60 protein-coding genes (1 of these 60 only partly in view) are annotated in these 53397 nt (G+C 67.1%); 26 read left to right on the forward strand and 34 right to left on the reverse strand.

The genetic code is table 11. The annotated features are described in order from the left end of the window. Both KUV26_RS05805 and KUV26_RS05810 read right to left on the reverse strand, forming a co-directional pair. On the reverse strand, positions 1-371 hold the 5' end (the start) of the coding sequence (locus KUV26_RS05805) for an FG-GAP repeat domain-containing protein (RefSeq protein WP_261399753.1). Its footprint begins 403 nt before the window's first position; 371 of the gene's 774 nt are visible here — the first part of the coding sequence; its start codon is at positions 369-371; its stop codon lies off the left edge, out of view. A gap of 32 nt (positions 372-403) precedes the next feature. Next, complete coding sequence (locus KUV26_RS05810) at positions 404-727, reverse strand: 2Fe-2S iron-sulfur cluster-binding protein (RefSeq protein WP_222504485.1); 324 nt, start codon at positions 725-727, stop codon at positions 404-406. A 166-nt stretch (positions 728-893) separates the two neighbouring features. Here KUV26_RS05810 and KUV26_RS05815 point away from each other — a divergent pair, with 166 nt between their 5' ends. The 3 genes from KUV26_RS05815 to KUV26_RS05825 all read left to right on the forward strand — a co-directional run bounded on the left by KUV26_RS05815 (position 894) and on the right by KUV26_RS05825 (position 2721). After that, positions 894-1352 carry an OB-fold nucleic acid binding domain-containing protein gene (locus KUV26_RS05815; protein WP_222507669.1) on the forward strand — a complete coding sequence of 153 codons (459 nt, stop codon included), beginning with the start codon at positions 894-896 and terminating at the stop codon, positions 1350-1352. A 74-nt stretch (positions 1353-1426) separates the two neighbouring features. Further along, a complete protein-coding gene (locus KUV26_RS05820) occupies positions 1427-1966 on the forward strand; it encodes a peptidoglycan-binding domain-containing protein (RefSeq protein ID WP_222504487.1) in 540 nt (179 codons plus the stop codon). 86 nt (positions 1967-2052) lie between these two features. Beyond that, positions 2053-2721, forward strand: a complete 669-nt coding sequence (locus KUV26_RS05825; protein ID WP_222507670.1) for a Crp/Fnr family transcriptional regulator — start codon at positions 2053-2055, stop codon at positions 2719-2721. Positions 2722-3061: 340 nt separating this feature from the next. Here the strand turns inward: KUV26_RS05825 and KUV26_RS05830 are convergent, their stop codons facing one another. The 7 genes from KUV26_RS05830 to rpiA all read right to left on the reverse strand — a co-directional run bounded on the left by KUV26_RS05830 (position 3062) and on the right by rpiA (position 9947). Next, on the reverse strand, positions 3062-4549 hold the full coding sequence (locus KUV26_RS05830; protein WP_222507671.1) for a Do family serine endopeptidase: 1488 nt from the start codon (positions 4547-4549) through the stop codon (positions 3062-3064). Between the two features lie 255 nt (positions 4550-4804). After that, positions 4805-4999, reverse strand: coding sequence for a DUF2065 family protein (locus tag KUV26_RS05835; RefSeq protein WP_222504490.1), 195 nt, complete (start codon positions 4997-4999; stop codon positions 4805-4807). Then, positions 4999-5880 (reverse strand): protease modulator HflC, encoded by an 882-nt coding sequence (gene hflC / locus KUV26_RS05840; protein WP_222504491.1) that lies wholly within the window; start codon positions 5878-5880, stop codon positions 4999-5001. Before hflC ends, KUV26_RS05835 begins: the two co-directional genes overlap by 1 nt. Further along, entirely contained in the window at positions 5880-7025 is a 1146-nt protein-coding gene (gene hflK, locus KUV26_RS05845) for an FtsH protease activity modulator HflK (protein WP_222504492.1), read from the reverse strand. The genes hflC and hflK overlap by 1 nt, the downstream gene beginning before the upstream one ends. Before the next feature lie 65 nt (positions 7026-7090). After that, positions 7091-8446, reverse strand: a complete 1356-nt coding sequence (gor, locus tag KUV26_RS05850) for a glutathione-disulfide reductase (RefSeq protein WP_222507672.1) — start codon at positions 8444-8446, stop codon at positions 7091-7093. 183 nt (positions 8447-8629) lie between these two features. Further along, complete coding sequence (locus KUV26_RS05855; protein ID WP_222507673.1) at positions 8630-9157, reverse strand: hypothetical protein; 528 nt, start codon at positions 9155-9157, stop codon at positions 8630-8632. A 1-nt stretch (position 9158) separates the two neighbouring features. Next, entirely contained in the window at positions 9159-9947 is a 789-nt protein-coding gene (gene rpiA, locus KUV26_RS05860; protein ID WP_222507674.1) for a ribose-5-phosphate isomerase RpiA, read from the reverse strand. Positions 9948-10087: 140 nt separating this feature from the next. Here rpiA and KUV26_RS05865 point away from each other — a divergent pair, with 140 nt between their 5' ends. From KUV26_RS05865 to KUV26_RS05885, 5 genes are all read left to right on the forward strand, one after another. Then, positions 10088-10864, forward strand: a complete 777-nt coding sequence (locus KUV26_RS05865) for a methyltransferase domain-containing protein (protein WP_222507675.1) — start codon at positions 10088-10090, stop codon at positions 10862-10864. Positions 10865-11129: 265 nt separating this feature from the next. Next, the gene (locus tag KUV26_RS05870; protein WP_222507676.1) at positions 11130-11984 is read left to right on the forward strand and encodes an alpha/beta fold hydrolase; all 855 of its coding nucleotides are present in this window, start codon (positions 11130-11132) and stop codon (positions 11982-11984) included. Between the two features lie 272 nt (positions 11985-12256). Beyond that, a complete protein-coding gene (locus tag KUV26_RS05875) occupies positions 12257-12964 on the forward strand; it encodes a glutathione S-transferase family protein (protein ID WP_222507677.1) in 708 nt (235 codons plus the stop codon). After that, positions 12964-14337 carry an L-serine ammonia-lyase gene (locus KUV26_RS05880; RefSeq protein ID WP_222507678.1) on the forward strand — a complete coding sequence of 458 codons (1374 nt, stop codon included), beginning with the start codon at positions 12964-12966 and terminating at the stop codon, positions 14335-14337. Before KUV26_RS05875 ends, KUV26_RS05880 begins: the two co-directional genes overlap by 1 nt. Before the next feature lie 179 nt (positions 14338-14516). Further along, positions 14517-15431 (forward strand): DMT family transporter, encoded by a 915-nt coding sequence (locus KUV26_RS05885; RefSeq protein ID WP_222507679.1) that lies wholly within the window; start codon positions 14517-14519, stop codon positions 15429-15431. Positions 15432-15446: 15 nt separating this feature from the next. Here the strand turns inward: KUV26_RS05885 and KUV26_RS05890 are convergent, their stop codons facing one another. After that, the gene (locus KUV26_RS05890; RefSeq protein ID WP_222507680.1) at positions 15447-16112 is read right to left on the reverse strand and encodes a thiamine diphosphokinase; all 666 of its coding nucleotides are present in this window, start codon (positions 16110-16112) and stop codon (positions 15447-15449) included. Positions 16113-16252: 140 nt separating this feature from the next. Here KUV26_RS05890 and KUV26_RS05895 point away from each other — a divergent pair, with 140 nt between their 5' ends. Beyond that, on the forward strand, positions 16253-18370 hold the full coding sequence (locus tag KUV26_RS05895) for a chemotaxis protein CheA (protein WP_261399785.1): 2118 nt from the start codon (positions 16253-16255) through the stop codon (positions 18368-18370). Positions 18371-18536: 166 nt separating this feature from the next. Here the strand turns inward: KUV26_RS05895 and KUV26_RS05900 are convergent, their stop codons facing one another. From KUV26_RS05900 to nthA, 5 genes are all read right to left on the reverse strand, one after another. After that, complete coding sequence (locus KUV26_RS05900) at positions 18537-18773, reverse strand: DUF2842 domain-containing protein (RefSeq protein ID WP_222507682.1); 237 nt, start codon at positions 18771-18773, stop codon at positions 18537-18539. Continuing rightward, entirely contained in the window at positions 18773-20086 is a 1314-nt protein-coding gene (locus KUV26_RS05905) for an adenylosuccinate synthase (RefSeq protein WP_222507683.1), read from the reverse strand. Before KUV26_RS05905 ends, KUV26_RS05900 begins: the two co-directional genes overlap by 1 nt. Before the next feature lie 588 nt (positions 20087-20674). Further along, positions 20675-21007, reverse strand: coding sequence for a nitrile hydratase accessory protein (locus KUV26_RS05910; RefSeq protein ID WP_222507684.1), 333 nt, complete (start codon positions 21005-21007; stop codon positions 20675-20677). After that, positions 21004-21681, reverse strand: a complete 678-nt coding sequence (gene nthB / locus KUV26_RS05915) for a nitrile hydratase subunit beta (protein WP_222507685.1) — start codon at positions 21679-21681, stop codon at positions 21004-21006. The genes KUV26_RS05910 and nthB overlap by 4 nt, the downstream gene beginning before the upstream one ends. Continuing rightward, positions 21678-22292, reverse strand: coding sequence for a nitrile hydratase subunit alpha (nthA, locus tag KUV26_RS05920; protein WP_222507686.1), 615 nt, complete (start codon positions 22290-22292; stop codon positions 21678-21680). Before nthA ends, nthB begins: the two co-directional genes overlap by 4 nt. A 175-nt stretch (positions 22293-22467) precedes the next feature. Here nthA and secG point away from each other — a divergent pair, with 175 nt between their 5' ends. After that, positions 22468-22839, forward strand: a complete 372-nt coding sequence (secG, locus tag KUV26_RS05925; RefSeq protein WP_222504507.1) for a preprotein translocase subunit SecG — start codon at positions 22468-22470, stop codon at positions 22837-22839. A 172-nt stretch (positions 22840-23011) separates the two neighbouring features. Further along, entirely contained in the window at positions 23012-24655 is a 1644-nt protein-coding gene (locus tag KUV26_RS05930; RefSeq protein WP_222504508.1) for a CTP synthase, read from the forward strand. Between the two features lie 120 nt (positions 24656-24775). On the opposite strand, the gene KUV26_RS05935 is transcribed toward KUV26_RS05930, so the two are convergent. Beyond that, a complete protein-coding gene (locus KUV26_RS05935; RefSeq protein ID WP_222504509.1) occupies positions 24776-25156 on the reverse strand; it encodes a DUF983 domain-containing protein in 381 nt (126 codons plus the stop codon). Positions 25157-25301: 145 nt separating this feature from the next. Here KUV26_RS05935 and KUV26_RS05940 point away from each other — a divergent pair, with 145 nt between their 5' ends. Both KUV26_RS05940 and KUV26_RS05945 read left to right on the forward strand, forming a co-directional pair. Then, a complete protein-coding gene (locus KUV26_RS05940) occupies positions 25302-26672 on the forward strand; it encodes a PLP-dependent aminotransferase family protein (protein WP_222507998.1) in 1371 nt (456 codons plus the stop codon). A 152-nt stretch (positions 26673-26824) separates the two neighbouring features. Further along, positions 26825-27727 (forward strand): fructose bisphosphate aldolase, encoded by a 903-nt coding sequence (locus tag KUV26_RS05945; protein ID WP_222504510.1) that lies wholly within the window; start codon positions 26825-26827, stop codon positions 27725-27727. A 64-nt stretch (positions 27728-27791) separates the two neighbouring features. Here the strand turns inward: KUV26_RS05945 and KUV26_RS05950 are convergent, their stop codons facing one another. The 4 genes from KUV26_RS05950 to KUV26_RS05965 all read right to left on the reverse strand — a co-directional run bounded on the left by KUV26_RS05950 (position 27792) and on the right by KUV26_RS05965 (position 30613). Further along, the gene (locus KUV26_RS05950) at positions 27792-28007 is read right to left on the reverse strand and encodes a hypothetical protein (protein ID WP_222504511.1); all 216 of its coding nucleotides are present in this window, start codon (positions 28005-28007) and stop codon (positions 27792-27794) included. A gap of 56 nt (positions 28008-28063) precedes the next feature. Next, positions 28064-28261 (reverse strand): hypothetical protein, encoded by a 198-nt coding sequence (locus KUV26_RS05955; RefSeq protein ID WP_222504512.1) that lies wholly within the window; start codon positions 28259-28261, stop codon positions 28064-28066. A gap of 424 nt (positions 28262-28685) precedes the next feature. Continuing rightward, positions 28686-29471, reverse strand: coding sequence for a crotonase/enoyl-CoA hydratase family protein (locus KUV26_RS05960; RefSeq protein WP_222507687.1), 786 nt, complete (start codon positions 29469-29471; stop codon positions 28686-28688). Between the two features lie 77 nt (positions 29472-29548). Further along, positions 29549-30613 carry an SMP-30/gluconolactonase/LRE family protein gene (locus tag KUV26_RS05965; protein WP_222507688.1) on the reverse strand — a complete coding sequence of 355 codons (1065 nt, stop codon included), beginning with the start codon at positions 30611-30613 and terminating at the stop codon, positions 29549-29551. Positions 30614-30707: 94 nt separating this feature from the next. Here KUV26_RS05965 and KUV26_RS05970 point away from each other — a divergent pair, with 94 nt between their 5' ends. Continuing rightward, complete coding sequence (locus KUV26_RS05970) at positions 30708-31817, forward strand: pyridoxal phosphate-dependent aminotransferase (RefSeq protein ID WP_222507689.1); 1110 nt, start codon at positions 30708-30710, stop codon at positions 31815-31817. A 90-nt stretch (positions 31818-31907) separates the two neighbouring features. Continuing rightward, positions 31908-32102 carry a histidinol phosphate aminotransferase gene (locus KUV26_RS05975; protein WP_222504516.1) on the forward strand — a complete coding sequence of 65 codons (195 nt, stop codon included), beginning with the start codon at positions 31908-31910 and terminating at the stop codon, positions 32100-32102. A 27-nt stretch (positions 32103-32129) separates the two neighbouring features. Here the strand turns inward: KUV26_RS05975 and KUV26_RS05980 are convergent, their stop codons facing one another. Beyond that, on the reverse strand, positions 32130-33338 hold the full coding sequence (locus KUV26_RS05980; protein WP_222507690.1) for a pyridoxal-phosphate-dependent aminotransferase family protein: 1209 nt from the start codon (positions 33336-33338) through the stop codon (positions 32130-32132). Positions 33339-33546: 208 nt separating this feature from the next. On the opposite strand from KUV26_RS05980, the gene KUV26_RS05985 reads away from it, so the two are divergent. After that, positions 33547-35409 (forward strand): ABC transporter ATP-binding protein, encoded by a 1863-nt coding sequence (locus KUV26_RS05985; RefSeq protein ID WP_222507691.1) that lies wholly within the window; start codon positions 33547-33549, stop codon positions 35407-35409. Positions 35410-35488: 79 nt separating this feature from the next. On the opposite strand, the gene KUV26_RS05990 is transcribed toward KUV26_RS05985, so the two are convergent. Then, complete coding sequence (locus KUV26_RS05990) at positions 35489-36169, reverse strand: TIGR04283 family arsenosugar biosynthesis glycosyltransferase (RefSeq protein ID WP_222507692.1); 681 nt, start codon at positions 36167-36169, stop codon at positions 35489-35491. 98 nt (positions 36170-36267) lie between these two features. Between KUV26_RS05990 and KUV26_RS05995 the strand changes: the two genes are divergently transcribed. The 3 genes from KUV26_RS05995 to KUV26_RS06005 all read left to right on the forward strand — a co-directional run bounded on the left by KUV26_RS05995 (position 36268) and on the right by KUV26_RS06005 (position 38408). Next, on the forward strand, positions 36268-37002 hold the full coding sequence (locus KUV26_RS05995) for a YgfZ/GcvT domain-containing protein (RefSeq protein ID WP_222504520.1): 735 nt from the start codon (positions 36268-36270) through the stop codon (positions 37000-37002). Then, a complete protein-coding gene (locus KUV26_RS06000) occupies positions 36999-37802 on the forward strand; it encodes a fructosamine kinase family protein (protein ID WP_222507693.1) in 804 nt (267 codons plus the stop codon). The genes KUV26_RS05995 and KUV26_RS06000 overlap by 4 nt, the downstream gene beginning before the upstream one ends. Positions 37803-37871: 69 nt before the next feature. Beyond that, complete coding sequence (locus KUV26_RS06005) at positions 37872-38408, forward strand: hypothetical protein (protein WP_261398801.1); 537 nt, start codon at positions 37872-37874, stop codon at positions 38406-38408. Between the two features lie 135 nt (positions 38409-38543). On the opposite strand, the gene efp is transcribed toward KUV26_RS06005, so the two are convergent. Further along, on the reverse strand, positions 38544-39107 hold the full coding sequence (gene efp, locus KUV26_RS06010; protein ID WP_174146538.1) for an elongation factor P: 564 nt from the start codon (positions 39105-39107) through the stop codon (positions 38544-38546). A 219-nt stretch (positions 39108-39326) separates the two neighbouring features. Between efp and KUV26_RS06015 the strand changes: the two genes are divergently transcribed. Further along, positions 39327-39644, forward strand: coding sequence for a DUF6280 family protein (locus KUV26_RS06015; protein WP_008556013.1), 318 nt, complete (start codon positions 39327-39329; stop codon positions 39642-39644). Positions 39645-39837: 193 nt separating this feature from the next. Continuing rightward, positions 39838-41292 (forward strand): cobyric acid synthase, encoded by a 1455-nt coding sequence (locus KUV26_RS06020; RefSeq protein ID WP_222507694.1) that lies wholly within the window; start codon positions 39838-39840, stop codon positions 41290-41292. Between the two features lie 67 nt (positions 41293-41359). On the opposite strand, the gene KUV26_RS06025 is transcribed toward KUV26_RS06020, so the two are convergent. The 5 genes from KUV26_RS06025 to KUV26_RS06045 all read right to left on the reverse strand — a co-directional run bounded on the left by KUV26_RS06025 (position 41360) and on the right by KUV26_RS06045 (position 45794). Then, the gene (locus KUV26_RS06025) at positions 41360-42505 is read right to left on the reverse strand and encodes a hypothetical protein (protein ID WP_222507695.1); all 1146 of its coding nucleotides are present in this window, start codon (positions 42503-42505) and stop codon (positions 41360-41362) included. 76 nt (positions 42506-42581) lie between these two features. Next, entirely contained in the window at positions 42582-44006 is a 1425-nt protein-coding gene (locus KUV26_RS06030; RefSeq protein ID WP_222507696.1) for a TolC family outer membrane protein, read from the reverse strand. 129 nt (positions 44007-44135) lie between these two features. Continuing rightward, positions 44136-44789: a protein-L-isoaspartate O-methyltransferase family protein gene (locus tag KUV26_RS06035; protein WP_222507697.1), complete on the reverse strand. Its 654-nt coding sequence runs from the start codon at positions 44787-44789 to the stop codon at positions 44136-44138. A 211-nt stretch (positions 44790-45000) separates the two neighbouring features. Next, positions 45001-45315 (reverse strand): hypothetical protein, encoded by a 315-nt coding sequence (locus KUV26_RS06040; protein ID WP_222504527.1) that lies wholly within the window; start codon positions 45313-45315, stop codon positions 45001-45003. Positions 45316-45467: 152 nt separating this feature from the next. Beyond that, on the reverse strand, positions 45468-45794 hold the full coding sequence (locus tag KUV26_RS06045) for a TraR/DksA family transcriptional regulator (RefSeq protein WP_222504528.1): 327 nt from the start codon (positions 45792-45794) through the stop codon (positions 45468-45470). 190 nt (positions 45795-45984) lie between these two features. Between KUV26_RS06045 and KUV26_RS06050 the strand changes: the two genes are divergently transcribed. Next, positions 45985-46122 (forward strand): entericidin A/B family lipoprotein, encoded by a 138-nt coding sequence (locus tag KUV26_RS06050; RefSeq protein WP_222504529.1) that lies wholly within the window; start codon positions 45985-45987, stop codon positions 46120-46122. Between the two features lie 73 nt (positions 46123-46195). On the opposite strand, the gene KUV26_RS06055 is transcribed toward KUV26_RS06050, so the two are convergent. The 3 genes from KUV26_RS06055 to lepA form a co-directional block, all read right to left on the reverse strand. Further along, the gene (locus tag KUV26_RS06055) at positions 46196-46438 is read right to left on the reverse strand and encodes a hypothetical protein (RefSeq protein WP_222504530.1); all 243 of its coding nucleotides are present in this window, start codon (positions 46436-46438) and stop codon (positions 46196-46198) included. A gap of 111 nt (positions 46439-46549) precedes the next feature. Continuing rightward, complete coding sequence (locus tag KUV26_RS06060) at positions 46550-46867, reverse strand: hypothetical protein (protein ID WP_222507698.1); 318 nt, start codon at positions 46865-46867, stop codon at positions 46550-46552. 282 nt (positions 46868-47149) lie between these two features. Further along, the gene (lepA, locus tag KUV26_RS06065; protein WP_222507699.1) at positions 47150-48964 is read right to left on the reverse strand and encodes a translation elongation factor 4; all 1815 of its coding nucleotides are present in this window, start codon (positions 48962-48964) and stop codon (positions 47150-47152) included. A 308-nt stretch (positions 48965-49272) separates the two neighbouring features. On the opposite strand from lepA, the gene KUV26_RS06070 reads away from it, so the two are divergent. The 3 genes from KUV26_RS06070 (at position 49273) to KUV26_RS06080 (ending at position 51112) form a co-directional block, all read left to right on the forward strand. Further along, on the forward strand, positions 49273-49455 hold the full coding sequence (locus KUV26_RS06070) for a hypothetical protein (RefSeq protein WP_222504533.1): 183 nt from the start codon (positions 49273-49275) through the stop codon (positions 49453-49455). A gap of 160 nt (positions 49456-49615) precedes the next feature. Next, positions 49616-49927 (forward strand): hypothetical protein, encoded by a 312-nt coding sequence (locus KUV26_RS06075; protein WP_222504534.1) that lies wholly within the window; start codon positions 49616-49618, stop codon positions 49925-49927. Between the two features lie 219 nt (positions 49928-50146). Continuing rightward, positions 50147-51112: a LysR family transcriptional regulator gene (locus KUV26_RS06080; protein ID WP_222507700.1), complete on the forward strand. Its 966-nt coding sequence runs from the start codon at positions 50147-50149 to the stop codon at positions 51110-51112. Position 51113: 1 nt separating this feature from the next. On the opposite strand, the gene KUV26_RS06085 is transcribed toward KUV26_RS06080, so the two are convergent. Next, positions 51114-51551 carry a low molecular weight protein-tyrosine-phosphatase gene (locus KUV26_RS06085; protein ID WP_222507701.1) on the reverse strand — a complete coding sequence of 146 codons (438 nt, stop codon included), beginning with the start codon at positions 51549-51551 and terminating at the stop codon, positions 51114-51116. 50 nt (positions 51552-51601) lie between these two features. Between KUV26_RS06085 and KUV26_RS06090 the strand changes: the two genes are divergently transcribed. Further along, positions 51602-52306, forward strand: a complete 705-nt coding sequence (locus KUV26_RS06090) for an NAD-dependent deacylase (RefSeq protein ID WP_222507702.1) — start codon at positions 51602-51604, stop codon at positions 52304-52306. 88 nt (positions 52307-52394) lie between these two features. Here the strand turns inward: KUV26_RS06090 and KUV26_RS06095 are convergent, their stop codons facing one another. Both KUV26_RS06095 and KUV26_RS06100 read right to left on the reverse strand, forming a co-directional pair. Beyond that, positions 52395-52883, reverse strand: coding sequence for a copper chaperone PCu(A)C (locus KUV26_RS06095; RefSeq protein WP_222507703.1), 489 nt, complete (start codon positions 52881-52883; stop codon positions 52395-52397). A 58-nt stretch (positions 52884-52941) separates the two neighbouring features. Continuing rightward, complete coding sequence (locus tag KUV26_RS06100) at positions 52942-53292, reverse strand: hypothetical protein (RefSeq protein ID WP_222507704.1); 351 nt, start codon at positions 53290-53292, stop codon at positions 52942-52944. Positions 53293-53397 lie beyond the last annotated feature (105 nt).

The following is a 53397-nucleotide window of genomic DNA, read 5'->3' on the forward strand; positions in this document are numbered from 1 at the left end:
GCCAGCTGTGCGCCCTGCGCCACATCGGTCTCGACCACCAGCACCTCGGGGCTGCCGTCGCCGTCCACATCCGCCAGCCGGGGGGCGGTGTCCTCGAACACATGATCCAGCGGCAGGCGGATCAGGAGTTCGGATGTCCGGCGGACAGCCTTGGCGGACACCCCGGCAGATCCCGTGTTTTCCAACTCAAGCACCAGCGCGCCGTATTCCACATCATCGCCCAGCACCGCATGGCCGTAACGTGTGGTGGGCTCGCTGTAACGCGCTGAGACGACCCTGTCCTCAGCCGCCAGCGCAGAAGGGCCGGCCACGGCCAGCCCCAAACACAACGCCCGCCACGCGCGGCGGGCGGAACCGGGCCGGGCGCGCATTCGCTGACGCCGCGCTGCCGGCCCGGCAGCCATCAGATCTGCTTTTCGGGCATATGCACGACCAGGCCGTCCAGATCGTCGGTCACCTTGATCTGGCAGGTCAGGCGCGAGCGGGCCGGGTCCGGCTCATAGGCGAAGTCCAGCATGTCCTCTTCCATGTCGTCCTTGGCCGGCAGCTTCTCGACCCAGTCCGGCGCGATGTAGACGTGGCAGGTCGAGCAGGCGCAGGCGCCGCCGCAATCGGCCTCGATGCCGGGAATGTTGTTGTCGCGCGCGCCTTCCATCACGGTCAGCCCGTTGGCGACATCCACGACATGGCTGGTGCCGTTGTGCTCGATGTAAGTGATCTTTGCCATTCTTCAGCTCTCTTCCCTTTTCCGGTACTTGCGCGACTGTGTAGCCAAGCGCCTGCGCCGGTGCCACCCCCAATTGCGACGCAGCCCTGCCGCTGCTGGACTTTCCGGCCGCATGTTCTATATTTGTTCACGCACGAATATTCTCAACCCCGGGGGGGATTTCCTCATGCCAGCCCGCGCCCCGGCCACTGCCGCCGGCCCCGCAGCCCGCGCGACCGGTCCGCGCCCCGGTCAGCCCCCCGGCCAGCCCCCTTGGCCGCGCCCACCCCATTGCCTGCCGGCCTTCCGGCTGCAGGAGTCGCCGGAAGGCGCCCGCGTCACCGTCGCCGGGCTGGTGATCCTGCGCCAGCGCCCCGGCACCGCCAAGGGGGTGATCTTCGTCACGCTGGAGGACGAGACCGGCGTCGTCAACGTGATCGTCTGGCGCAAGATCTACGAGGCCTTCCGCCGGGCGGTGATCTCCGGGCGGCTGCTGCGCGTCACCGGACGGCTGCAGCGGGCGCATTCCGTCACCCATGTGATCGCCGAAACGGTCGAGGACATCTCGCCGATGCTCGACCTCTTGCTGGCGGATCAGGGCCGCCGGGATGATCCAGCCTTTGCGGACGGCCCCGAACTCAGCTAGGCTGCCGCCAAAGCAACGGCGCCCGCCGGCCCCCGCAAGGGCACAGGCAGGGCGCCGGCAAGAGGCGACCGGGCATGATGCCACCGATATCCCCCCCTTGGCGGCGCCTGGCGCCTGCCCTGCTGCTGGCAGCCCTGGCGGCGCTGCCCGCCTGCGTCCAGCCGCCGCCCGGCGGCCCCGGCAGCCCGCTCTCGCGCGAGGGGCGCTATGCCCCGCCCGGGGCGCCGCCAGATACCTGCTGGAGCAGGCACACCTCCCCCGCCGTCATTGAGACCGTCACCAGCCAGGTGCTGGACGCACCGGCGCAGCTGGACGCAAGCGGCCGGGTCGTCCGCCCCGCGGCCTTCCGCACCGAAACCCGGCAGCACATCGTCACGCCGCGGCAGGAGCACTGGATCGAGATCCCCTGCCCGGCGATGATGACGCCGGATTTCATCCGCACCATCCAGCGCGCCCTGGCCGCCCGCGGGCTCTACCGCGGCCCGGTGCACGGCCAGATGGACGCCGCCACCCGCAAGGCGGTGCAGCGCTACCAGGCGCCGCTGGGGCTGGACAGCGGCACCCTCACGCTCGCCTCCGCCCGCAAGCTAGGGCTGGTGGCCGTGGCGGGCTGAACCGTCCGGTTCACCAGCACGGTTCCCAGCTGCCGAAGCCTCTGCTAAGGTCCGCCAACAGGACACCCGCCGGAAAGAGACAGAACATGCTGACCACCCGCCTGCCGGACACCGGCTTTCTTTCGGGCGCCTCCGGCCCGCTGCGCCGGATGCTGGAAAGCCAGGCCACCGAGGTGCGGCTGCGCCAGGGCGAGACCCTGTTCGAGCAGGGCGATGCGGGCGATGCGCTTTATGCCATTGCCGAGGGCGCGCTGGAGTTTTCGGTGCTCTCCGCCTCGGGCCGCAAGCTGTCGCTCGACATGATGCGCCCGGGCGCGGTGTTCGGCGAGATCACCCTCTTTGATCCCGGCGAGCGCACCGCCACCGCCATCGCCGCCGAGCCGAGCCGGGTGCTTCGCTTGCGCAGCGGCGACGTGCTGGCGCAGATCCGCCAGTACCCGGACCTGGCCGCCGACCTGCTGCGGCTGGCCGGCCAGCGGATGCGCTGGATGAACACCCAGCTCAATGAGCAGGTGTTCCTGCCGATGCCGGTGCGCCTGGCCCGCAAGCTGCTGTACCTGGCGCCCGACGGCAGCGACGGCCGCATCGCGCTGTCGCAGGCGGAACTGGCGGAATTCGTCGGCGCCACACGCGAGGCGGTATCCAAGACCCTCTCCGCCTGGAAGCGCAGCGGCCTCGTGGGCATCAGCCGCGGCGGCGTGCAGATCCTCGACCGCAGCGAGCTGGCGGTGCTGGCGGAGCCGGATTCGATCTGATGCCGTCTCCCGGGGCAATTTTCCGTAACAAAATCCGCGCTCTGTAATCCCGGTCACAGAACCCGGCGCCGCCCCGCGCGATAACGCCTGCATAGACGGCCATTATCCGTTCCATCCCAATGGCCGCCTGTCCAACAAGAGCCATGTGCCCGCCAGCGCATGGCTCTTCCCCTTTTGCGGCTTCCGCCTTGCCGGCCGCCGCTCCCGGCAAACCGGCCGCCCGCAGGCCATCAGCTTCAGGCGCAATAGGTTTCAGAAAAGTCTTGGGCCGGTGCGGCAAGGCAAAAGGCCGGGCATCAGCCCGGCCTTCGCTCTTGTTCCCGGGCGTGCCCGCCCCGGATCACTCCGCCAGGTTCAGCGCCACAAAGCGCGGCTCGCCGCCGCGGCGCACCAGCAGCAGCAGCGACTTGCGCCCGGCTTCCTCGGCCTCGCTGACGCGCGCTTCCAGATCGCTGATCGCGGCCACTTTCTGCTGTCCCGCCTCGGTGATCACATCACCGGCGCGCAGGCCCTTCTCCCAGGCCTCGGAGGTCTCATCCACCGACAGGATCGCCAGCCCCTGGACATCTTCCGCCACATTCAGCTCGGCGCGCATCTGGTCGGTCAGCACGCCGACAGACAGGCCCAGCAGTTCTTTCTCGGTGCTGCCCGGCGCATCGCCGCTGCCGCTCTCGCTGGAAGGGCCGCGCTCGGCATCCTCGCGGCGGCCGAGGGTCACCCGCAGGGTTTCGGTCTTGCCTTCGCGGTAGACCACCACGCGCACGGTCTTGCCGACCTCGGCATTGCCCACCTGGCGCACCAGGCCGCGGGTGTCTTTCACATCGACCCCGTCAAAGCTGACGATCACGTCGCCGGCCAGCACGCCGGCATCCTTGGCCGGGCCGTTGGGAACATCAGTGACCAGGGCGCCGCGGGCCCTTTCCAGCCCCATCGCCTCGGCCAGATCCGAATCCACGTCCTGGATCTTCACGCCCAGCCAGCCGCGGCGGGTCTCGCCGTACTGCTTCAGCTGCTCGACCACCTTGACCACCACGTTCGACGCCATCGAGAAGCCGATGCCGATGGAGCCGCCGTTGGGCGACAGGATCGCGGTGTTCACCCCGACCACATCGCCGTCCATGTTGAACAGCGGCCCGCCGGAGTTGCCCCGGTTGATCGCCGCATCGGTCTGGATGTAGTCGTCATAAGACCCGCTGAGCTCGCGGTTGCGGGCCGAGACGATGCCCGCGGACAGCGAAAAGCCCTGCCCCAGCGGGTTGCCCATCGCCACCACCCAGTCGCCGACACGGGCGGTGTCGCTGTCGCCGAACTTGACGAATTTCAGCGGCGCCGGCGCCTTCACCTTCAGCAGCGCGATATCGGTGTTGGGATCGGTGCCGATCACCTCGGCCGGCAGCAGCTCCTTGGGCTGGCCGTCGCCGGGAAAGAACTCGATCTCGATCTCGTCGGCGCCATCGATCACATGGTTGTTGGTGACGATGAAGCCGTCTTCGGAGATCACAAATCCGGACCCCAGCGCCGACGAGCGGCGCGGCCGGGTGCCGTTGCCGTTGCGGTCCTGGAACTCGCGGAAGAAATCCTCGAACGGCGACCCTTCCGGCACGATGCCCTGCGGGCCGGTCCGGCCTTCGACAACCGTGCTGGTGGTGATGTTGACGACCGCGGGACTCACCCGTTCAGCCAGCGGTGCCAGGCTCTCGGGTTTGGCCAATGCGGCAGCCGCCTGCATCAGCACGACGGCCGCGGTCAGCACCGCAAGCCAGGCCAGACGCATCATCGCGCCGCTGCCGCCTGCCCGGCCGGAAATTGCAATTGCCTGTGGCTGCACGGATCTACTCCTTGTCTTTTTCAATTCTTCTCCCCGCCCGGGCTGGCGCGAACGCCGCGGATACCGGGCAAAGTCTTACGGACCCAATGTAGGAACTCTCGCCCGTCCCGCAACAAATGTTGCATGGAATAAAGCCGCTGTGATCCGGTTTTCGCACCGAAGCGGCGGGCGGATGCCCTGCTGACGCCATTCTAGCAGGGAAAGGGGGCTGTTTCCCGGAAATTTCCGGGAACACCGGCGCCGCCGGTCCAGCCCCTAGATCCCCAGCCAGAACGCCAGCCAGACCAGGACCAGGCCCAGCGCCAGCGAGGCCAGCCCGGCGTTGCGGCGCTGCTCTTCCGTCAGGGCGCGCAGCAGCTCCAGCAGACGCTCCACAAGCGAAGGGGCCAGTGCGTACACCAGCCCCTCTGCAATCAGCACCAGCCCGAGGGCCAGGAGGATGATCCCCATTACTGCGCGGCCGTCTTGCCGCCCGAGGATTTCAGATAGTTGAAAAACTCGTTGTCCGGCGACAGCACCAGCGAGGAATTGCCCGCCAGGAGCGAATTCGCATAGGCGTTGAGCGAGCGGTAGAACTCGAAGAACTCCGCATCGCGGCCATAGGCGGACGCAAAGATCGCGTTGCGCTCGGCGTCGGCTTCACCGCGGATCACCTCGGCTTCGCGCTCGGCTTCCGACACCAGCTCGACCTCGGTCCGGTCGGCCTGGGCGCGGACGCGCTGCGCCGCTTCTTCACCGCGGGCGATCTCGTCCGCCGCTTCCCGCTCGCGTTCGGCGCGCATCCGGGCAAAGGTCGCCTCCAGGTTGGCCTGCGGCAGGTCGGTGCGCTTGAGCCGCACGTCGATCACCTCAAGGCCCAGCTGGCGCGCCTGGGTGATGGCGCCATTGCGGATCCGCAGCATCAGCGCGAAACGGTCCGAGGACAGGATGTCGTTGGAGCTGACGGAACCCAGCACCTCACGGGTCTGCGCCCGCATGATCTTGTCCAGACGCAGCTCGGCGCCGCCGATGCCGCCGCCGCCGACCGCCTGGCGGAAGGTCTCGATGTCGGCGATCCGGTAGCGCGAGAAGGCGTCGACGATCAGGCGGCGGTCATCCAGCGGGGTGACCTCCAGCGGCCCGACTTCCAGGCTCAGGATGCGGTCGTCGTAGCGCACAACGTTGTCGATAACCGGCAGCTTGAACGCCAGGCCCGGGGTTTCCTTGACATCGACCACCCGGCCAAAGCGCAGCACCAGCGCCTTTTCACGCTCGTCGACGATGAAGATCGCCGACAGCACGGCAATTGCCGCAACCACCAGGATGGGCAGAAGAAGAGTAGATTTCCGCATCAGTTGCCCCCCTGCGGTTTACGCAGCTCATTGAGCGGCAGGTAAGGGACAACGCCCTGGCCTTCGCCGCCTGCATTGTCATCCAGGATGATCTTGTCGACCCGGCCCAGAACCTCTTCCATGGTTTCAAGGTACAGGCGCTTGCGGGTCACCTCCGGCGCTTTCTGGTATTCCTCCAGAACCGCGCTGAAGCGGCTTGCCTCACCCTGGGCCTCGTTCACCACGCGGGCGCGGTAGGCTTCCGCCTCTTCCAGCGTCTGCGCCGCCTGGCCGCGGGCACCCGCCAGCTTGCGGTTGGCATAGGCGTCGGCCTGTTTCTCCAGCCGGTCGCGCTCCTGGCCTGCCGACTGCACTTCGCGGAAGGCGTCCTTCACCGGCTCCGGCGGGTCGGCGCCGTCAAAGTTCACCCGGACGATGTTCACGCCGCTGTCGTAGCTGTCCAGCGTCTCCTGGATCAGCTCTTCCAGACGGGCGGTGATGGCGCCGCGGTCGCGGTTCAGGATCGGTGCCAGCTCGGACTGGGCGATGATCTCGCGCATCGCCGATTCCGACACCGCGTTGATGGTCGACCGCGGGTCGCGCAGGTTGAACAGGAACCGCGCCGGGTCGGAGATGTTCCACACCACCTGGAAATCGACGTCGATGATGTTCTCGTCGCCGGTCAGCATCAGCCCGGCGTCCGAGCCGCGCGCGCCGGAGCCGATGTTCTCGGTCTGCTCCACCCGCACCGGGATCACTTCCTTGGTGACCAGCGGCCAGGGCGCAAAGTTCAGGCCCGGCTGGCCGGTCGAGGAATACTCGCCCAGAAACAGCTCCACCGACTGCTCTTCCGGCTTGACGGTATAAATGCTGGCAAAGCCCCACAGCACCGCGCCGGCCAGTACTGCCAGCCCCAAGGTGCCCTTGGTGAACAGCGGCGCGCCGCCGCCGGGGCCGCCGCGGCCGCCGCGGCCGCCGCCGGAGCCGCCGCGCCCGCCCATCAGCACGCGCAGCTGCTCCTGGCCTTTCTTCACCAGCTCGTCGATCTCGGGAATCTGGGGATCCTCCGGCTTGCGGCCGCCGCCGCCACCGTTGTTGCCCCGGTTGCCTCCTCCGCCGCCGGAAGAGCCGCCGCCCCCCCAGGGGCCACCGCTATTGCCCGCCATATGTCTCCTATCCGTTTGCTGCCGCCAGCAGCGGCATATGTTCTAAATTCTTGCCGGTCCGCCCCTCAGGTGGAGCGCACCGGAGTCTTCAGCGTTACCAACTCTTCCGACATTGTCGGGTGCACCGCAACAGTGCGGTCGAAATCTTCCTTGGTCGCGCCCATCTTTACCGCGATTCCGGCCAGCTGAATCATCTCGCCGGCGCCGGGTGCGACAATATGGCAGCCCAGCACCTTGCGGCTCGCCTTGGAGACCACCAGCTTCATCAGCACCTTCTGGGCCCGGCCGGCAAAGCTCTGCTGCATCGGCTTGAAGGAGGCCGTGTAAACCTCGATCGCTTCCTGCTTGGCGGCGTCCTCTTCGCTCAGCCCCACTGTACCAAGTTCCGGCTGGGTGAACACCGCGGTCGGGATCAGCTCATGGTCGGGGCTGGTCGGGTTGCCCTTGAACACCGACTCGACAAAAGCCATGCCCTCGCGGATCGCCACCGGCGTCAGCGCCACCCGGTCGGTCACATCGCCCACCGCATAGACCGAAGGCACCGTGGTCTGGCTGTACTGGTCCACCACGATCTCGCCGCCCTTGCCGCGCTCCACGCCCAGTTCCTCAAGGCCGAGATTGTCTGCATTGGGGGCGCGGCCGGTGGCATACATCACCTGGTCGAACAGATGCTCTTCGCCGTTGGTGTCGGTCACGCGGATCTTACCGCCTTCTTGCCGCATCGCGGTGACATTGATGTTCACCCGCAGGTCAACGCCCGCCTCGCGCATGCCCTCGGCGATCACGCTGCGGGCCTCTTCGTCAAAGCCGCGCAGGATCTGCTCGCCGCGGTAGAACTGGGTGGTCCTGACGCCCAGCCCGTTCAGGATGCCGGCGAACTCGCTGGCGATATAGCCGCCGCCGACGATCAGGATGGTTTCGGGCAGCTTCTCCAGATTGAAGATCTCGTTCGAGGTGATCGCCAGCTCGGAGCCCGGAAACTCCGGCACCGTCGGCCAGCCGCCGGTGGCGATCAGGATGTGCTTGGCGGTCTTGCGGGTGCCGTCGGCCAGCTCCACGGTATGGGCATCGGCCAGCCGGGCGCGGCTGTCAAAGCTCTCCACCCCGTTGTTCTTCAGGATGCCCCGGTAGATGCCTTCCAGCCGGTCCAGCTCGCCGTGCAGCTTGCCCTTGAAGGCGTCCCAGTCGAAGGCGCCGGGCTTGATGTCCCAGCCATAGGCCTGCGCGTCCCCGACCATGCCGGAGTATTCCGAGGCAAACACCATCAGCTTCTTCGGCACGCAGCCGCGGATCACGCAGGTGCCGCCGTAGCGGTCCTCTTCCGCCAGCGCCACCTTAGCGCCTGCCTGCGCCGCAACCCGCGCCGCCCGCACCCCGCCGGAGCCGCCGCCGATGACAAACAGATCGTAATCAAAGCTCATGAAGTTCCGCCCTTTGCATTTCTTGCGCAGCTGTATCCCACAACGGGCCGCCAAACGCCATATGCCCAAGTGGGCGTTCTTGCGCCGCATTCAACCTTTTGCAGAGGATTTGCACGGGGTTGTGAGGCGAAAGGCCCCAGAACGCCTGCAGCCACCGCCCCTTGCCCGCGCAGCATAAAATGGTCAGCCCGGCTGACGCCGCTTGATCTGTTCCTGCCACGGCAGATCATAGTCAGGCCAGTAGTTGCTCAGAACGTCCAGCAGCTTGGGACTGCGCCATGCCTCTGCACCGACAGTAGGCAAGGACACCGTCCGACGCCCCCCGTCATCATCCAAATAATGCACGTAAGCCCGAATGCTTTTTCTCCCGGCCCCAGCGTCCCGAATATCGACACATTCGACCTTATCCCAAGGGATCAGGCCACTCCCCCAGCCGTCGACTGGAATTGTAATCCCCTCGGCTCCGACAACATAGCGGCGCGGCGTGTTTTCGCGGTCCTTACGCCATGAAATCATCGTTCCGGACAGGATCAGAGCCAAAAAGCCCAGCAGCTCCCAATGCCGGTCCTCTCCGCCGTCCCCGGACACCAATACCTGCACCCCCAGCCCCGCTGCAGAGGCCGCAGTCAAAATCCAAAAAACGCTTCCGGTTCTTTCCCACCAGCTGCGGCGGCGCGAAAAAACCACGGCTTCCCTGGAACTATCCCGCATCTCAATCCATCAGATCGGTGAACAGGTTGTCGCTTTCCGCAAAATCCAGCTTGCCCTTCTCGACCGTGCCCTCGTTGATGTCGCGCACCTCGACCCGGCCGTCGCCGTAGCCGATCACCACCGTGTCGCAGATATCGATGAACAGCCCGTTCTCGATCACGCCGGGAATCTGGTTCAGCACCAGCGCCAGCTGGCGGGGATTGCCGATCCGCTTCAGGTGCAGGTCGAGGATGTAATTCCCCTCATCGGTCACAAACGGCGCCTCGCTGTTCATCCGCAGGGTCGAATTGCGCCCCATCACGTCCATCGACACCAGCGTCTCCTCGATCAGCGCCTGGCTGCTCTGCCAGCCGAACGGCAGCACCTCCACCGGCAGCGGGAAGGCGCCCAGCGTCTCCACCGACTTGCTGGCGTCCGCGATCACCACCATCTGGTCGGAGGCGGTGGCAACGATCTTCTCCTGCAGATGCGCGCCGCCGCCGCCCTTGATCAGGTTCAGGTCCGGGTCGAACTCGTCGGCGCCGTCGATCGTCACGTCCAGCCACTTGGCCTCATCCAGCGACACCACAGGGATGCCCACGTCGCGCGCCAGCGCCGCGGTGCGGCTGGAGGTCGGCACCGCGGTGATCCGCAACCCTTCCTCGCGCACCAGCTCGCCCAGGCAGCGCACCAGCCAGGCGGCGGTGGAGCCGGTGCCCAGGCCGACCCGCATGCCGTCCTCAACCATCTCCGCCGCCCGCTTGGCGGCGACGAATTTCGCCTTGTCGATGGGGGACAGCTCTCCGGTCATCACAGGTCTCCATGAATGGCTTGCCGGGCCGTTATAAGCGGTTACCCGCTCACGCGCGAGGGGGCATTTGCGCCCGTCCGCCGCCCGGCTGGAAATTCCGGCGCTGCGCGCTAGTGCTCAACCCCAGACGGAGGGACATGATGCTGCAATTCGACGAGGAAACCGCCCGCGTGCTGGAGGACGCCTATCAGGGAGCGGACGTGTCGCAGCGGCGGCGGGCCACGTTTGACGCGCTGGCGCCGGCGCCGGGCGACCGCATCCTGGATCTCGGCTGCGGCAACGGCCTGCTGACGCTGGAGCTGTCCCGCGCCGTCGGCCCTTCGGGCCATGTCACCGGGCTGGACGCCAGCCCGCAAATGCTGGACGCCGCCCGCCAGCGCCTGCAGGGGCGCGCAAACACCACCCTGACCGAAGGCGACGCCGCCCGCCTGCCGTTCGAGGCGGCCAGCTTCGGCAAGGCCGCCTGCCTGCAGGTGTTCGAATACCTGACCGACCGCCGCCCGGCCCTGCGCGCCCTGCACAAGGTGCTGACTCCCGGCGGCCTGCTGGCGGTGGGCGACATGCACTGGGACACCCTGGCCTGGCACAGCGACAACACCAACCGGATGGCCCGGATGCTGGAGGCCTGGAGCCGCCACATGGCGGTGCGCGACCTGCCCGCGAAACTGCCCGCCGAGATGCACAGCTGCGGCTTTGAAATCCTGAAAACCCAGCCGCTTGCCGTCTGCGACACCACACTGCGCCCGGACGGGCTGGCGATGATGATGATCCGGCTGATCCGCGCCTACGCGGTGGACATCGGCGCCACCGACAAGGACGACGCCGCCGCCTGGGCGCAGGAACAGGAGGAACTGGCGCAGGAGGGCCGGTTCTTCTTCTCCCTCACCCATTTCGTCTGCACCGCCCGGCGGCTCTGATCCGGGCCGCCGCCCAGGCATTGCCCGCCCCTGCATTGCAAGCCTCCCACCGAGGCTTCATCCCGCGGGTCCGGACAGCGCAGCGGCTTGACTGGTAAGAAGGCAGGCACTAGGAGCGCCCCGAAAGAGCAGCAGGAATTCCATGAAACTTATCCGTTAGCAAAGATTGCAGACCGATCATTCCCGGCCGTCCGGCAGCGGGCAGGCCGAACGTTCATCTGCTTCAAACGGAGCGCAAGAGGACACCTCTTGCGGGTAAATTTCTATGGAAAACTATCACATCGTCCAAGGGTGCATCCACCGGGACGGCTACACGCTCGGCTACTCGATCGAGGGGGAAGGAGAACCGCTGCTGATCATTGGCAGCCACGTCTTCTATCCACGCACATTTTCAGCAGGCCTGCGCAGCAAGCGAAAGCTGATCTTCATTGATCACCGCGGCTTCGCTCAGGCCGGCCGCCGCGCCGAGGCGCGTGACTGCTCACTGGAGACCATTACCGGTGATATCTCTGCAATGTGCAGCGCGCTTGGCCTTTCACGCCTGGATGTGCTGGGGCACTCTGGCCACGGCTACATGGCACTGGAGTTCGCCCGCCGCAGGCCGGATCTGGTCCGGAAGACCGTGGTTGTTGCGACCGGGCCAAGCCATTCACCGGAGCACATGGCATACGGGGAGCGTATCTGGAATATGCTTGCAGCTCCGGATCGAAAGCACCGTTTGGCACATGATCTGGCACGGATGGCTGCGAAAATCGAAGCTGAACCGCAAAAGAGGTTCATCTGGATGTGCCTGGGGCTGGCCGCCCGCAGCTGGTTTGACCCGTGTTTCGATGCTTCGGAGCTGTGGCAGGGTGTCCACGTTAACATGCCGGTTTTCGACAGCTTGTGGGGAGAAGTGTTCCGCGATTTCGATCCCGTCGCAGCGCTGCAGGAGATTCAAGCCCCGCTGCTGATTTGCATGGGGCGGCATGACCATCTGGTTGCCCCGCTGGAAACCTGGCTCCCGCTTATCCCTGCAAACCGCCAGCCTGCCTTTGCACTTTTTGAGCGGAGCGGCCACGCCCCGCAACTGGAGGAAGCGGAGCTGTTTGACGAAACCCTCCTGAACTTCCTGGCCTAAGGCACGGCCCCGTGCGGCTAGGAACCGCGCGGGGCTTTACAGGAGCTGGCCAGTTTTGGCCGGCCTGCTCCCTGACAGATCCCGCCATTGAAACGGGACCAAGGCACTTGACACTTCGGGCTCTGAACAGCCTGTCTCTGCGCCTTGCCCGAACGGCTGCTTTCCGCCGCTCGGGAGCCTCTTCGGCAAACATGTATCACAAAGGCGGGTTTCCTATTGGAAACGCCGGAAACGGACACATATTCCGGGCGTCTGCGTCATAATATTGCGCCATGGAACCCGAATACCGCCTTCACTATGCCCCAGACAACGCCTCGCTGATCATCCGGCTGGTGCTGGAGGAGCTCTGCCGGCCCTATGAATGCGTGCTGGTCGACCGCCGGGCGGAGGCGCAGAACAGCGCCGCTTACCGGGCGCTGAACCCGAACGGGCTGATCCCGGTGCTGGAAACCCCCGACGGCCCGCTGTTCGAGACCGCCGCCATTCTGCTGTGGCTGTCCGAGCGCCACGGCGCGATGGCGCCGCAGCCCGGCAATGCGGACCGCGCGGCGTTCCTGAAATGGCTGGTCTTTGCTTCCAACACGCTGCACGCCGATCTGCGGATGCTGTTCTATCCGGAGAAGTACATCGGCGATGCGGCAGCAGATCAGGCCCAGCTGCAAAAGGTGCTGCGCCAGCGCCTGCATTTGCATCTGACCCATCTCGACCAGGCCGCCGCCGGCCGCCCTTCCTGGCTCGGCGCGCCGCAGCCGTCGGTGCTGGATTATTACCTGGCCTGCCAGATGCGCTGGATGGCGCTTTATCCGGCGCAGGCCGACAAATCCTGGTTCGCCCTGTCCCGCTACCCCAGCCTGCAGCGCCTCTGCGCCGGGCTGGAGAGCCGCCCCGCCGTTACTGCGGCACGCGAGGCCGAGGGCCTCGGCGCCACCCCGTTCACATCTCCGGCCTATGCCAATCCCCCAGAAGGATCAGCCACCTAATGTTCCTCTCCGTTTTCGACATGTTCAAAGTGGGCATCGGCCCGTCGTCCTCCCACACCATGGGGCCGATGGTCGCCGCGGCGCGCTTTCTTGATATGATGCGCGCCTCGCCGTTCGAATTCCACGGGCTGCGCGCCTCGCTGCACGGCTCGCTCGCCTTCACCGGCGTCGGCCACGCCACCGACCGCGCCACCATCCTCGGCCTCGGCGGCTTCCGCCCCGACGATTACGACGACGAGAAGGCCGAGGCCTTCCTGGCGGAGCTGAACAAGACCCAAAAAATGCACCCTGAAGGCCTGGGCGAACTGCACTTCGACCCCAAGGCCGACATGATCTTCGACTACGACCAGGCGCTGCCGGGCCACGCCAACGGCATGATCCTGATGGCCACCGACGCCCAGGGCGACGTGATTCTGCGGCAGGTGTTCTACTCGATCGGCGGCGGCTTTGTCGTCACCGAGGAGGAACTGGCCGCGGGCAAGGCGACTGAGGAGGGCGATCCGGTGCCCTACCCGTTCAAGTCCGCCGCCGAGATGCTGGAAATGGCCAAGGCCAGCGGCAAGTCCATCGCGGACATGAAGCGCGCCAATGAAATTGCCCGCGGCTGCCCCGAAAGCCTGTCCAAAGGCACCGCCCGCATCTGGCAGGTGATGAACGACTGCATCAACCGCGGGCTGGAGCGCGACGGCATCCTGCCCGGCGGCCTCAAGGTGCGCCGCCGCGCCAAGGGCATCTATGACGCGCTGATGGCCGAGCGCGGCAGGAACCTGACCGCGCCGCACACCATCAACGACTGGATGAGCGTTTATGCGATGGCGGTGAACGAGGAAAACGCGGCCGGCGGCCAGGTGGTGACCGCCCCGACCAACGGCGCCGCAGGCACCCTTCCGGCGGTGATCCGCTACTACCTCGACCACGTGCCCGGCGCCTCGGAAAGCCACGTCGAGGACTTCCTGCTGACCGCCGCCGCCATTGCCGGCCTGGTGAAGTACAACGCGTCGATCTCCGGCGCTGAGGCCGGCTGCCAGGCTGAAGTCGGCTCTGCCGCCGCGATGTCCGCTGCGGGCCTCTGCGCCGTGATGGGCGGCACCCCGGAACAGGTGGAAAACGCCGCCGAGATCGCGCTGGAGCATCACCTTGGGATGACCTGCGATCCGGTCAAGGGCCTGGTGCAGGTCCCCTGCATCGAACGCAACGGCCTCGCGGCGATCAAGGCGGTCTCGGCCGCGTCGCTGGCGCTGCGCGGCGACGGCCAGCACTTCGTGCCGCTGGACGCCTGCATCGAGACCATGCGCCAGACCGGCGCCGACATGCACGACAAGTACAAGGAAACCTCGCTCGGCGGCCTGGCGGTGAACGTGCCGAACTGCTGACGTTGCGGTCACTGTAGAGAAGCCTTCTTGGGCCGTGTCACGCAGTGGCACGGCCCGCGCCTTATGTTGCCAGCCAGCGGCAGCAAAACATGCCACCTCCCAAAGCAGCTGGAGGCAATTCCACCCATCCTCCGCAACTCCAGCTTGCACGATGGCTATTGCGGGCCTAGCCTGCCGCCATGACACAGGACCGCCCCCTCCTCGGCATTGCCCTGATGCTGGGCTTCTGCCTGGTGATCCCGCTGGGAGATGCCATCGCCAAGCTGCTGACCGACCGGGTGCCGGTTGCCCAGATCGTCTTCATCCGCTTTGCCGCTCAGGCCGCGATCCTGCTGCCGCTGGCGCTCGCCATGCGCCTGCCGCTCAGCCTGTCGCGGCGGGTGGCGCCGCTCCTGTTCCTGCGCACCCTGCTGCAGATGGGCGGCATCGGCGCCATGTTCACCGCCTTCCGCTACCTGCCCTTGGCCGATGCCGTCGCGATTGCCTTCGTGATGCCTTTCATCATGCTCCTCCTGGGCAGATACGTCCTCAACGAAGAGGTCGGCCTGCGCCGCCTCGGCGCCTGCGCGGTTGGCTTTGCCGGCACATTGCTGGTCATTCAGCCCAGCTTTGCCGCGGTCGGCTGGAACGCGCTCTGGCCGCTGCTGGTGGCGGTGATCTTTGCCCTGTTCATGCTGATCACCCGCAAGATCGCCAAGGAAACCGATCCGGTCTCGGTGCAGGCGGTGGCCGGCGTCATGGGCACGGTGCTGCTGGCCCCGGTGCTGCTGATCGGCGATGCTGCAGGCATCATCGCACTGTCCACCGCGCTGCCGCCGCAGGACACCTGGACGCTGCTGGCCGCCGCCGGCGCGCTCGGCACCGTCGCCCATCTCCTGATGACCTGGAGCCTGCGCTTCGCCCCCACCTCCACGCTGGCCTCGATGCAGTACCTGGAGATCCCGGTGGCGGTGTTCTTCGGCTGGCTGATCTTTGCGGAGCTCCCCAACGCGCTCGCCGCCTTCGGCATCCTGCTGACCATCAGCGCCGGCCTTTATGCGGTGATGCGCGAGCGCAGGGCCTCCGAGACCGAAGAGCGCATCAACCCCGCCTGAGGACGGCCCCGCGAGCTAGCGGTCCAGCCGCAGCGCTGCCAGCACATCCGCCAGCAGCCGCCGCGGCACGATCGCCAGCAGCCCCGGCCCCTCCGGCACCAGCCGCACCGGGCCTGTCGCCCGGTTCGAGGTGCCGATCCGCCCCGCAGGCGACATCCGCAGGCCGTCGATCGGCCATTCCAGCCCCTCGGACCGCCCGGTCACCTCCTGCATCGGAAACAGCGAAATCACCTCTCCCGCTTGCGCCGGCAGCGCCACGGGCCGGGTCAGGTGGAAGATCACCTCCGTCTCGCCCACCAGCACGCAGGGGGATTCATGCCCCTGCACCAGCGTGCTGAACGCCGCCAGCTGATGGTCCACCCGCGCCCCCAGAAACCCCACCGCCAGCACCGCCGGCGCCGCTATCAGCCTCAGCGCCTTGTCAAAATCGGTGCTGTCCTGCTCCGCCACCCGGTGCAGGCTCGCAGCGGGCAGCTGCGCCCGCACCGCATCGCTCAACGAGTCGAAATCGCCGATCACCGCCCGCGGCGGATGCCCCGCCGCCAGCGCCGCCGCGGCGCCGCCGTCCGCCGCCACCAGCACCGGCGCCAGCGCCAGCGCCTCCTCCAGCGCGCCGGAGGCCATCTCGCCGCCGCCCACCAGCGTGATTGGTTCCGAAACGTCTACAATCTTAGTATTCATGCGGCCCATTCCTGCCTATTTTGGAAACAAGACACATTGTGAACACAAAATGATACGATCAATTGCACGGATTCGAGCAAAATTGGTCCTTCCAGCCATTATGGTGAATGACAACTGATGTGACGAAGACGAGCGAGCTTATGGTACACAACAACAAAGTCTTGACCGTATCCTATGGAACCTTTTCCTGCACATTGGAAGGGTTCGAGGATTCCTTCGGCACGATGAAGGCCATTGCCGAGTATTTCCGCGATCTTGCCGCCGATGACCGCTACTTCGGCGCCGAGCCGCCGCAGCCCGATGCCGACATGCTGGCCCGCATTGCCCAGCGCGAGATCGCCCGCCAGGTCGAGGCCCGCACCAGCGAGGGCGGTATCCACCTGCGCGCCGCCACCCCGGCGCTTGGCGCCGCCGCTGCCGAAGCCCCCGCTCCCGCGCCCGCACAGGCGCCCGCCGCTGCCCCGGCTGCCCCGGCGGCTGAACAGCCCGCGCCCGCTCCGGCCCCCGCCGAGGCGCAGGCAGCCGAAACCCCCGGGTCCGAGGCCGCCGCGGAAGAGGAAGCCGCCGCGGACGTGATTGCAGCCGAAGTCTCCGAAGCGGCCGCCGAAGCCGTTGCCGAGGAAGCCCAGGCCGCCGCCGCAGAAATCGAGGACGCCGCGGCAGAGGTTGAGGCCGACGCGGAGGAAGCTGCGGAAATTATCGCCGAAGCCGAAGCCGAAGCCGAAGCCGAAGCCGAAGCCGAAGCCGAAGCCGAAGCCGAAGCCGAAGCCGAAGCCGAAGCCGAAGCAGCCATCGCAGCTGTGCTGGGCACCGCAAGCGAAGAAGAGCCAGCCCCCGCTGTCGAACTGCTGGAAGTCACCGAGGCAGAGGCGGAAGGCGAAACGGAAGAGCCGCGCGCGGAAGCGGAGCCGGTTGCGGCCGAAGCCGCTGCCGAAGCGCCCGCTGCCGACAGCATCGCCGCCAAGCTGCAGCGCATCCGCGCGGTGGTGGCACAGACCCCCGAAGAGGATTTCAGCGAGGATGAGCACGCCGATGACGTTCTCGAGAACGCGGCGGACGACATTTCCAGCGCAATGCTTGACGACGACGGCGGGCCGGATTTCGACGACGATGCCGACGGCGAGATCGCCCGCGCGCTGGACCGCCTGGACCTGAACGCCGCCGACGCAGAAGACGCAGCCGCCGCGGCCGGAGACGCCGCCGCAGAGGAAGACGAGGAGGACGCCGCCGAAGGCGGCCTCTTCACCGGCCTCGGCGAAGACGGCGAGGACAGCGCAGAGGACAGCAGCAACCTGCTGGCCGCGGAGGAAGAAGCCGCCCCTGCCCCTGCCCCGGCCCGGGTCCGCATCACCAAGCTCAAGCGCGCGGTCATCGACAAGGCCATCGCCGCCGGCCAGCTGCAGGAGGCGGAAGCTGCAGCGGATGCAGAGCAGGCGCAGGACACCCTCTCGGATGCGGACGAAGCCGACCTGATGCGTGAACTGGCCGAGGTGGAAGCCGAAATCCTTGCCGCCTCCGAACAGCCCGAGCCCCGCGAGGAAGCTGGCGGCGACGCCGCGCAGGCAGAGGCAGCCGATCCCGCCGCACCCGGTCTGGACGACAGCGATGTGTCCCGCCTGATGGCGGCTGCGGATGAAAGGCTGGACGACCCGGAAACCGCCTCCTCCCGCGAGGCCTACAGCCAACTGCGCGGCGCCGTGGCGGCCACCAAGGCCGACGGCACCGGCGGCGACGTACCCGACGATGCCAAGCCCTACCGCGACGACCTGGCCAGCGTGGTGCGCCCGCGCCGCCCCGAAGCCCGCCAAGGCGCGTCGGTGCGCCCCGCCAGCCCGGCGGCCCGCCCGGCGCCGCTGAAGCTGGTGGCCGAACAGCGCATCGACGAAGGCACCCCTGCCGCGTCCGCGCCGCAGCCGGTCCGCCCGCGCCGGGTGTCGGCTGCGGTTCTCGGCAATGACACCGAAGCCGGCGGCAGCGGCTTCGCCGCCTACGCCGAAGAGCGCGGCGCCGCCGAGCTGCATGAACTGCTGGAGGCCGCCGCGGCCTACATGAGCTTTGTCGAGGGCCGCGACCATTTCTCGCGCCCGCAGCTGATGAACAAGGTGCGCAGCGCCGGCAGCAGCGACTTCAACCGCGAGGACGGGCTGCGCTCCTTCGGCCAGCTCCTGCGCGACGGCAAGATCGAACGCTCCGGCAACGGCCAGTTCACCGCCTCCGGCGACATCGGCTTCAAGCCCGGCAAACGCGCCGCGGGCTGACCCCGGACACCCCGGACAGAAAAAGGCGGCCCGCGAGGCCGCCTTTTTTTTCAGGCCGGATCCCTGTTCACCTTTGCGGAAATACTCCGGGGTGAATTGGCCGCGAGGCCAAGAGGGGCAGCGCCCCTCTTTCCTTCCAGCATGCGGGGGGCAGCGCCCTTCCAGCTTACTGCTTGTCGGCGTCCGGATCTTCTTTGCCGACGCCGCGGAACACGAACTTGAACGGCAGCACCCAGACGATGCCGAGCGCCACATAGACCACCAGCTCCAGCCACAACGGCGGCCGGTCAAGCCAGTTCAGCACCGTGACCGCAGCCACGATGTAAACCGGCATCCCGACCAGCAGGATCACCAGGGCCCAGCGCCGCCGGGCCTTGTAGCTCAGTCCTTCCTTGTCAGCCATCAGTCGGCAAACGGGTCGGTCACCAGGATGGTGTCGTCCCGCTCCGGGCTGGTGGACAGGAGCGCAACAGGGCAGTCGATCAGCTCTTCCACGCGCTTCACGTATTTGATCGCGTTGGCCGGCAAATCGTTCCAGCTGCGCGCGCCTTCGGTGCTTTCGCTCCAGCCGTCCATCTCTTCATAGATAGGGGTGCAGCGGGCCTGCTGGTCGGCGGCAGTCGGCAGGTAGTCCAGACGCTCGCCGTCCAGCTCGTAGCCGGTGCAGATCTTCAGGGTCTCGAAGCCGTCCAGCACGTCCAGCTTGGTCAGCGAGATGCCGTTGATGCCGGAGGTGGCGCAGGTCTGGCGCACCAGGCAGGCATCGAACCAGCCGCAGCGGCGCTGGCGGCCGGTGGTGGTGCCGAACTCATGGCCGCGGGTGCCCAGGCGCTCGCCATCGGCATCCGGCTTGCCTTCGGCGTTCAGCAGCTCGGTCGGGAACGGGCCTTCGCCGACGCGGGTGGTATAGGCCTTCACAATGCCCAGCACGTAGTCGATGGAGCCCGGGCCGATGCCGACGCCGGTGGCCGCCTGGCCCGCAATCACGTTCGAGGAGGTCACGAAGGGATAGGTGCCGAAATCGATGTCCAGCAGCGCGCCCTGGGCGCCTTCGAACAGGATCCGCTTGCCGGATTTCCGCTTCTCGTTCAGCACCTTCCAGACCGGCGCCGCAAACGGCAGGATCTGCGGCGCGATCTCTTTCAGCTGCGCGATCAGCGCATCGCGGTCGACCGGGTCAACGCCCAGGCCGCGGCGCAGCGGGTCATGGTGCTGCAGCGCGCGGTCGACGCGGGCAACCAGCGTCGCTTCGTCGGCCAGGTCGGCCACGCGGATGGCGCGGCGGCCCACCTTGTCCTCATAGGCCGGGCCGATGCCGCGGCCGGTGGTGCCGATCTTGGTGCCCTTGGAAGCCGCCTCTTCGCGCGCCCGGTCCAGCTCGCCGTGCAGCGGCAGGATCAGCGGCGTGTTCTCGGCGATCATCAGGGTTTCCGGGGTGATCTCCACGCCCTGCGCCTGAACGGTGGCGATTTCCTTCATCAGGTGCCAGGGGTCCAGCACCACGCCGTTGCCGATGACGCTCAGCTTGCCGCCGCGCACCACGCCCGAGGGCAGCGCGTGCAGCTTGTAGACCTTGCCGTCAATGACCAGCGTGTGGCCGGCGTTGTGGCCGCCCTGGAAGCGGGCGATCACGTCAGCGCGCTCGCTCAGCCAGTCCACGATCTTGCCTTTCCCTTCGTCGCCCCACTGGGCGCCGACTACGACGACATTGGCCATATCCGGTCCTTTACAGTCTGGTTCAAACCCACGCTCATATAGCGATGCTGCGCAGGCAGTGGAACCGCAAATTCGCCGCAGGAGAAGGCTTAGCCAAGGTTTTCGACCCTATCACCAAGGGCTGCGCCTGCCTGGGCCGGCGCGAATGCGTGTGCTTGCCGCTGATTCCCGAAGAGCACCGCGCAGAAAGGAGGGCGAGCGCCAGCCCGCGGGCTGGCGCTGCGCGCCTTGTTCCGGGCTGGGTGTTGCCCACCCGGCGTACGGTGCCTTCACGCAATCCTCATGGCCCTATGCGACACTTTCAAATGATCGCGATCCCCCGCCATGGTTCCCGCGCGCGGGGCCATGATACGAGGCGCAGGCATCTGTGAGGCTGCCTGTGCGACACCCGGAGACCGGCCCTGATAAAAAGGGGGTCGTCCAGGATATCCTGCCCGAGCAGGCCCCCGGCGGGGTCTGTCCACCTCCACCCGGCGGCGCCGCCCCCTGAAACGGGACACAGCGCAGACCCGAAGAATACGGACCGAAACAGATCAGCACGGCACAACCGCCACGGGCCAGCGGCCCCCGGCGGCCAAAACCGCATGTTCAGCCGCGCAGGCGCACCGGCGCGCCATGCGGGGTCGACAGATACGCCTCCTCCCAGCGGCGGCGCATCACCTCGGCCTCGGCACGGCTCGCAGCACCCTGCTCCGCCAGGAACATCTCCAGCGTTTCCAGCCAGGCGCGGAAGTAATCCTCGCCCCCGTCCAGCTCCCGGCTCAGGCCGTGGCGCTTCAAAGTGGCCGAGAACCGCTCCACCCACTCGCCCCAGCTGAACCGCCCGGCCTCATTCAGATGCACCGTCAGGGCAAAGACCTGCGCGTGCCAGGGCTCGGCAAAGACCGGCTCCGGTGCAGAAACCTCAGCACACATGCTCATAGCGGCTCCAGGTAGCTTTGCCACAGGTCCAGCACCACCTCGTCATCGGGATGCTCCGGGTGCGCCCACAGCGCGCGGGCAAAGAAGCGCACCGCATAAAGCGGCTCCGGCGCCTCCCCCAGCCCGTGGGCGCTGCTGTCGGGCAGCACATGGGTGCCGTGCAGCCGCAGAATATAGCCCTGCGCCCCGGCGGCGTACTGCGGCAGCCGCGTGTGGCCGCCCTCCACCAGCGCGTTGTCAGCAGGGATTCGCACCCGCACCGCCTGTCCGGGGGAGAACCGCGGCGCCGGTCCGCCCTCGCGGTCGGCAGGTCCGCCCTTGGCCAGCGCCCCCGCCACGTTCTCCGCTTTCAAGGCCCGCTCCGCCAGCGCATGCAGCCCGGCGGCGCCCTGGCCCTGCAGGTCCTCGCGCGTCAGCACGCCCTTTTCGACCAGCAAGTCCGCCAGCGCCGAGATCCATTTCTCGTAATAGGAAAACCGCGTGTAATCCTTGGGCGACAGCCGCTCGCGGGCATGACGCGAGGTGTCGATGTTCCACTGCCCCAGCGCGCCGCAGGCCAGCGTCACCGCCAGCGCACGGGCATGCCAATCCTCGGCAAAGACCGGTGCGTCCTCCCCCTCAGGCACCACCGGCCCATCGCCGAATCGCCCGCCCATGTCATGCACCCGGGTCATGTTGGCACCTTCGCCAATCCAGTGCCGATCATGCTGTCGCGGGTGACCAGTGCAGCCAGTTCCTCTTCGCTCATCCCCCCGGTGCCCTCGGGCCGCATGGGCAGCACCAGATAGCGGACCTCGGCGGTCGAATCCCAGACCCGCACCGCGGTCTCCGGCGGCAGTGTCACCCCGAACTCCGCCAGCACCTTGCGCGGCTCCCGCACCGCGCGGGCGCGGTAGGCGTCGGATTTGTACCAGCCCGGCGGAATGCCCAGAAGCGGCCACGGGTAGCAGCTGCATAAGGTGCAGACGACCATATTGTGCTGCTGGGGCGTGTTCTCCACCACCACCATATGCTCGCCCTGGCGGCCGTAATAGCCGAGGTCTGCCAGCACCGGATCCGCGTCCGCCAGCAGCGCTGCCCTGAACTCCGGATCGCTCCAGGCGCGGGCCACCACCCGGGCGCCGTTCTGCGGGCCGATCCTGTTCTGATAGGTGTCGATAATCTCCTCCAGCGCGGCGGGGTCGATCAGGCCCTTTTCGGTGAGAATCGTCTCCAGCGCCTTCACCCGCAGGGCAGGATCGGGCGGCAGCAGGGCGTGCGGGTGGTCGGGATGATCATGGGGCATGGCGCCATGCTGCGCCGCTGCGCCCCCCGCTGTCCAGTCACCTTTGCTGATGCCCCGGATCACGTTGCGTGACGTCCGCGGCAGCTTGTGCGCCAAGCCTGCAACTCCGCCCTTGCCCCCCCGGTCAATCTTGCCTATTTACCGCCCGGTACTTAGCCAACCGCCGCAGGGACCCATGGAAAACGTTGTTCTGATCATCCATCTTCTTCTGGCTCTCGGCCTGATCGCCGTGGTTCTGCTGCAGCGCTCCGAAGGCGGCGGCCTGGGCATGGGCAGCGGCGGCGGCGGCGGCGCAATCTCCGGCCGCGCAGCGGCCACCGCGCTCAGCAAGCTGACCTGGCTGCTGGCGATCGCCTTCATCTGCACCTCGATCACCCTGACCATCATGGCCGCGCAGAAATCCGCGGGCTCCTCTGTTGCCGACCGGATCGGCGTGCCGCAGAGTGAAGAGGGCGAGGCGCCCGCAGCCCCGGCGGCACCGCTGGGCAGCGACCTGCTGCCGCCGTCCGAGGGCGACAACGCTCCGCTGGTTCCCAGCGCAGACTGATCCACTACACCTTGAGAGGGTTTTAGGAACCGCAACAGCATCTTGCGGTTCCCTTGCGCATTTCGTGCGAATCCTTTATATATGAAGTCCCGTGATGCTGCGGTTTTTGGAATGATTCCGATCACCGCCGGGCAGCTGAAATCTGACTTCTCACGGGGGCAGCCGAACACATATGGCGCGTTTTATCTTCATCACCGGCGGTGTTGTTTCATCCCTGGGCAAAGGCCTGGCTTCGGCGGCGCTCGGCGCCCTTCTGCAGGCGCGGGGCTACTCGGTCCGCCTGCGCAAGCTGGACCCCTATCTGAACGTCGATCCCGGCACCATGAGCCCGTTCGAGCACGGCGAGGTCTTCGTCACCGACGACGGCGCCGAGACCGATCTGGACCTCGGCCACTACGAGCGCTTCACCGGGGTGCCGGCCCGCAAGACCGACTCGATCTCGTCGGGCCGGATCTACACCAACGTGCTGGAGAAGGAGCGCCGCGGCGACTACCTCGGCAAGACCATCCAGGTCATTCCGCACGTGACCAACGAAATCAAGGACTTCATCTCCATCGGCGAAGATGAGGTCGATTTCATGCTCTGCGAGATCGGCGGCACCGTCGGCGATATCGAGGGCTTGCCCTTCTTCGAGGCGATCCGCCAGTTCGCCCAGGACAAGCCGCGCGGCGAATGCATTTTCATGCACCTGACGCTGCTGCCTTACATCAAGGCCTCCGGCGAGCTGAAGACCAAGCCGACCCAGCACTCGGTGAAGGAGCTGCGCTCCATCGGCCTGGCGCCCGACATCCTGGTCTGCCGCTCCGAAGGCCCGATCCCGGTCAAGGAACGCGAAAAGCTGGCGCTGTTCTGCAACGTCCGCGCTGACTCTGTGATTGCCGCGCAGGACCTGAAATCGATCTACGAGGCACCGCTGGCCTATCACCGCGAGGGTCTGGACCAGGCGGTGCTGGATGCCTTCGGCATCGCCCCTGCCCCCAAGCCCAACCTGGAGCGCTGGGAAGATGTGGCCGACCGCATCTACAACCCCGAGGGCGAAGTGAAGGTGGCCATCGTCGGCAAGTACACCCAGCTGGAAGACGCCTATAAATCCATCGCCGAGGCGCTGACCCACGGCGGCATGTCGAACCGGGTCAAGGTCTCGATCGAATGGGTCGATGCGGAGCTCTTTGACAAGGAAGACGCCGCCCCCTACCTGCAGGGCTACCATGCGATCCTGGTGCCCGGCGGCTTTGGCGAGCGCGGCACCGAGGGCAAGATCAAGGCGGCGCAGTATGCGCGCGAGAACAAGGTGCCCTACCTGGGCATCTGCCTCGGCATGCAGATGGCGGTGATCGAGGCCGCCCGCAACGTGGCAGGCATTGCCGAGGCGGGCTCCGAGGAGTTCGACCACGAGGCCGGCAAGAAACGCTTTGAACCCGTGGTCTACCACCTGAAGGAATGGGTGCAGGGCAACATGACTGTCGAGCGCAAGGTCGGCGACGACAAGGGCGGCACCATGCGCCTTGGCGCCTATGACGCGACGCTGGCCGAGGGCTCCAGGGTCGCGGATGTCTACGGCAGCACTCATATCGAGGAGCGCCACCGCCACCGCTATGAAGTCGACACCAAGTACCGCGAGCAGCTGGAGAAATGCGGTCTCAGCTTCTCCGGCATGTCGCCGGACGGCCGCCTGCCCGAGATCGTGGAGTGGAAGGACCACCCGTGGTTCATCGGCGTCCAGTTCCACCCGGAACTGAAATCCAAGCCCTTCGCGCCGCACCCGCTGTTCGACGATTTCGTCCGCGCGGCCAAGGAAGCCTCGCGGCTGGTGTAACACCCGGGCTTTGACAGCCGGGCTGAAATTGAAAAGGCGGGCCGCAGGCCCGCCTTTTCCTGTATTCCGATTTCCTGTGCGCTGCCCGGCCAGCGGCCGGGCAAATATGCTGTTTCAGGCTCAGAAGCCGTGCATCCGCTTGGCCCATTGATAGGCCACCACCAGCCCTTTCATCCGCGGCAGCATGATCAGCGAGGCGCCGACGGTGATCACCGACATGATGATCGCCAGCATCCAAGGGTCCGGGCGCATCTGCGTGTAGATGATGTGCAGCGCGAAGCCGAGGATGTGGCCGACCACCAGGATGGTCAGATAGGCCGGGCCGTCATCGGCGCGCTGATGATGCAGCTCCTGGCCGCATGCGGAGCAGCCGTCATTCACTTTCAGGTAACTGTGCAGCAGCTTGCCCTCGCCGCAGTTCGGGCAGCGCAGCCGCAGCCCTTTCAGCAATGCGGGTTTCAGTTCCCGCTGCTCCTTCTGCAAAACGTCCGTCCCGGTCATCGCGCATCTCCTTGGGTTCCGGCGCCTGATACCGCGATTCCCGCATTGAATGCAATCAATACCCAATCATTGATGTTGCATATTTCGACGCAGTCAGGCATTGAACCAATCAATCATGATGCAATTCACCCCGGAGCTTCTGCGGATGAAACAATGGACCCCTGCCCGGCTGGACGGCGCCCGGCCCCGCTACATCGAATTGGCCGAGGCGATCCGGGCCGACATCGACGCGGGCGTGCTGGCGCCCGGCGACCGGCTGCCGCCGCAGCGGCGGGTGGCGCAGGACCTTGGGATCGACTTTTCCACCGTGTCGCGGGGCTATGCCGAGGCGGTGCGGCGCGGTTATATCGAGAGCTTCGTCGGCCGCGGCACCTTCGTGCGCAGCCAGGACGCGCTGCCGGAGCGCCCCGACCCGCGGCGGGCGCTGGAAGAAGACCCGATGATGAACATGCCCCCTGAACCGGACGACCCGGTGCTGCTGGCGCGGATGCAGAAGGGTCTGGAGCATGTCTCCGCCAACCTGCTGCCGCTGCTGCGCTACCAGTCGGTGACCGGCAGCCCGCAGGACCGCGCCATCGCAGCGGAGTGGATGCAGGCCGGCGGCCTGCCCTGCGCGCCGGAGCGGCTGGCGGTCACGCCGGGCGCGCATGCCAGCCTGTACGCGGTGCTGACGGTGCTGGCAGAGCCGGGCGCAACGGTGCTGTGCGAGGAGGTGACCTATCCCGGGCTGCGCTCCATCGCGGCGCGGCTGGGCCTGCGGCTGACCGGCATCGCGGGCGACAAGGACGGCATCCTGCCGGAGGAGCTGGACAAGGCGATCACCTGCCAGTGGCCGGCGGCGCTGTACCTGAACCCGACGCTGCAGAACCCCACCACCCGGACCATGCCCGCGGCGCGGCGGCGCGAGATTGCAGAGGTGCTGCAAAGGCATGCGGTGCCGCTGGTCGAGGATGATGCCTATTGCTTCGTCGCCGAGGATGCGCCCGCGCCGGTTTCCAGCCTGATCCCGGACCTGGGCTGGCATATTGCCGGGCTCTCGAAATGTTTCGGCGCCGGGCTGCGGCTGGCCTATACCACCGTGCCGCAGCGCAGCCAGATGGGGCAGTTCTCCCAGGCCCTGCGGTCGATGCATGTGATGGTCTCGCCGCTGAACCTGGCACTGCTGGGGCGCTGGATCGAGGATGGCACCGCGGCGGAGCTGCAGGCCTTTGTGCGCAAGGCCGCAGCCGCGCGCCAGACGCTGGCGGCGGAGGTGCTGCAGGAGTGTTTCACCGAAAGCGATCCGCTCGCCTTCAACCTGTGGCTCAGCCTGCCGCGCGGCACCAGCCGGGCCGAGGTCATGGGCCGCATGGCCGGGCGCCAGATCGGCATCATGCCAAGCGACGCCTTCACCGTCACCGGCCTGCCGGAGGAAGCGGTGCGGGTGTGCCTGGGCGGGCCGATCAGCCTGGAGGAGCTGCGCGGGGACCTGATTGCGCTGCACGACGCGGTCACCCGCAAGGACTGGCTGGGCTGACAGCGCGCCGGGCCGCCGGCGCGGCGCTGTCCGCAAACAGCCGCCTGCCGCCGCAAATCCTTGTTCCGTTAGCGCAACACCCCGTTGTTTCCCGCCAGATTCGCGGTATAGACAGCGCCAAGACCGACCATTCCAAAGAAGAGTGACGCATTATGGCCAATGACGCTTCCACACGGCAGGAACAACTCGACCGCATTGCAACCGGCAAAGGCTTCATTGCCGCGCTGGACCAGTCCGGCGGCTCCACCCCGAAAGCGCTGGCGCTTTATGGCGTGAACGAGGACGCCTATTCGGGCGATGACGAGATGTTCGCCGAGATCCACAAGATGCGCACCCGCATCATCACCTCGCCGAGCTTCACCAAGGACCGCATCCTGGGCGCGATCCTGTTCGAGAAGACCATGGACGGCGAGATCGAAGGCAAGCCGACGGCGCAATACCTGTGGGAGAACTGCGGCGTGGTGCCGTTCCTGAAGGTGGACAAGGGTCTGGCCGGCGAAGAAGACGGCGTGCAGATGATGAAGCCGATGCCGGAACTGGATGCACTGCTGTCGCGCGCCAACGCCAAGGGCATCTTCGGCACCAAGATGCGCTCGGTCGTCAAGGAAGCCAATGCCGAAGGCATCAAGGCGGTTGTCGCCCAGCAGTTCGAAGTGGGCAAGCAGATCGTGGCAGCCGGCCTGGTGCCGATCATCGAGCCGGAAGTCGACATTCACTCCGCCAGCAAGGCCGAGGCCGAAGAGCTGCTGAAGGCTGAGATCAAGGCGCAGCTGGACGCGCTGCCGTCCGATGCCAAGGTGGCGCTGAAGCTGACCATCCCGACCAAGCCGGGCCTGTACGATGATCTGGCCGATCACGCCACTGTTGTCCGCGTTGTGGCGCTGTCCGGCGGCTACAGCACCGACGACGCCTGCGCGCGCCTGTCTCAGAACCCCAAGATGATCGCCTCTTTCAGCCGCGCGCTGACCGAGGGGCTGAACGTGGCCATGTCCGACGCGGAATACGACGCGGCGCTGGGGGCCAACATCGGCAAGATCTACGACGCCTCGCTGTAAGGCCCGTCAGTTGTGAAGTCGAGAAGGCCGCGCCTGCACCCGGGCGCGGCCTTTTCCGTGGGCTTCAGTAGCCGTTGCGCCCGGCGCAGCAGACCGCCAGCACCAGCCCCGCACCGCTGAGAAAGGGCAGCCAGAAGAAGCGCAGCGCGGTCAGGGTGAACCAGCCGGGCTGCTGCTCCGGCGCCTGGCCCGCGCCGCCGAGCCAGGACCAGAAGATCAGCGCCGAGGCCGAGATCATCACCCCGCTGAGCGCCAGCAGCCAGCGCGCCGACCTAGGCATCCTTTCCTCGCCGGCCGCAAGCCGTTCCGCCGTCCTGCTGGCGGCGAGCCACCCGCTCACGCCGCCTGGGTCAGCGAGGGGCGCAAACCGGTGTAGCTGACCTTGTTCTCGTTGGCGGCGAGATAGCGCTGCGCCTCCTCGCGGTTTCCGAAGCTCAGCGCCTCATCGTAAAAATAGGTAATCCGGTCCCCGGTCCGGGACAGCAGGCCGCCGCTTTCAAACAGGATAAACCACTTCTTCTGCACCACTTGCATCAGCCTCACTCCTTTCTGAAGCCCGGCTGCGGGCCCAGTCCGCCGCAGCCGGTTCAATTGCAGTTCCTCAGGATGCAAGCGGCCGCCCGGTGGCCCGCCGGCCGCCGGTCAGCAGATTTCCAGATGCTGGAGTGGCCATTCTTGCGCCCTGCTGAGGGCAGAATTCGCCCCCAGATGTTGCCAAAACGTTAACAGGGTTTTCCGCTGGTTTTACGCGGCATGTTCCCGCCGGCCGGTGGCGGTTTCCCGCCGGCGCGAGCGGATTTACGGACAATTTGGCGAAAGTCCGCTGTTGCAGAATCCGGGCGCGGTCCGGAAGCGGCGCGGAGGTGCCGGGCAGGGCCTGCCCGCCGCCGGAACAGACGCCCCAAAGCGCTGCTGGACGGGCGTTTCCGGACCGCGCTGAGCCCGCCGGGCACGCGGGTCAGGCGAAGTCCGGCGGGCGTTTCTGCAGCCGGGCGGCGACCGCCTCGATCTGGTCGGGCTTGCCGATCAGCGCCAGCTGTTCGGCGCTTTCGGCCAGCAGCACCTCGGCTTGCGGCGCGCCGCTTTCGGCATGGGCGATCAGCCGTTTGGCGGCACGGACCGCGGAGGGGCTTTTGCCCGCGATGTCACGCGCCAGCTCATTGGCGCGGCTGAGCGGATTGCCCGCGAGTTCGGTGACCAGCCCCCAGTCGAGCGCCTGCTGGGCCGCCACCTTCTCAGCCGTGTAGGTCAGCCGCCGCAGCACGTCTGTGCGCAGCAGCCGCGGCAAGAGCGCCATGCCGCCCATGTCGGGAATGAGGCCCCATTTCATCTCCATCACCGACAGCTGCGCCTCCGGGTGGGCGATGCGGATGTCGGCGCCCAGCGCGATCTGCAGCCCGCCGCCGAAACAGGCGCCGTGGATCGCCGCGATCACCGGCACCGGCACCCGGCGCCAGACCATCGCCACCTCCTGGAACGCGTTGGCGTCGTGGTGGGTGCGCTCCATGATCAGAGTGCTGAGGTCGCGCTGCGCAAAACCGGCCAGCGCCGCCATGTCGAGGCCGGCGCAGAAGCTCTTGCCGCTGCCCGACAGCACCACCGCGCGGGCGTCCGACTCGGCCACCTCCTGCCCGGCTGCGATGATCGCGCCGATCATCTCCTCGTCCAGCGCGTTGTGCTTGTCCGGGCGGGCAAGCGTGACATAGGCGATGTGGTCCTTGTAGCCGGTGGTGACTCTGCTCATGGTGCGCTCCCCGCTGCTGGTCTGCGCTCAGCCTGCCCCGGACGCGTCAGAGTTGCCAGCCCAACGTGGGGGAAGGGCTAGGGCTGCAGCGGCATCCGGGCGAACCAGGGCGAATCGAGGGTCATCACGTAGAGCTGCCCGTCCATCACCTTGCCGCCGGTGGTGACGCCGAGGCGGCCGTCCGGGTCCTGCAGCGTGCGTAAGATGTTGCCCTGCCCGTCCACCTGCATCAGCATGCCGCGGTGGATCGGCGCCGGGCGCACCATCGGGCCGAGGCGCCAGATCAGCTTGCGCAGGAAAGGATAGGGCATCAGTTTTTCGGACGGAACCCGCGGGCTGGCGAAGGCGAGCCAGTAGGTGCCGTCGCCCTGCGCCTCCAGATTATCGGGGTAGCCGGGGAGGTTTTCGAGGAAGACCTCGCGCTCACCCGCCCTGTCCCCCACGAGCCAGAGCCGGTGGACGCGGGCGCGGCCGGTCTCGTTGATCAGCAGGAAGTCCTCCTCCGGCGACAGCGCGATGCCGTTGGTGTAGACGAAACCGGTGGCGATCTTCTCCGCCTGCCCGTCCGGGGTGATCCGGGCCACATACCCGGTGTCCGACTGCTCCCAAATGGTCAGGATCGAGGTCGGCTTGGTGCCGCCCATTGTTTCAGGGTCGAAGCGGTCGGAGGAGTTGGAGAAATAGACGGTGCCGTCGCGGGCCACGTCGAGCTGATTGGCATAGACGATCGGGGCGCCGCCGATGCTGTCCGCCACGGCCTCCAGCGTGCCGGGGCCGGTCCAGCGCAGAATGCCGCGGAAGCTGTCGGCGATATAAAGCGCGCCGTCCGGGCCGGCCCTGAGCCCCAGCGGGCGGCCGCCGAGTTGATCAATCAGGACAGGTTCCGCGCCGCCGATACGGTAGAGATTGCCAGCGAGGCTGGTGGTGTAGATGGCGCCATCAGAGGTCTGGGCGATGTCCTCCGGCCCCAGCTCGCCCTCCGGCAGCCGGATCAGCGCGGCCGCGTCCAGCGCATTGTTTTCCGCATAGGGGCCGGTGAAGCCCGGCGGTGCGGGCGGTTCATAGGCGACAGGGTCCACCGGCACCGGCCAGAACAGGAGGTAGCAGAGGGCGGCGGCCGTCAGGGCCAGGACAATGCGCATGAAAGAATCCCCGTCAAACTGCTGCGCAGACTGCGCGGGCTGCGGAGGCGACGCAAGCCTTGCCGGCGGCGCGCGCTTGCGCTTATCTGCCGCCATGACTGGACCCCGCTACACCCCGCTTGCACAATCCCTGCCCGCCACCGTGCCCTTTGTCGGCCCCGAGACCCAGGAGCGCGCGCGCGGCCATGCCTTTGCCGCACGGCTGGGGGCGAACGAGAACATCTTCGGCCCCTCGCCCAAGGCCATAGAGGCAATGGCGGCGGCGGCGGCGGATATCTGGAAATACGGCGATGCGCAGAGCCATGACCTGCGCCACGCGCTGGCGGCGCACCACGGGGTGGCGCCGGAACATATCCTGGTGGGCGAAGGCATCGACGGGCTTCTGGGATACCTGGTGCGGCTGCTGGTCGGGCCGGGCGACGCGGTGGTCACGTCGCTGGGGGCCTATCCGACCTTCAACTATCACGTCGCCGGGTTCGGCGGGGTGATCCACACGGTGCCCTACAAGGACGACCGCGAGGATTACGAGGCGCTGTTTGCCAAGGCGGCGGAGGTCGATGCCAGGATCGTCTATCTGGCCAACCCGGACAATCCGATGGGCAGCTGGCACAGGGGGGCGGAAATTGCCGCGGCGCTGGACCATCTGCCGGAGGGCTGCCTGCTGCTGCTGGACGAGGCCTATGTCGAATGCGCGCCGGAGGGCACCGCGGCGCCGGTCAGCGCGGATGACCGGCGGGTGATCCGGATGCGGACCTTCTCCAAGGCCTATGCGATGGCGGGCGCGCGGGCGGGCTATGCCATCGGCCACCCGGAGCTGATTTCCGCCTTCAACAAGGTGCGCAACCATTTCGGCATGAACCGGGCGGCGCAGGCGGGGGCGCTGGCGGCGCTGCAGGATCAGGACTGGCTGGCGGAGGTGCTGGCGAAGATCGCGGAGGCCCGCGGCCGGATTGCGAAAATTGCGGAAGACAATGGGCTGCGCGCGCTGCCTTCGGCCACCAATTTCGTCGCCATCGACTGCGGCCGGGACGGAGCATTCGCCAAGGCGGTGCTGGAGACGCTGGTGGATCAGGGGATCTTTGTGCGGATGCCCTTTGCCGCGCCGCAGAACCGCTGTATCCGGGTGAGCTGCGGCCCGGCGGCGGAACTGGACGCCTTTGCCGCCGCGCTGCCGCGGGCACTGGCCGCGGCGCAGGCCGGCTGAAACCTGCCTATCGCCATCTGATCGCGGCAGTTTTACCGGACATTCAACCCTCCCGGACTACCATCGGAAGGTATCACCGGGAGAATTGTCATGCGTGACCCTGAACTGCCGGACGGAATGCCGGATTTCTTTACCGCCGCAATCATGTTTGCCGGCATCAACCTGATGTGGATCTTCTTTGTGGTCTGGGTGATGTACGGGCTGGTGCCGGTGCTGGTGCTGGCGGTGCTGATCAACCATTTCATCACCAGGCTGGACATCAGGCTGAATTCGCAACGGGCCTGAGGGCCGCCGCAGGCTGAGCGCGGGCCGTCAGCGGCCCGCAAGAACCCGTGCGGCCGCATCCAGCGCCCCGGACCCGTGCGGGATGTCCAGCGCGGCCAGGCCGGTTTCGATCCCGCCCAGCAGGCCCATCACCATCTGCCCGTTCACATGGCCCATGTGGCCCAGCCGGAAATAGCCGTGCCAGTCCGGGCTGCCCGGCGGCGCCATGCCGAGGCCGATGCCCAGGGTGAGGCCCAGATTCGCCTGCAGCCATTCGCGCAGCCGGGTGCCGTCCGGCGCCCCGATGCGCAGCGCGGTGACGGCATGGGAGCGCAAGCCGCGCTCTGCAACGTTCAGTCTGAGCGGGCCGGCGGCGCCCCAGGCCTCGCAGGCGGCCCAGATGGATTCGGCAAGACGGGCGTGGCGGTCCCACACGGCTTCGAGGCCTTCGCCGTGGATCATGTCCAGCGCGGCGCGCAGCCCGTAGAGGTGATGGGTCGGCGCGGTGCCGCCGAAATACTGGTAGAACTCGGCCGGGTTGGCGCGCGGTTCCCAGTCCCAGTAGCGGCTGATCCGCGGCAGCGCCGCCCGCGCCGCGGCGGCCTTCTGGTTGAAGAACACGAAGCTGAGGCCCGGCGGCATCATCAGCCCCTTCTGGCTGGCGGTGACCATGACATCGACGCCCCATCCGTCCATCTCGAACCGCTCGCATCCCAGCGAGGCGATGCAGTCGGCCATCAGAAGCGCCGGGTGGCCGGCCTCGTCCAGCAGCTGGCGCAGCCCCGCGATGCCGTTGCGGATCGAGCTGGAGGTGTCCACATGCACGCCGAGGACCGCCTTGATGCGGTGATCCCTGTCGGCGGCCAGTGCCTCGGCGATGCGGGCCATGTCCCAGGGCGCGCGGGTGCCGAAATCGAGCACCTGGGTTTCGATCCCCAAACTGTCCGCCATTTCCGACCAGCCGATGGCAAAGCGGCCCGAGGCAGGCACCAGCACCAGGTCGCCGGGCTGCAGGGTGTTCTGCAGCGCCGCCTCCCAGGCGCCGTGGCCGTTGGCGATGTAGATCGCGGCGTGATGCTGGGTGCGCGCCACCCGGCGCAAGTCCGGGATCAGGCCTGCGGTCATCTCCACCAGGTCGCCCGCGTAGATGTTGGGGGACGGGCGGTGCATCGCCTGCAAAACCTGGTCCGGCACCACCGAGGGGCCGGGAATGGCCAGATACTGACGCCCTGCAGATAGGTTCACCGGTCCGCTCATGCCTGAATATCCTTGCGTGCGCGGGCAGCCGCAGGGCCGCCGCAGTTGATCCATGGCGGCACAGTAGCCGGAACCTCTGCCGGGTCAATTGCTGCCGCTGCGGCGTCACGGCGAATTGCTTGCGCCCTGCTGCGCAGCTGCTTAAATGGCGCAGGAACGACAGGGAAAGGCCCGCAATGACACGAATTTCCCGCCGGGACACGCTGGCATGAGCCGGAAACCGCACAAATCCTCGAAAGAGCTGTTCGGCTGGCTGTGGCGCGGATACCTGCGCCATTACATCGGTCTGCTGGGCATCGCGGTGATCTTCATGCTGCTGGAAGGCGCCACCATGGGCGCGCTCGGCTACATGATGCAGCCGATGTTCGACCTGGTGTTCGTGGCCGGAAATTCCGACGCGCTGGTCTGGGTCAGCCTGGCGTTCCTGGCGATCTTCACCCTGCGCGGCGTGTCCAGCGTCACCCAGAAGGTGCTGCTGAGCAAGGTCTCCCAGACCTCTGCGGCGCATCTGCGCAAGGACATGCTGGCGCGGCTGATCCGCCAGGACCCGGCGTTTCACCAGCAGCACCCGCCGGGGCTGCTGCTGCAGCGGGTGCAAAGCGACGTCGGCGCGATCAACGCGGTCTGGCAGGCGGTGATCACCGGTGCGGGCCGCGATCTGGTGGCGCTGGTGGCGGTGCTGGGCGTGGCTTTCAGCATCGACTGGCGCTGGACATTGATCCTGCTGATCGGGGTGCCGGTGCTGCTGCTGCCAATCTCCACCATCCAGCGCTACGTGCGCAAGAAGGCGTCGCGGGCGCGCGATCTGGGGGCTGATCTGGCAACCCGGCTGGACGAGATTTTCCATGGCATCGTGCCGGTCAAGCTGAACCGGCTGGAGGAATACCAGGTCAACCGGTTCTCCGAGCGCACCGATGAATTTGTCAAATCCGAGGTGAAGGCGGCCTTTGGCACCTCTTCCATCTCCGGCATGACCGACATCATGGCCGGCGTCGGCTTCATGGCAGTGCTGCTCTATGGCGGCAATGAGATCATCGCCGGCGAAAAGACCGTCGGTCAGTTCATGAGCTTCTTCACCTCGATCGGCCTGTCGTTCGAGCCGATGCGGCGGCTGGCCAATATCTCGGGCGTGTGGCAGGGCGCGGCGGCGGCGCTGGAGCGCATCAAGGAGCTGCTGGATGCGCCGATCCTGCTGAGCGAGCCCGCCGCGCCGAAGCCGGCGCCGCAGGGGCTGCCCGCGATCCGGCTGGAAGCGGTGGATCTGAGCTATGGCGATGCAAAGATCCTGCACGGGCTGAACCTGGAGGCCGAGGCCGGCAAGACCACCGCGCTGGTGGGGGCCTCGGGGGCGGGCAAGTCGACGATCTTCAACCTGCTGACCCGGATGGTGGACCCGCAGGCGGGCGCGGTCACCGTCGGCGGGGTCGAGGTGCGCGACCTGAACACCGCCGACCTGCGCGGGCTGTTCTCGGTGGTGACGCAGGACGCGATGCTGTTTGACGAGACCCTGCGCGAGAACATCGTGCTGGGGCGCAAGGATGTCAGCGGCGAGGAGCTGCAGGCGGCGCTGGAGGCTTCGCATGTGGTGGATTTCCTGCCCAAGCTGGAGCATGGGCTGGAGACCCGGGTGGGGCCGCGCGGCTCTGCCCTGTCGGGCGGCCAGCGGCAGCGGGTGGTGATTGCCCGCGCGCTGCTGCGCAATACCCCGGTGCTGCTGCTGGACGAGGCGACTTCGGCGCTGGATGCGCAGTCGGAAAAGGTGGTGCAGGCGGCGCTGGACAAGCTGTCGGGCGGCCGCACCACGCTGGTGATCGCGCACCGGCTGTCAACCATCCGCAACGCCGACAAGATCGTGGTGATGGACCGCGGCCGGGTGGTGGATCAGGGCAGCCACGAGGAGCTGCTGGCACGCGGCGGGCTCTATGCCGATCTCTACCGGCTGCAGTTCCAGGACGGCAAGACGGTGGTGGACACCGCGGGCATTGCCGCGCAGGCGAAACAGCTGCCCGGCGGCGGCAAGCGCGGCCGCAACCGCTGGCTCCGCCGCTTTGCCCGCAAGGTGTTCGGCTAAACAGCTTTGAATGTTTCGCCCGGCTGCCCCCATGGGCGGGCGCATTGGTTCCGCCCGCGGACAGGCGATGCCCTCTCCTTCACTTGCGGTAGGAGTTTGCCAGTTTTTCCGGCGCAGCGCCGAGAAAGTATCTGGCCAAAGTCCACAGGTTCCGCCCGCCGCGGCGCAGCCAGCCTGCGCGCTGGTAGCGCGCGGCGCTGGTCAGCGCCGCGGCGGGCAGCATTGTCAGCCCGCTGAGCCGCTGCGCCAGCGCCACGTCTTCCATCAGCGGCTGATCAGGGTAGCCGCCTGCAGCCTCGTAATCCGCGCGGCGGATCAGCAGCCCCTGATCGCCGTACGGCAGTCCGAACAGGCGCGAGCGCAGGTTGGCCCAGCCCGCCACCCAGGCCGGCATCAGCCCGCGGGCGCGGAAGCGCAGGCGGAAACAGGCGGCGGCACCCTGTCCCTCCTGGAGGTGCCGCGACACTGCCGCGGCCCAGCCCGGCTCCAGATGGGTGTCGGCGTGCAGCACCAGCAGCCACTCCCCCTGCGCCGCCGCGCAGCCCCTCCGCAGCTGGCCGCCGCGGGACGGCGCGCCGCTGATCCATTCGGCGCCGGCGGCCTGGGCAATGGCGCGGGTGGCGTCCGCCGAGCCGCCGTCGCTGATCACCAGCTCGCGGATCAGCCCCGCCGCCAGCCCCTCCATCAGATGCTCCAGCGCCGCGGGCAGTTCTGCCTCAGCGTTCAGGGTGGGGATGACGATGCTGACCGGCGCGGGCATGGCGGCTCCTGAAGCGGATTTGCTGTTTTCTTCCGCCCTGCTTCCTATATCACTGGGCCAAGCAGTGAAACGCCCCTGAGGCATACAGGAGAAAACACATGAGCGACCGCCGCATCCTGCGCCTGACCGGAAGTGACGCCAAGAGCTTTCTGCAGGATCTTGTCACCAGCAACGTGGACCGGCTGAGCGAAGGCCTGGTCTATGCGGCGCTGCTGACGCCGCAGGGGAAATACATCGCGGATTTCTTTCTGGCGGCGGACGGCGATGCGGTTCTGCTGGATGTGGAGGCCTCGCTGGCCGAAGGGCTGCTGAAGCGGCTGAACATGTACCGGCTGCGCGCCGACGTGCAGCTGGAGATCACCGACCTGCAGGTGAAGCGCGGCACCGGCGCGGCACCGGAGGGCGCGCTGGCGGATCCGCGCCATGCGGAGATGGGCTGGCGGCTCTACGGCGCCGAGGGCGGCGATGACGGCACCGACTGGGACGCCATCCGGGTCGCCCACTGCATTCCCGAAACCGGCATCGAGCTGGGGCCGGAAACCTATATCCTGGAAGCCGGGTTCGAGGCGCTGAAGGGCGTCGATTTCCGCAAGGGCTGCTATGTCGGCCAGGAGGTGACGGCGCGGATGAAGCACAAGACCGAGCTTCGCAAGGGGTTGCGCACGGTGGCGGTCGAGGGCGCGGCGCCGGTCGGCACGGAAATCACCGCGGACGGCAAACCGGTCGGCACGCTGTTCACCCAGTCCGGCGGCCGGGGCATCGCCTATTTGCGCCTTGACCGCGCCAAGGGGGAGATGCAGGCGGGGGACGCCCGCGTCACCTGGCACGCGTGACCGGGCTGGCCGAAACGGTTCTTTCTCTGCTGGGCGCGGGCATTGCGCGCAGCCGCCCGCTGCACGGCGGCGACCTGTCGGAGGTGCAGCTTCTTGACCTGACAGACGGCCGCCGGGTGGTCGCCAAGACCGGGCCGCTGGTTGCGGCAGAGGCCACGATGCTGCGCGCGGTCCGGGACGCGGGCGCGCCGGCGCCGGAGGTGCTGGGCGTTTCCGGCCAGTTGCTGCTGATGGAAGCGCTGGAGGAAACCGCAGCCGGCGAAGCGGGCTGGCGGGCGCTGGGGCATTCCCTGCGGCAGCTGCATGCCGCCTGCGGCCCGCACTACGGCTGGGCAGAGGATTACGCCTTTGGCGGCGTTGCGATCCCCAATGCGCCGCTGGAGAGCTGGCCGGACTTCTGGGCCCGCCGCCGCCTGCTGGCAGACCCGGGGGCCCTGCCCCGCGATCTGCGGCAGCGGGTTGCGGCGCTTTGCCTCCGGCTGCCGGAGCTGCTGCCCGCCGCGCCGCCTGCCGCGCTGCTGCATGGCGATCTGTGGAGCGGCAATGTGCTGTTCAGCGGCCCCGAAGCCTATCTGATCGACCCCGCCTGCTACTGGGGGCATGGCGAAGTGGATCTGGCGATGCTGCATCTGTTCGGCGCGCCGCCCGCGGCGTTTCACGGCGCCTATGGCGCGCTGGAACCGGGGCATGCGGCGCGCCGCCCGATCTATCAGCTGTGGCCCGCACTGGTGCATCTGCGGCTGTTCGGCAGCGGCTACCGCAGCATGGTGGAGGCCCGGCTGAAGGTATTGGGCTTCTGACAAGCCTCTGTTCACCTGATTGCGCTAGGGTCGCCGCCGGAATTGCAGAAAGGGTATTTGATGCGTCTGATGTTTGCAGCTTGCGCCGCCGCGCTGGCGGCCTCCCCTGCTTTGGCGGACTACTGGAGCTACAAGGACTGGCATGTCGCCACAGAGCCGCATGAAACGGAACAGGACAGCTATCTGACCTGCCGCGCCTGGACCGGCGGCGATGGCGATCCGCTGCTGGCGCTGGAGGTGTTTTCCGGCGATGCCGGCCCGCCTGCCCGCTACCCGATGGCCAAGGTGCAGGAGTATGCTCCGCGCCATTACCCGACCCTGATGCAGCAGGGCGGCACGGTGGATTTCATCTTTGACTTTGACCGGACATTCTCCTTCGCGGCCGGGATCAATTCCTGGATCAGCGAGGAAGGGCTGGCCGAAGCCGAAAGCGCGCTTCGGTTTCAGGACCATCTGCCGATGCTGCAGGCAATGAAACAGGGCCGCTGGGTGGAGATCTGGGCCGGGACCGACATGTTTTATGAGGCGTCGCTCAGCGGCTTCACCGCCGCCTACGGCAAGATGATGGATGAATGCGGGTTTGACCTGGCGCTGCCTGCCGGGTGATCCTGCGGCGTCTGGGCGAAGCTTTCCGAAAACTGTTGCGCAAGACTTTTCAGAAAAGTCCCAGGTGCCGTTCCGCCATGGAAAAAGCCGCCCCCGAGGGAGGGCGGCTTTCTGCTTTCCGGGGTGCGTCTTGGGTCAGGCGCGCTCGGAATATTCCATGGTCTCGGTGTTCACCACGATCATCTCGTCCTGGCCGACAAACGGCGGCACCATCACCTTGACGCCGTTGTCGAGGATCGCCGGCTTGAAGGAGTTCGCTGCGGTCTGGCCTTTGACGACCGGCTCGGTCTCGACGATCTTGCAGGTGACCTTCTGCGGCAGGGTCGCGTTCAGCGCCTCGGATTCGTAGAATTCCACCACGATGGTCATGCCGTCCTGCAGGAACGGGCGGCGGTCGCCCAACAGGTCCGCGGGCAGTTCGATCTGCTCGTAGGTTTCGGCGTCCATGAACACCAGCATGCCGTCGCTCTCATAAAGAAACTGCTGGTCCTTCTGCTCCAGGCGGACGCGCTCCACCTTGTCCGCGGAGCGGAACCGCTCGTTCAGTTTGGAGCCGTTGCGCAGGTTGCGCATCTCGACCTGAGCGAACGCACCGCCCTTGCCGGGTTTGACGTGATCGACCTTCACCGCTGCCCAAAGGCCGCCATTATGTTCCAGCACGTTGCCGGGACGGATTTCGTTGCCGTTGATCTTGGGCATGGGAAAATGCCTTTCAGATGGTTGATGATAATTTGCAAGACCCTATATCTGGCGGGCTGATCGCTGGCAAGACAAGGATATGGTGTGAAAGCTGTGCGAATGAGGTATGCGCAATTTGCATGAATGCTATGCATCTGCGCTCTATCCGAATCGTCACAATTCCGCCATAAGCAGCGCTACGCCGAAAATTGCAATAGCAAGAACAACAAGGGATACGAGATGCGAGATTTCGTAGACGGCACCGCTTATAATAACGAGCAAGGCAACCGCGCCCGCAAACTGTTTGCAGCCGTTGTCCTGGCCGCACTGGATGACGCCATCGCCGACGACAAAAAGTACGGCAATGGCCCGGAACAGATCGCCCGCTGGGCGCGCTCGCGCGATGGCCGCGAAGTGCTGTCCTGCGCCGGCATCGACCCGAACGAACGGGTTGTGGAAGGCCTGATGGACTTCGTGGGCCGCGGTGTGCGGACCTCGGTTGCCCTGTCGCGTGAAGAAAGCGAACGCCGCAACGCTGCGCAGGCTGAAGCCGCCTAAAGGCCTCTGCCTGCATGCTGAAAAGCGCGCCCTGACGGGGCGCGTTTTTCTTTTTGCACCCCATCGCTTGCCGCAGCGTCAGCCTGTCGCGCGGCGGCTGCCGCGGGCCGGTTCCGGCACAGCGGCCATGGACGGCGCCGCTTAAGCTGCTATGCAGGCCCGTGACAAACGGGGCGCAGGCAGGGAGTGCAGAATGGCGCGTTCGATCATGATCCAGGGCACCGGCAGCAATGTCGGCAAGTCGCTCATCGTGGCGGGGCTGGCGCGCGCCTATGTGCGGCGCGGGCTGAAGGTGGCGCCGTTCAAGCCGCAGAACATGTCGAACAACGCCGCGGTGACGCCCGAGGGCGGCGAGATCGGCCGCGCCCAGGCGCTGCAGGCGCGCGCCGCCAAACGTGCGCCGCATACCGACATGAACCCGGTGCTGCTGAAGCCCGAGACCGACACCGGCGCCCAGGTGATCGTGCAGGGCAAGCGCCGCGGCAGCCAGGGCGCAGGCTCGTTCCTGCGCGACAAATCCGGCCTGCTGGAGGCGGCGCTGGAAAGCTACCGCCGCCTGGCCGGAGATGCCGATCTGGTGCTGATCGAGGGCGCCGGATCGCCGGCCGAGACCAACCTGCGCAAGAACGACATCGCCAACATGGGCTTTGCCTGCGCGGCTGAGGTGCCGGTGGTGATTGCCGGCGACATCCACCGCGGCGGGGTGATTGCGCAGATCGTCGGCACCCATGCGGTGCTGGAACCGCAGGACCTGGAGCGGGTCGTGGGCTTCATGGTGAACCGCTTCCGCGGCGACCTGAGCCTGTTCGACGGCGGCCGCGATGACATCGCCGCCCGCACCGGCTGGCCCTCGCTGGGGGTGGTGCCTTGGTTCTGGGACGCCTGGAAACTGCCGGCCGAAGACATGATGGACATCGCCTCGCACAAGGGCGGCGCCTGCAAGGTGGTGGTGCCGCAGCTGGAGCGGATGGCGAATTTCGACGATCTGGACCCGCTGGCGGCGGAGCCGGAGGTGACGGTGGAGATCGTGCCGCCGGGCCGCGCCCTGCCCGGCGATGCGGATCTGATTATCCTGCCGGGCAGCAAGTCGACCATCGGCGACCTGAATTACCTGCGCAGCCAGGGCTGGGACATCGACATCCTGGCGCATCACCGGCGCGGCGGCCATGTGCTCGGCCTGTGCGGCGGCTACCAGATGCTGGGCAGGACCATCGACGACCCCGAGGGCGTCGACGGGCGGCCCGGCAAGGTGGAGGGTCTTGGCCTGCTGGACGTGCATACGGTGATGGCGGGGGAAAAGCGCGTCACCCTGACCGAGGCGGTCACCCGCGATGGCAGCCTGCCGGTGAGCGGTTACGAGATCCACATGGGACGCACCACCGGTGCCGACTGCGGCCGGGCCTGGCTCAGCATAGACGGGCGGCCCGAGGGCGCGGCCTCAGCCGACGGACGCGTCAAGGGCTCCTACCTGCACGGGCTGTTCTCCTCGGATGCCTTCCGCGCCAGCGTGCTGGGCGCCCTGGGTCATGAAAGCCAGGCGGGATATGAGGACGGCGTCGAGGAAGTGCTGGACGCGCTGGCCGATCACCTGGAGCGCCACATGGACCTGGACCGGCTGCTGGAGCTGGCGCAGCCGGTGCGGTTCTGACCCCAGCCTAGGGGCACGGCTCCCCATTTTCTCTTGAGCCGGAAGCGAAAATTTCAGCCAGTCCCGTTCACAGCAGATCGTGGGCGGCCAGGGCGCGGTGGATTTCGCGGCGGACCAGCTTGCGCACGTTTCGGGTGATGCGTTCGCCCAGCGGGCCTTGCAGCTCCTCGCGGACGATGCTGGCAACCAGGTCGCGCAGGCTGTCCTCGTCGAGGTAGCTGTCGCCCTCCTCCGCCAGCCTGTCCATCGCCGCGCCGGTAACCGCCTCTTCCACTGCGGTTTCCGCGGATGCCCCGGCGTCTGAACCGCCGCGGTCCGTCCCGTCGCTGTCTTCAGCCGTCTCCCAGGCATCATCGGCCCGGCTGCCGCGGCGTGCCGGAACCGGCTCGTCCCGCCATTCGATGGTGTCAGGCCCGGCACCGGCAAAAGGCGCCTCGGTCTGGCTGTCCGGCTCCCAATGCTGCTGGGCGCGGCCCTGCGCAGCGGCGCTGCGCGCTTCCATCTCGGCGATCTTGCGGACAACCGATGCGGCGCGGGCGCCCGCGGTGCCGGCCGACAGGCCCTCGTCCTTGAGCCGGACCAGCTCGGGCGCCAGGACGATGGGCTCGGGCCCATCGCCGCCTGCGGGCGCGTCACCGCCCCGGCTGGCGCCGGCTGCGGCCGCAAAGAGGGTGGTTTCGGGGTCGCCCCAGGGGGCGTCTGTTTCAGCCTGTTCCGCGCCGGCAGCTTCCGCCGCTGCGGCCGGCCGGGCCTGATCTCTGCCGGCCTCTTGCGCGGCGCCGGAATCAGCCCGCGCCGCGGACGGCTCCCTGTGGTGGCGGAACGCCAGCGGCGGCTCCTGCGCCGCAAGTTCTTCGGGATCCGCCGGGTCTTCGGGGTCTGCCGGTTCCGCGGCATCCCCGGCGCCGGGGATGGCTGCCGGGAACAGCGCTCCGGTTTCAGTCCCGGCTTCCGGGTCAGGCTCCTGCACCTGCTCCGCGGCCGCGCCCGCAACCGGTCCCGAATCCGCCGCAGGTTCCGCCGCCGCTTCCGGCTCTGCGGCAGCGGGCCGGCTGACGGGGGCTTCGGGCGCCTGCACCCGCAGGGCGGGTGTCAGCACCAGCCGCGCCGCCGGTTCCGGCGCCGCGGGCTGTTGCCGTGTGTCTTCGCTCACCAAGCGGCGGATCGAGGACAGGACATCTTCAATCTCGGCGTGGGTAACTGGGTCGGACATTGCTTAAAACCACTCTTGCCTCTTGAGTCAGAGTGTAGCCGCCTTCCCGTCACCGCACAACTGATAGGATGAATTGTCAGTTACGCCCCAAGGCCTTGAGCACCCGGTCCAGGTCCTTGCCGCGCTTGCTGTGCTGGGCCGGCGCGTCCTTGACCAGGTTGTAGTACAGGGTGGGATCGTAGATCTCCACCGGCAGGCCGAGGTGCTCCGCGGTCAGCAGCCCCTGCGCCCGCAGCAGCTGATAGGCCGCCAGCGCCTGGTCGGCCCGGGCATTGACCTGCCCGGTCTGGGCGTCGAGGTACTCCTGCTCTGCCTGCAGCACATCCAGCGTGGTGCGGGCACCGAGGGTCGCCTCCTCGCGGATGCCGTCAAAGGCCACCTTGGAGGCGCGCACCCGCTCAGCCGAGGAGATCAGGGTGGCGCGGGCAGTTTCAACGTTGAAATAGGCGGCGCTGACTGCCTGCTGGACCGAGCGCTGCACGTTGATCAGGGTGCCCCGCTCGGCGTCGGCCGAGGCGATGGCCCGGCGCCGGGTCGCGGCGTTGAGGCCGCCGGTGTAGAGCTGCTGATTGAGCGATAGCGTGGCAGTAAAATCGGAGGACGTGCCGGTGCTTTCATTCAGGTTTTCGCCAACGCCGGCGCGGGCGGTGAAGTTAACGCTCGGGCCCAGCGCCTTGGTGGTGGCCTGCACCAGCAGATCGGAGGCCTTGACCGAAAACTGCTGCGCCAGAAGGTCCGGCTGGTTGCGCAGGGCAATGGACTGCGCCTGTTCGAGGGATGCGCTGCGCGACGGCAGGCGGGGCTGTCCGGCAATGCTGCCCGGCGCATGGCCGACGACCTGCAGATAGGTGGCGCGGGCGGTCCGCAGCGTGCCTTCGGAATCGGTCAGGTTGGCGCGGGCGGCAGCCACGCGGCTTTCGGCCAGCGCCACATCGGTGCGGGTGACCTCGCCGACCTCGAACCGGTCCTGCGCCGCCTTCAGCTCTTCCTGCAGCAGACGCAGGTTGTTGCGGCGCAGCGAGACGTTCTCCTGCCCCTGCAGCACCCCGACATAAGCCTGGACAGCCGCGAACAGCACCTGCTGCTCGATGCTGATCAGCCGCTGCCGCGTGGCCAGCACCAGTTCCTGCGCGGCCTCCTTGCGCAGGCGGGTTTCGCCGCCGTCATAGACCAGCTGGGTCAGCTGAAGCTGGGTGCGGATGTCGTTGTCGGTGAATTCGTTGAAGTTGCCAAACTGGCTGGTGCCGCGGGAATAGGAATGGGTGGCGGAAGTCGTCCATTCGATCACCGGGCGCAGCCGGGCGATGCCCAGCGCCACATCCTCATCGGCGGCGCGCAGGAGCGCCCGGTTCTGTTCCAGCAGGCCGCTGGTCCTGTACGCGCCGATCATCGCGTCGGACAGATTGTCCGCCGCCGCCTTCAGCGGCACCAGCGCCGTGGCCGCCACGCCGCCGGCAAACACAAAAGCCTTGAACACACTCGCCGGAAATTTCATTCGCATCGGTTGCCTTATCTTTTGCCGCGCCGCCAGCCGCGGTGAGTTGTTGCATGCCCCGGGCGCCTGTATCCGCGGCGCCCGGCCAGTCCTTTCATCCGCGGCTGCTGCCGCCGCTGCGCCCGGCCCGGAGGCTCAGAGCGCAAATTCCCGTGCCGCGGCAAAGCCCGGCAGAACCGGCGCGCTGGCGTTGAACTCGAACCGCCAGGAGATCCGGCCGCCGGATTTGTAGCCGATCTTCACCTCACCCAGGGCGCCGGTCACCATCAGCGCGGCAACGCGGCCGCCGTCCTTGAGCTGGTCCAGCAGTGCCGCGGGCAGGTCCTCGGCGCCGCCCTGCACCAGGATCACGTCATAAGCGCCATGCTCCGCTGCGCCTTCGGCCAGCGGGCCGGTGTGCACGATGGCATTGTCGGCGCCGGTCTCGCTCAGCAGCTCCTGCGCGTCCGCCGCCATTGCCTCGTCCTCCTCGACGCCGATCACCATCTGCGCGATCCGTGCGGCAACCGCTGTGGAATAGCCCAGGCCGCAGCCCACATCGAGCACCAGTTCATCGTTCTGCAGGTCCACTGCGTCCAGCATCTTGGCCAGCGTGCGCGGCTCCAGCAGCACCCGGCCGCCGCCCAGCGGCACATTCTGGTCGGCATAGGCCGCCTCGCGCTGCGCGTCCGGCACGAATTTCTCCCGCGGGACCGCCAGCATGGCCTCGATGATCGGGTATTTGGTGACATCCGAAGGGCGGATCTGGGTGTCCACCATCATACGGCGGCGCTCAGTGAAATCTGGCATCTGCTAAACTCATTTGTTCAGTCGGTCAGGCAGGTTGTGGCACATCCCGCCCGGCACGGCAACGGGGCCTTTGCGCGCGAAGGGCTAAAGTAGCGCGGCGCTGCTGCGCGGCAACGGCCCCGGCCCGATACGTAAAAAACCAGCAGCCCCGTGGGCCGCTGGTCTGAAAGGAACGGGATGCGCGGCAGAGCCGCCGCCGAGGGCCGCGCGGCTACTGCGCGCAGGACTTACAGAAGGGAGAAGCCGGACGCTGGTCCAGCCAGTCGTCGCTCATGTCGTCGCCGCAGATCCGGCAATAGCCGTAGGAACCCTCGCGCAGGCGGGCCAGCGCGGCCTCGATCCGGCGCAGTTCCTCCAGGCTGCCGCGCGGCGGCACCTCGATGGCGCAGCCTGCCGGCCGCTCTGCCCGCGGCTGCCGGCGGGAGCCCATGCGGGCCGCCTGCGGCGCCTTTGCGGTTCGGGTCAGCAGTCCGGCCAGCTGCAGGCGGCGCGCCTCCAGCACTCGTTTTCTGGCGGAAAAGTCCATCGTCCAAGCCCTCCAGTTCAGGTTTCGCGCAATTTGCCCCCGGGTCAATTCTGGCTCCTTGATCGAGGTCAAGGTACTCGCGATTTACGGGGATTGCACTACCTTATAAGTTGCAATTTTCTGGTAAATCCCCATCGAACCGGAGGCTGCGCCTACCCGGCTGCGGCGCCGGCGCAGGTCTTGCACAGGGGAGCTGCGGGCAGCAGGTCCAGCCGCGCGTCCGAAATCCGCTCTCCGCAAGCAGCGCAGACGCCGTAGGTGCCCGCCTTGATCCGCTCCAGCGCAGCGTCGATCCGGCGCAGCTCGTCCAGCTCCGCCTTGCCGAGGCTTTCCAGCACCTCGTCGCCCTGGCGCTCGGAGGCGCGGTCCTCCCAGTCCTTCGGCATCGGCGCGTCCAGCGTGTGCTCGACCTTGGCAAGATGGCCGGTCAGTTCAGCGCGGCGCGCCTCCAGCGCCTGTTTGCGGGTGGTCAGGTCCATTGGGTCAGTCCTCCTGTTCCGGTTCCGCCGCAGCCTGGCCCGGCGCGGCCTGCGCCGCCTTGACCTCGCTCAACTCCGCCCGGTCCGTCCGCCTGCAAATCGGCCGGCCTGCAAATCCTCTGGTATGGGCCGGGGCGGCTTGCTAGACATCTGCAGACAAGGTTTGAGCAGAGATGAGGAGCCTTCACCGATGATGCGGATTTTGACCTGTGCGCTGATGCTGCTGGGGCTGGCGGCCTGCGAGACCGCCAAGGGCGCCGGGCGCGACATTTCCAAGGCCGGCAACGCGATCAGCGGCGCCGCGCAGGACGTGCAGAACAGCTTCTGAACCGCCCTGCCCCGGAGCGGCAGAGCTGACCTGAAACGCCCGGTTTGCCGCCGGGCGTTTTTCTTTTTGCCGGTTATTCGATCCCCAGCAGCCCCTTGGCTTCGGCCAGGGTCGCGACCGAGGCATCATGATCGCCGCTGTCATGCAAGCTTTGCCCCTCGTCGCGGAGTTCCTGAACGGTTGCCAGGTCTTCCTCCGACAGCTCCGTCCCGGCCGCCAGCGCAGCATCGATGGCGGCGATGTCGGCGGGGCACTGCCCGGCCAGAAGCGGCGACGCCAAGAGGGTGATCGCGGCGGCCAAAGTCAGGTGTTTCATGGTGTTATCCTCCCCAGATGAACCGGGCGGAGGATAACACGGAATGCGCGCGTTTTCAGCAGCGGAATGGTGGCCCGGCCGCGGATGCGCGGAGAGTGGCGCATGGGCCAATCAGGCCTCCGTCAGCCAGATCATCGCTTCCCAACCGGCTTCGGCGGTGACTTCAGCCAGAACTTGCTTGTAGTAGCTGAAAGACGCAGCCAGGTCCTGCGCGCTGTTTTCGCTGAACTGAAACAGGAAAGACGCGATGGCAAGCGGGGCGTCCGGGCTTCCGGCCACTGGATAGCTGACAAGGTTTCCGCTGCCGTCCAGCGCCTCAATTCTGGCAATCGCCACCCCCTGTTTTCTGGCAAACGCCAGGAATCCGGCGATGTCCGAAAACGGCAGGATGAATGGTGAGTTCCGGGAAACCGCGGCGAAATCTGTCATGTGCATTGGGCCTTTTGGAAACCCTCGGTTCGATCAGCACGCGGAGGGCAGCACCCGGTCCGAGGGTGGGTGCGAAGCGCCCGCCCGTGGGGGCGGATCGGGCGCTGCCCGGCCTCTCGGCCGGGCGGGAAGGTGGCAATCGCCAGAAACAGAAAACGGGGCCGAAGCCCCGTGTTGCAACCGTTTGAAAAGGTCTCGTTTCCGCCGCAGAACGCCGGAGTGCGGGCACGCAGTTGGCTATGCCAACCACTTTCGCCCGCGCGCCCTCGAGAAGGGACAGCCTTAGCTGTCCATTTTGAGGGCGGAAATAAACGCCTCTTGCGGGATGTCCACCTTGCCGAACTGGCGCATCTTCTTCTTGCCCGCTTTCTGCTTGTCCAGCAGTTTCCGCTTCCGGGTGGCGTCGCCGCCGTAGCATTTGGCGGTCACGTCCTTGCGCAGGGCGGAGAGGGTCTCGCGGGCGATCACCTTGCCGCCGATGGCAGCCTGGATCGGGATCTTGAACATGTGGCGCGGGATCAGCTCCTTGAGCTTCTCGCACATCGCCCGGCCGCGCATCTCGGCCCGGTCGCGGTGGACCATGGTGGAGAGCGCATCGACCGGCTCGTCATTCACCAAGACCGACATCTTGACCAGATTGTCCTGGCGGTAGCCGGTCATCTGGTAGTCGAAGGAGGCATAGCCCTTGGTCACCGATTTCAGGCGGTCATAGAAGTCGAACACCACCTCATTGAGCGGCAGGTCATAGACCACCATGGCGCGGGAGCCGGCGTAGGACAGATCCATCTGGATGCCGCGGCGGTCCTGGCAAAGCTTCAGCACGTCGCCGAGGTATTCGTCCGGCACCAGGATGGTCGCCTTGATGCGCGGCTCCTGGATGTGGTCGACCTTGGAGGGGTCGGGCATGTCGGCGGGGTTGTGGAGCTCGATCATCTCGCCGGGCACATTGTCCTTGCCCTTCATGTAGACGTGGTAGATCACCGATGGAGCCGTCGTGATCAGCTCAATGTTGTATTCGCGTTCGATCCGGTCGCGGATGACTTCCAGGTGCAAGAGGCCGAGGAAGCCGCAGCGGAAGCCGAAGCCGAGGGCGGCGGAGGTTTCCATTTCAAACGAGAAGGACGCGTCGTTCAGGGCCAGCTTGTCGATGGCGTCGCGCAGGTCTTCGAACTCAGCTGAATCGACCGGGAACAACCCGCAGAACACCACCGGCTGGGCGGGTTTGAAGCCCGGCAGGGCTTTGTCGGTGCCGTTGCGGTCGTTGGTGATGGTGTCGCCGACGCGGGTGTCGCGCACCTGCTTGATCGAGGCGGTGAGGAAGCCGATCTCGCCCGGCCCCAGCTCATCCACCACCTGCATGGCGGGGCGGAACACGCCGATGCGGTCGACGTGGTGCAGGGTGTTGTTGGACATGAACTTGACGCGCATGCCTTTTTTGAGGACGCCGTCCATGATGCGGACCAGAACGATCACGCCGAGGTAGCTGTCGTACCAGCTGTCGACCAGCATGGCCTTCAGCGGCGCGTCGCGGGTGCCCTGCGGCGCGGGCAGGTGCTGGACGATGGCCTCCAGGGTTTCGCGGATGCCCTGGCCGGTCTTGGCCGAGACCTGGATGGCGCCGGTGGCGTCGATGCCGATCACGTCCTCGATCTGCTCCGCCACCCGGTCGCAGTCGGAGGCCGGCAGGTCGATCTTGTTCAGGACGGGAACGATCTCATGATCCGCGTCGATCGCCTGGTAGACGTTGGCCAGCGTCTGCGCCTCGACGCCTTGGGTCGAGTCGACGACCAGCAGCGAGCCTTCGACCGCGCGCATGGAGCGGGAGACTTCATAGGCAAAGTCGACGTGGCCGGGGGTGTCGATCAGGTTCAGCACATAGGTTTCGCCGTCCTGCGCCTTGTAGTCGATGCGCACGGTGTTGGCCTTGATGGTGATCCCGCGCTCGCGCTCGATGTCCATGGCGTCGAGCAGCTGTTCCTTCATGTCACGGTCCTTCACCGTTCCGGTCTCCTGGATGAGCCGGTCAGCGAGGGTGGATTTGCCATGGTCGATATGGGCGACGATGGAGAAATTGCGGATATGAGCGAGGTCAGTCATGCTGAGGCATATGATTTGGATTCGGGGTTTGGTCAAGGTGGCACGTTCACGGACCGGGCCCCTTATTGCATGCGGGCCGCCCGCAGCAGCAGGCTGCCGCCGCCGCTTCCCGCGCGGCACGGCTCTCGGCCCGGCGGAAGGCCGTGTTTGCGCCCCGGGAGGCCGCCCGCCGCCCCCTGCCGCCCCGCCCCGAACGCCTCAAATTCTCCCTGCCCCCTGCGCTTTCCGTCAAAATGCGCTATAGTCCCTCGGTACCCGCGAAACGCGCGGCCCTCTGGTGGGTGACACAGCAAAGGAGGACGACCCGCATGGATGCAATCAAAGCCACTGAATATGCCCGCGCGCTGTACAGCGCGCATGGCGACAAGGCCGAGGCCGAAGCCGCGCAGAAGATGCGCGCCTGCGAAGAGGCCGGCAAGGACGATGAGGCGGCGGACTGGAAAGCCGTGCGCCAGGCGGTGCGCGCAATGCGCGGACCGAACCAGGCCTGAGCAAAACCAGCGCTGGAGGGCCGGGCCGCCGGCGCTCCAGCCCCTTGTGGCCAGGCCCCGGGACCCCGTTTACCACGATTGAAAACAGCGCCGGATTGCGGCATAGTGCGGCCAATACCGCGGGCAGCAGACCCGCTTGCCAAAAACGGGGCACAAGCAGATGAAATCTTTCCTGACAACCGCGCTTTGCGCAGGCTTTCTTGCCGCACTGGCACCGGCCGGCGCCGAGGCCGGCGCCATTGAGCGCGCCTGCCGCCAGTCGGACCGCACCGCGGCCTCGCCGTCCCTGTGCAGCTGCATCCAGAAGGTGGCGGACCGCAGCCTGACGGCCTCGGAGCGCAAGAAGGTCTCCAAGTGGTTCGCCGATCCGCATCAGGCCCAGGTGGTGCGCCAGTCCAGCAACCGCAACGACGAGCGGCTGTGGCTGCGCTACAAGGCCTTCGGCGACCACGCGGCACGCAGCTGCGGCTGAACCGGCACCGCCCGGACCGCGGCAGCGGGGGCGTCCTTCGGGGCGCCTTTTTGTTTTTCTGAATGCCGGGCACTGTTTTCCCGCCGCCTCTGGGCCGGCCCTGCCTTTGATGCATCCGCTGTGCGGCATTTTCGCAAGGGGGAAAGGCTGCGGCATTGCCACCCTTGACCGGCCCGGCTCAAACCGCAAAGAACGGCGCAAGGTATTGGAGCAGTTCATATGTTGATCAAGGGCGTTACCCTGCGCGGGCTGGAAGTGTTTGAGGCTTTGGCCAAGACCGGGTCCGTAGCGCAGGCTGCCGAGATGACCGGCCTCAGCCAGCCTGCGGTCAGCCAGCAGATGCGCAACCTTGAAAAGGCGCTGGACAGCGAGCTGATCGACCATGGCCGCCGCCCGATGGTGCTGACCGCCGCCGGGCGCAGCTTTCTGGCCCGGACCGAGGCGGTGCTGGGCGAGCTGCGGCTGGCCCAGAGCGAGCTGACGGTGATGGATCTCACCCACCTGCAGGCGCTGTCGATCGGGCTGATTGATGATTTCGACAATGACCTGACGCCGCGGCTGGCCACCATCCTGGCCGACAGCCTGACCCAGTGCCGGTTCAAGATGATCACCGCCTCCAGCCATGACATCGTGCGGGCGATGGAGGCGCGCGACCTGCATATTGCCGTCGCCGCCACCGCCGGGGGCCTGCACGAAGGGCTGGTGGAGTACCCGCTGGTGCGCGACCCGTTCATCCTGGTTGCGCCGCGCGGCACGGTTTCCGACGCGGCGCAGGCGGCGGAACAGCTGCAGGGGCTGCCGTTCCTGCGCTATGCCCGCGAGCAGCTGATCTCGCAGCAGATCGAGGGGCTGCTGAGCCGCCAGAAGCTGGAATTCGAGAACCGCTTCGAGGTCGGCTCGCACCTGGCGCTGATGGCGATGGTGGCGCGGCGGATCGGCTGGGCGATCACCACGCCGCTGGGCTACATGCGCGCCGGCCGTTTCCACGACCAGATCGACGCCTTCCCGCTGCCGTTCGGCGAGATGTCCCGCACGATCTCGCTGTTCACCGCCGCCGACTGGGCCGACCGGGTGCCGCGGGACGTGGCAGAGACCGTACGCCGCCTGGTGCAGACCCAGATGATCGACCCGGCGGTGCAGCAGCTGCCGTTCCTGGCAGGCGGCTTCCGGGTGATCGCCGGCTGACTCAGAGAGCGGCTTTCAGCCCCTTGGCGGCCGTTTCGATCAGGTCCAGGCAGCCGTCGAAATCGCGGGTGTAATAGGGATCCGGCACGTGATCGGCACCGGTGTCAGGCGCGTAGTCGGTGAACAGGCGCACCGGGGTCACGCTGCCTGCCGGGCGCAGCCTCTCGATGTTCTCCAGGTTGCTGGCATCCATCGCGATGATCAGGTCGAAAGCCTCGAAATCGCCGCGCCGGAACTGCCGCGCGCGCAGGTCGGAGATATCCAGCCCCCGCGCCCGCGCCGCTGCCTGCATCGGGCCGTAGGGCGGCTCTCCAACATGGTAGGAGGCAGTGCCGGCGCTGTCGGTCTCCGCCTCGGGGCAGAGCGCACGGAACACGCCCTCTGCCGCGGGGGAGCGGCAGATGTTTCCTAGGCAGACAAACAGAATACGGGTAGGCATTGGCAAACGGCTCCTGTGATCCTGGGCCAGTGATAGGAGGTTTGCGGCAAATGGAAAAGAGCGCGAAGATCGTCATCCTGACCGGCGCCGGGATTTCCGCCGAAAGCGGGCTCGGCACCTTCCGCGATGAAGGCGGCCTCTGGGCGCAGCACCGGATCGAGGATGTGGCGACACCGGAAGGCTTCGCGCGCGATCCGGGCCTGGTGCACCGCTTCTACAACACCCGCCGCGCCCAGGCCGCCGGAGCAGACCCCAACCCGGCGCATCTGGCGCTGGCGCGGCTGCAAAGGGAGCATCCGGGCGAGGTGGTGATCGTCACCCAGAACGTGGACGGCCTGCATGAGGCGGGCGGCGCGCTGAAGGTGCTGCACATGCACGGCACGCTGGCGGGGGCGCTGTGCGGCGCCTGCGGCCACCGCTGGGCAGCGCCGGTGCGGATGCAGGCCGGCCAGCCCTGCCCCGCCTGCACGGCGCCTGCGGGGCGGCCCGACGTGGTCTGGTTCGGCGAGATGCCGTATTTCATGGAGGAGATTTACGCCCACTTGGCGGCGGCGGATCTGTTTGCCGCCATCGGCACCTCAGGCGAGGTCTACCCGGCGGCGGCCTTTGTTGACGAGGCACAGCTGGCGGGCGCCCATACGGTGGAACTGAACCTGGAGCCCTCCGCCACCGCTTCCCGCTTTGCCGAGCGCCGCTTTGGCCCGGCCAGCGAGATTGTTCCGGCCTGGGTGGCGGAGCTGCTCGGCCCGCCCTAGACAGCCCAAAGCCCGCCAAGGGGCGGGCTTTGGGCGCAAAGGAGGGCTGCAGCGCAGCCTGACGCCGCGCCCGCCCCGCCCCTGCGGATCAGTTGGAGTGGCCGGAGTCACCGCCATGGCCGTGGCCCCCGGCCTTGCGCTCCAGATCCACCGGCACGTCGATCTCAACCTCGCCGGCCTTTTCAAAGACCAGCGTGACCTTGACCACGTCACCGTGGTTCAGCGACTGGTTCAGGCCCATGAACATGATGTGGTCGCCGCCGCGCTTCAGCATGCGGGTTCCGCCCGCGGGCACGGCCAAGCCCTCCTCCACATGCATCATCTTCATGACGCCGTCGCCGCTTTCCTTGTGGGTGTGCAGCTGCACCTTGGCCGCCGCGCCGGAGCGCACCTCGATCAGCTGGTCGTCGGCTTCGCCCTTGTTCATGATCTCCATGAAGGCGGCGCCGGCCTTGGCCGCGGGCGAGGACACCCGCGCGTATTGATCGTGCACCATGATCATGGCGTCACCTGCAAAGGCGGAGGTGGCAAAGGCAGCGGCTGCCGCGGCTGCAAAGACAACAGACTTCAGGGACATATCCTGTCTCCTCATACTTTGATTTTCGAATTTCAGGCGGGTTGGTCCGGCTTGCCGGTCAGGCAGCCGCTGGCGGCGCCCGGGCGCTGGCGCAGAGAATTTTCTGAACGGACGCAAGGGCAGCAACCTGCCCCGCCACTGCGGCGCTGCGAGCCAAAAGCGGCAGCAGCAGCCCCGCAGGCTGCGCCACCGCGTCCAGCACATGCATCACGCAATCCGGGCAGCTGTGCGGCGGCTTTACCGGTCGGCCGCCGCTGTCGACATAAATGGTGACAGGGCCGGTGCCGGTGCAGATCACCATCTGCCCGGCAGCGTCACGCTCGCCCTGGCGGGCGGCGGCGCTGTGCGCGGTCAGGGCGACCGTCAGGGCCAGCAACAGGCCAAAGCATATGCGCAGGATGCGTGTCATCTCCGGCAGATATGCCTGCTTGCCCCGCGGCCTGCAAGGCCCGGCTCTGCGGCAGATTGCGCAAACGAGAAACACCGCGCAGGGTTGCCCCTGCGCGGTGTGTGT

This window comes from Leisingera daeponensis, from assembly GCF_019801465.1.
GTDB lineage: Bacteria > Pseudomonadota > Alphaproteobacteria > Rhodobacterales > Rhodobacteraceae > Leisingera > Leisingera daeponensis_A.

Coding starts and splice junctions, on each gene's coding strand:
- KUV26_RS05810 (WP_222504485.1), bottom strand. CDS start 727: ATGGCAAAGATCACTTACATCGAGCACAACGGCACCAGCCATGTCGTG.
- KUV26_RS05815 (WP_222507669.1), top strand. CDS start 894: ATGCCAGCCCGCGCCCCGGCCACTGCCGCCGGCCCCGCAGCCCGCGCG.
- KUV26_RS05820 (WP_222504487.1), top strand. CDS start 1,427: ATGATGCCACCGATATCCCCCCCTTGGCGGCGCCTGGCGCCTGCCCTG.
- KUV26_RS05825 (WP_222507670.1), top strand. CDS start 2,053: ATGCTGACCACCCGCCTGCCGGACACCGGCTTTCTTTCGGGCGCCTCC.
- KUV26_RS05835 (WP_222504490.1), bottom strand. CDS start 4,999: ATGGGGATCATCCTCCTGGCCCTCGGGCTGGTGCTGATTGCAGAGGGG.
- hflC (WP_222504491.1), bottom strand. CDS start 5,880: ATGCGGAAATCTACTCTTCTTCTGCCCATCCTGGTGGTTGCGGCAATT.
- hflK (WP_222504492.1), bottom strand. CDS start 7,025: ATGGCGGGCAATAGCGGTGGCCCCTGGGGGGGCGGCGGCTCTTCCGGC.
- gor (WP_222507672.1), bottom strand. CDS start 8,446: ATGAGCTTTGATTACGATCTGTTTGTCATCGGCGGCGGCTCCGGCGGG.
- KUV26_RS05855 (WP_222507673.1), bottom strand. CDS start 9,157: ATGCGGGATAGTTCCAGGGAAGCCGTGGTTTTTTCGCGCCGCCGCAGC.
- rpiA (WP_222507674.1), bottom strand. CDS start 9,947: ATGACCGGAGAGCTGTCCCCCATCGACAAGGCGAAATTCGTCGCCGCC.
- KUV26_RS05865 (WP_222507675.1), top strand. CDS start 10,088: ATGCTGCAATTCGACGAGGAAACCGCCCGCGTGCTGGAGGACGCCTAT.
- KUV26_RS05870 (WP_222507676.1), top strand. CDS start 11,130: ATGGAAAACTATCACATCGTCCAAGGGTGCATCCACCGGGACGGCTAC.
- KUV26_RS05875 (WP_222507677.1), top strand. CDS start 12,257: ATGGAACCCGAATACCGCCTTCACTATGCCCCAGACAACGCCTCGCTG.
- KUV26_RS05880 (WP_222507678.1), top strand. CDS start 12,964: ATGTTCCTCTCCGTTTTCGACATGTTCAAAGTGGGCATCGGCCCGTCG.
- KUV26_RS05885 (WP_222507679.1), top strand. CDS start 14,517: ATGACACAGGACCGCCCCCTCCTCGGCATTGCCCTGATGCTGGGCTTC.
- KUV26_RS05890 (WP_222507680.1), bottom strand. CDS start 16,112: ATGAATACTAAGATTGTAGACGTTTCGGAACCAATCACGCTGGTGGGC.
- KUV26_RS05895 (WP_261399785.1), top strand. CDS start 16,253: ATGGTACACAACAACAAAGTCTTGACCGTATCCTATGGAACCTTTTCC.
- KUV26_RS05900 (WP_222507682.1), bottom strand. CDS start 18,773: ATGGCTGACAAGGAAGGACTGAGCTACAAGGCCCGGCGGCGCTGGGCC.
- KUV26_RS05905 (WP_222507683.1), bottom strand. CDS start 20,086: ATGGCCAATGTCGTCGTAGTCGGCGCCCAGTGGGGCGACGAAGGGAAA.
- KUV26_RS05910 (WP_222507684.1), bottom strand. CDS start 21,007: ATGAGCATGTGTGCTGAGGTTTCTGCACCGGAGCCGGTCTTTGCCGAG.
- nthB (WP_222507685.1), bottom strand. CDS start 21,681: ATGACCCGGGTGCATGACATGGGCGGGCGATTCGGCGATGGGCCGGTG.
- nthA (WP_222507686.1), bottom strand. CDS start 22,292: ATGCCCCATGATCATCCCGACCACCCGCACGCCCTGCTGCCGCCCGAT.
- secG (WP_222504507.1), top strand. CDS start 22,468: ATGGAAAACGTTGTTCTGATCATCCATCTTCTTCTGGCTCTCGGCCTG.
- KUV26_RS05930 (WP_222504508.1), top strand. CDS start 23,012: ATGGCGCGTTTTATCTTCATCACCGGCGGTGTTGTTTCATCCCTGGGC.
- KUV26_RS05935 (WP_222504509.1), bottom strand. CDS start 25,156: ATGACCGGGACGGACGTTTTGCAGAAGGAGCAGCGGGAACTGAAACCC.
- KUV26_RS05940 (WP_222507998.1), top strand. CDS start 25,302: ATGAAACAATGGACCCCTGCCCGGCTGGACGGCGCCCGGCCCCGCTAC.
- KUV26_RS05945 (WP_222504510.1), top strand. CDS start 26,825: ATGGCCAATGACGCTTCCACACGGCAGGAACAACTCGACCGCATTGCA.
- KUV26_RS05950 (WP_222504511.1), bottom strand. CDS start 28,007: ATGCCTAGGTCGGCGCGCTGGCTGCTGGCGCTCAGCGGGGTGATGATC.
- KUV26_RS05955 (WP_222504512.1), bottom strand. CDS start 28,261: ATGCAAGTGGTGCAGAAGAAGTGGTTTATCCTGTTTGAAAGCGGCGGC.
- KUV26_RS05960 (WP_222507687.1), bottom strand. CDS start 29,471: ATGAGCAGAGTCACCACCGGCTACAAGGACCACATCGCCTATGTCACG.
- KUV26_RS05965 (WP_222507688.1), bottom strand. CDS start 30,613: ATGCGCATTGTCCTGGCCCTGACGGCCGCCGCCCTCTGCTACCTCCTG.
- KUV26_RS05970 (WP_222507689.1), top strand. CDS start 30,708: ATGACTGGACCCCGCTACACCCCGCTTGCACAATCCCTGCCCGCCACC.
- KUV26_RS05975 (WP_222504516.1), top strand. CDS start 31,908: ATGCGTGACCCTGAACTGCCGGACGGAATGCCGGATTTCTTTACCGCC.
- KUV26_RS05980 (WP_222507690.1), bottom strand. CDS start 33,338: ATGAGCGGACCGGTGAACCTATCTGCAGGGCGTCAGTATCTGGCCATT.
- KUV26_RS05985 (WP_222507691.1), top strand. CDS start 33,547: ATGAGCCGGAAACCGCACAAATCCTCGAAAGAGCTGTTCGGCTGGCTG.
- KUV26_RS05990 (WP_222507692.1), bottom strand. CDS start 36,169: ATGCCCGCGCCGGTCAGCATCGTCATCCCCACCCTGAACGCTGAGGCA.
- KUV26_RS05995 (WP_222504520.1), top strand. CDS start 36,268: ATGAGCGACCGCCGCATCCTGCGCCTGACCGGAAGTGACGCCAAGAGC.
- KUV26_RS06005 (WP_261398801.1), top strand. CDS start 37,872: ATGTTTGCAGCTTGCGCCGCCGCGCTGGCGGCCTCCCCTGCTTTGGCG.
- efp (WP_174146538.1), bottom strand. CDS start 39,107: ATGCCCAAGATCAACGGCAACGAAATCCGTCCCGGCAACGTGCTGGAA.
- KUV26_RS06015 (WP_008556013.1), top strand. CDS start 39,327: ATGCGAGATTTCGTAGACGGCACCGCTTATAATAACGAGCAAGGCAAC.
- KUV26_RS06020 (WP_222507694.1), top strand. CDS start 39,838: ATGGCGCGTTCGATCATGATCCAGGGCACCGGCAGCAATGTCGGCAAG.
- KUV26_RS06025 (WP_222507695.1), bottom strand. CDS start 42,505: ATGTCCGACCCAGTTACCCACGCCGAGATTGAAGATGTCCTGTCCTCG.
- KUV26_RS06030 (WP_222507696.1), bottom strand. CDS start 44,006: ATGCGAATGAAATTTCCGGCGAGTGTGTTCAAGGCTTTTGTGTTTGCC.
- KUV26_RS06035 (WP_222507697.1), bottom strand. CDS start 44,789: ATGCCAGATTTCACTGAGCGCCGCCGTATGATGGTGGACACCCAGATC.
- KUV26_RS06040 (WP_222504527.1), bottom strand. CDS start 45,315: ATGGACTTTTCCGCCAGAAAACGAGTGCTGGAGGCGCGCCGCCTGCAG.
- KUV26_RS06045 (WP_222504528.1), bottom strand. CDS start 45,794: ATGGACCTGACCACCCGCAAACAGGCGCTGGAGGCGCGCCGCGCTGAA.
- KUV26_RS06050 (WP_222504529.1), top strand. CDS start 45,985: ATGATGCGGATTTTGACCTGTGCGCTGATGCTGCTGGGGCTGGCGGCC.
- KUV26_RS06055 (WP_222504530.1), bottom strand. CDS start 46,438: ATGAAACACCTGACTTTGGCCGCCGCGATCACCCTCTTGGCGTCGCCG.
- KUV26_RS06060 (WP_222507698.1), bottom strand. CDS start 46,867: ATGACAGATTTCGCCGCGGTTTCCCGGAACTCACCATTCATCCTGCCG.
- lepA (WP_222507699.1), bottom strand. CDS start 48,964: ATGACTGACCTCGCTCATATCCGCAATTTCTCCATCGTCGCCCATATC.
- KUV26_RS06070 (WP_222504533.1), top strand. CDS start 49,273: ATGGATGCAATCAAAGCCACTGAATATGCCCGCGCGCTGTACAGCGCG.
- KUV26_RS06075 (WP_222504534.1), top strand. CDS start 49,616: ATGAAATCTTTCCTGACAACCGCGCTTTGCGCAGGCTTTCTTGCCGCA.
- KUV26_RS06080 (WP_222507700.1), top strand. CDS start 50,147: ATGTTGATCAAGGGCGTTACCCTGCGCGGGCTGGAAGTGTTTGAGGCT.
- KUV26_RS06085 (WP_222507701.1), bottom strand. CDS start 51,551: ATGCCTACCCGTATTCTGTTTGTCTGCCTAGGAAACATCTGCCGCTCC.
- KUV26_RS06090 (WP_222507702.1), top strand. CDS start 51,602: ATGGAAAAGAGCGCGAAGATCGTCATCCTGACCGGCGCCGGGATTTCC.
- KUV26_RS06095 (WP_222507703.1), bottom strand. CDS start 52,883: ATGTCCCTGAAGTCTGTTGTCTTTGCAGCCGCGGCAGCCGCTGCCTTT.
- KUV26_RS06100 (WP_222507704.1), bottom strand. CDS start 53,292: ATGACACGCATCCTGCGCATATGCTTTGGCCTGTTGCTGGCCCTGACG.